This window comes from Kitasatospora sp. NPDC043949, assembly GCF_056435365.1.
Genome location: NZ_JBWKEQ010000041.1, coordinates 19,434 through 60,156, shown reverse-complemented (window position 1 = coordinate 60,156; position 40,723 = coordinate 19,434). Strand labels below are relative to the sequence as shown.

General features: G+C 71.6%; 39 protein-coding genes and 2 pseudogenes. 28 read left to right on the top strand and 13 right to left on the bottom strand.

The features are described from left to right. The first annotated feature begins 139 nt into the window (after nucleotides 1-139). The 4 genes from AC07AL_RS28335 to AC07AL_RS28320 are packed head-to-tail and all read left to right on the top strand — an operon-like array spanning nucleotide 140 to nucleotide 2,834. Entirely contained in the window at nucleotides 140-1,126 is a 987-nt protein-coding gene (locus AC07AL_RS28335; protein WP_478318676.1) for a FecCD family ABC transporter permease, read from the top strand. Nucleotides 1,127-1,167: 41 nt separating this feature from the next. Beyond that, entirely contained in the window at nucleotides 1,168-1,941 is a 774-nt protein-coding gene (locus AC07AL_RS28330; RefSeq protein WP_363587966.1) for an ABC transporter ATP-binding protein, read from the top strand. Beyond that, the gene (locus AC07AL_RS28325; protein ID WP_363587964.1) at nucleotides 1,938-2,681 is read left to right on the top strand and encodes a (2Fe-2S) ferredoxin domain-containing protein; all 744 of its coding nucleotides are present in this window, start codon (nucleotides 1,938-1,940) and stop codon (nucleotides 2,679-2,681) included. The genes AC07AL_RS28330 and AC07AL_RS28325 overlap by 4 nt, the downstream gene beginning before the upstream one ends. Nucleotides 2,682-2,702: 21 nt before the next feature. After that, nucleotides 2,703-2,834, top strand: a complete 132-nt coding sequence (locus AC07AL_RS28320; protein WP_400808645.1) for a hypothetical protein — start codon at nucleotides 2,703-2,705, stop codon at nucleotides 2,832-2,834. A gap of 139 nt (nucleotides 2,835-2,973) precedes the next feature. On the opposite strand, the gene AC07AL_RS28315 is transcribed toward AC07AL_RS28320, so the two are convergent. Continuing rightward, a complete protein-coding gene (locus AC07AL_RS28315; RefSeq protein WP_400987660.1) occupies nucleotides 2,974-3,699 on the bottom strand; it encodes an alpha/beta hydrolase in 726 nt (241 codons plus the stop codon). Here AC07AL_RS28315 and AC07AL_RS28310 point away from each other — a divergent pair. Beyond that, a complete protein-coding gene (locus AC07AL_RS28310; protein WP_478318674.1) occupies nucleotides 3,698-4,879 on the top strand; it encodes an AMP-binding protein in 1,182 nt (393 codons plus the stop codon). The two genes, AC07AL_RS28315 and AC07AL_RS28310, sit on opposite strands and share 2 nt — an antisense overlap. 211 nt (nucleotides 4,880-5,090) lie before the next feature. Next, nucleotides 5,091-6,080 carry a CehA/McbA family metallohydrolase gene (locus AC07AL_RS28305; protein ID WP_478318672.1) on the top strand — a complete coding sequence of 330 codons (990 nt, stop codon included), beginning with the start codon at nucleotides 5,091-5,093 and terminating at the stop codon, nucleotides 6,078-6,080. Between the two features lie 9 nt (nucleotides 6,081-6,089). Here AC07AL_RS28305 and AC07AL_RS28300 read toward each other — a convergent pair. Further along, a pseudogene (locus tag AC07AL_RS28300) lies at nucleotides 6,090-6,317 on the bottom strand (transposase); the annotation flags it as partial. Between the two features lie 30 nt (nucleotides 6,318-6,347). On the opposite strand from AC07AL_RS28300, the gene AC07AL_RS28295 reads away from it, so the two are divergent. Further along, nucleotides 6,348-6,605 (top strand): DUF6221 family protein, encoded by a 258-nt coding sequence (locus AC07AL_RS28295; RefSeq protein ID WP_478318671.1) that lies wholly within the window; start codon nucleotides 6,348-6,350, stop codon nucleotides 6,603-6,605. Nucleotides 6,606-6,760: 155 nt separating this feature from the next. Here AC07AL_RS28295 and AC07AL_RS28290 read toward each other — a convergent pair whose 3' ends face one another. The 3 genes from AC07AL_RS28290 to AC07AL_RS28280 form a co-directional block, all read right to left on the bottom strand. Further along, nucleotides 6,761-7,273 carry a DUF1877 domain-containing protein gene (locus AC07AL_RS28290; protein ID WP_478318669.1) on the bottom strand — a complete coding sequence of 171 codons (513 nt, stop codon included), beginning with the start codon at nucleotides 7,271-7,273 and terminating at the stop codon, nucleotides 6,761-6,763. A 42-nt stretch (nucleotides 7,274-7,315) separates the two neighbouring features. Then, complete coding sequence (locus AC07AL_RS28285) at nucleotides 7,316-7,486, bottom strand: hypothetical protein (RefSeq protein WP_478318667.1); 171 nt, start codon at nucleotides 7,484-7,486, stop codon at nucleotides 7,316-7,318. 203 nt (nucleotides 7,487-7,689) lie between these two features. Further along, nucleotides 7,690-8,319, bottom strand: a complete 630-nt coding sequence (locus tag AC07AL_RS28280) for a hypothetical protein (protein WP_478318665.1) — start codon at nucleotides 8,317-8,319, stop codon at nucleotides 7,690-7,692. A 529-nt stretch (nucleotides 8,320-8,848) separates the two neighbouring features. On the opposite strand from AC07AL_RS28280, the gene AC07AL_RS28275 reads away from it, so the two are divergent. Further along, nucleotides 8,849-10,024: a protein-L-isoaspartate O-methyltransferase family protein gene (locus AC07AL_RS28275; protein WP_478318664.1), complete on the top strand. Its 1,176-nt coding sequence runs from the start codon at nucleotides 8,849-8,851 to the stop codon at nucleotides 10,022-10,024. Nucleotides 10,025-10,053: 29 nt separating this feature from the next. Here AC07AL_RS28275 and AC07AL_RS28270 read toward each other — a convergent pair whose 3' ends face one another. Further along, nucleotides 10,054-10,269 (bottom strand): hypothetical protein, encoded by a 216-nt coding sequence (locus AC07AL_RS28270; RefSeq protein WP_363587952.1) that lies wholly within the window; start codon nucleotides 10,267-10,269, stop codon nucleotides 10,054-10,056. A gap of 257 nt (nucleotides 10,270-10,526) precedes the next feature. On the opposite strand from AC07AL_RS28270, the gene AC07AL_RS28265 reads away from it, so the two are divergent. Continuing rightward, a complete protein-coding gene (locus tag AC07AL_RS28265; protein ID WP_478318663.1) occupies nucleotides 10,527-11,228 on the top strand; it encodes a hypothetical protein in 702 nt (233 codons plus the stop codon). Nucleotides 11,229-11,498: 270 nt separating this feature from the next. Here AC07AL_RS28265 and AC07AL_RS28260 read toward each other — a convergent pair whose 3' ends face one another. After that, nucleotides 11,499-12,551, bottom strand: coding sequence for an ATP-binding cassette domain-containing protein (locus tag AC07AL_RS28260; protein ID WP_478318662.1), 1,053 nt, complete (start codon nucleotides 12,549-12,551; stop codon nucleotides 11,499-11,501). Between the two features lie 358 nt (nucleotides 12,552-12,909). Here AC07AL_RS28260 and AC07AL_RS28255 point away from each other — a divergent pair, with 358 nt between their 5' ends. Genes AC07AL_RS28255 through AC07AL_RS28245 form a run of 3 tightly spaced genes read left to right on the top strand, consistent with a single transcriptional unit; the run spans nucleotide 12,910 to nucleotide 19,067 of the window. Beyond that, complete coding sequence (locus AC07AL_RS28255; RefSeq protein ID WP_363587946.1) at nucleotides 12,910-13,353, top strand: pyridoxamine 5'-phosphate oxidase family protein; 444 nt, start codon at nucleotides 12,910-12,912, stop codon at nucleotides 13,351-13,353. Nucleotides 13,354-13,397: 44 nt separating this feature from the next. Beyond that, nucleotides 13,398-17,717 carry an amino acid adenylation domain-containing protein gene (locus tag AC07AL_RS28250; protein ID WP_478318660.1) on the top strand — a complete coding sequence of 1,440 codons (4,320 nt, stop codon included), beginning with the start codon at nucleotides 13,398-13,400 and terminating at the stop codon, nucleotides 17,715-17,717. Nucleotides 17,718-17,774: 57 nt separating this feature from the next. Then, nucleotides 17,775-19,067, top strand: coding sequence for a cytochrome P450 (locus AC07AL_RS28245; protein ID WP_478318658.1), 1,293 nt, complete (start codon nucleotides 17,775-17,777; stop codon nucleotides 19,065-19,067). Between the two features lie 273 nt (nucleotides 19,068-19,340). Here AC07AL_RS28245 and AC07AL_RS28240 read toward each other — a convergent pair whose 3' ends face one another. Next, on the bottom strand, nucleotides 19,341-19,952 hold the full coding sequence (locus AC07AL_RS28240) for a TetR/AcrR family transcriptional regulator (RefSeq protein ID WP_478318656.1): 612 nt from the start codon (nucleotides 19,950-19,952) through the stop codon (nucleotides 19,341-19,343). Between the two features lie 138 nt (nucleotides 19,953-20,090). Here AC07AL_RS28240 and AC07AL_RS28235 point away from each other — a divergent pair, with 138 nt between their 5' ends. The 5 genes and pseudogenes from AC07AL_RS28235 (at nucleotide 20,091) to AC07AL_RS28215 (ending at nucleotide 24,490) form a co-directional block, all read left to right on the top strand. Beyond that, entirely contained in the window at nucleotides 20,091-21,272 is a 1,182-nt protein-coding gene (locus AC07AL_RS28235; protein ID WP_400987652.1) for an FAD-dependent monooxygenase, read from the top strand. A 46-nt stretch (nucleotides 21,273-21,318) separates the two neighbouring features. Then, nucleotides 21,319-21,591, top strand: a pseudogene (locus tag AC07AL_RS28230) (ISL3 family transposase); the annotation flags it as partial. Between the two features lie 207 nt (nucleotides 21,592-21,798). Next, the gene (locus AC07AL_RS28225) at nucleotides 21,799-22,452 is read left to right on the top strand and encodes a hypothetical protein (RefSeq protein ID WP_478318654.1); all 654 of its coding nucleotides are present in this window, start codon (nucleotides 21,799-21,801) and stop codon (nucleotides 22,450-22,452) included. Further along, a complete protein-coding gene (locus AC07AL_RS28220) occupies nucleotides 22,338-23,006 on the top strand; it encodes an ATP-binding protein (protein ID WP_478318685.1) in 669 nt (222 codons plus the stop codon). The genes AC07AL_RS28225 and AC07AL_RS28220 overlap by 115 nt, the downstream gene beginning before the upstream one ends. 266 nt (nucleotides 23,007-23,272) lie before the next feature. Next, nucleotides 23,273-24,490, top strand: a complete 1,218-nt coding sequence (locus AC07AL_RS28215) for an alpha/beta hydrolase family protein (protein WP_478318652.1) — start codon at nucleotides 23,273-23,275, stop codon at nucleotides 24,488-24,490. A 28-nt stretch (nucleotides 24,491-24,518) separates the two neighbouring features. On the opposite strand, the gene AC07AL_RS28210 is transcribed toward AC07AL_RS28215, so the two are convergent. Next, entirely contained in the window at nucleotides 24,519-24,671 is a 153-nt protein-coding gene (locus AC07AL_RS28210) for a hypothetical protein (protein ID WP_363587930.1), read from the bottom strand. 178 nt (nucleotides 24,672-24,849) lie between these two features. Here AC07AL_RS28210 and AC07AL_RS28205 point away from each other — a divergent pair, with 178 nt between their 5' ends. Beyond that, nucleotides 24,850-26,097, top strand: coding sequence for a sensor histidine kinase (locus AC07AL_RS28205; protein ID WP_478318650.1), 1,248 nt, complete (start codon nucleotides 24,850-24,852; stop codon nucleotides 26,095-26,097). Beyond that, nucleotides 26,085-26,735: a response regulator gene (locus AC07AL_RS28200; RefSeq protein WP_400808616.1), complete on the top strand. Its 651-nt coding sequence runs from the start codon at nucleotides 26,085-26,087 to the stop codon at nucleotides 26,733-26,735. The genes AC07AL_RS28205 and AC07AL_RS28200 overlap by 13 nt, the downstream gene beginning before the upstream one ends. 410 nt (nucleotides 26,736-27,145) lie before the next feature. On the opposite strand, the gene AC07AL_RS28195 is transcribed toward AC07AL_RS28200, so the two are convergent. Beyond that, a complete protein-coding gene (locus tag AC07AL_RS28195) occupies nucleotides 27,146-29,428 on the bottom strand; it encodes a S9 family peptidase (protein WP_400987646.1) in 2,283 nt (760 codons plus the stop codon). Nucleotides 29,429-29,517: 89 nt separating this feature from the next. On the opposite strand from AC07AL_RS28195, the gene AC07AL_RS28190 reads away from it, so the two are divergent. Beyond that, nucleotides 29,518-30,186 carry a TetR/AcrR family transcriptional regulator gene (locus AC07AL_RS28190; RefSeq protein ID WP_363587922.1) on the top strand — a complete coding sequence of 223 codons (669 nt, stop codon included), beginning with the start codon at nucleotides 29,518-29,520 and terminating at the stop codon, nucleotides 30,184-30,186. Nucleotides 30,187-30,648: 462 nt separating this feature from the next. On the opposite strand, the gene AC07AL_RS28185 is transcribed toward AC07AL_RS28190, so the two are convergent. Then, complete coding sequence (locus AC07AL_RS28185; RefSeq protein WP_478318647.1) at nucleotides 30,649-30,882, bottom strand: hypothetical protein; 234 nt, start codon at nucleotides 30,880-30,882, stop codon at nucleotides 30,649-30,651. 455 nt (nucleotides 30,883-31,337) lie between these two features. Between AC07AL_RS28185 and AC07AL_RS28180 the strand changes: the two genes are divergently transcribed. Next, on the top strand, nucleotides 31,338-31,883 hold the full coding sequence (locus tag AC07AL_RS28180) for an NUDIX hydrolase (RefSeq protein WP_400808604.1): 546 nt from the start codon (nucleotides 31,338-31,340) through the stop codon (nucleotides 31,881-31,883). A gap of 70 nt (nucleotides 31,884-31,953) precedes the next feature. Beyond that, nucleotides 31,954-32,208 (top strand): hypothetical protein, encoded by a 255-nt coding sequence (locus AC07AL_RS28175; protein ID WP_400808602.1) that lies wholly within the window; start codon nucleotides 31,954-31,956, stop codon nucleotides 32,206-32,208. A 247-nt stretch (nucleotides 32,209-32,455) separates the two neighbouring features. On the opposite strand, the gene AC07AL_RS28170 is transcribed toward AC07AL_RS28175, so the two are convergent. Next, a complete protein-coding gene (locus tag AC07AL_RS28170) occupies nucleotides 32,456-32,872 on the bottom strand; it encodes an ML domain-containing protein (protein WP_478318645.1) in 417 nt (138 codons plus the stop codon). 596 nt (nucleotides 32,873-33,468) lie between these two features. On the opposite strand from AC07AL_RS28170, the gene AC07AL_RS28165 reads away from it, so the two are divergent. From AC07AL_RS28165 to AC07AL_RS28155, 3 genes are all read left to right on the top strand, one after another. After that, a complete protein-coding gene (locus tag AC07AL_RS28165) occupies nucleotides 33,469-34,101 on the top strand; it encodes an RNA polymerase sigma factor (RefSeq protein WP_478318643.1) in 633 nt (210 codons plus the stop codon). Beyond that, nucleotides 34,098-34,925, top strand: a complete 828-nt coding sequence (locus AC07AL_RS28160) for a hypothetical protein (protein ID WP_363587908.1) — start codon at nucleotides 34,098-34,100, stop codon at nucleotides 34,923-34,925. Before AC07AL_RS28165 ends, AC07AL_RS28160 begins: the two co-directional genes overlap by 4 nt. Nucleotides 34,926-35,312: 387 nt before the next feature. Further along, nucleotides 35,313-36,791, top strand: coding sequence for a purine-cytosine permease family protein (locus AC07AL_RS28155; protein WP_363587906.1), 1,479 nt, complete (start codon nucleotides 35,313-35,315; stop codon nucleotides 36,789-36,791). 145 nt (nucleotides 36,792-36,936) lie between these two features. Here AC07AL_RS28155 and AC07AL_RS28150 read toward each other — a convergent pair whose 3' ends face one another. After that, the gene (locus tag AC07AL_RS28150; RefSeq protein WP_400987640.1) at nucleotides 36,937-37,527 is read right to left on the bottom strand and encodes a TetR/AcrR family transcriptional regulator; all 591 of its coding nucleotides are present in this window, start codon (nucleotides 37,525-37,527) and stop codon (nucleotides 36,937-36,939) included. A 181-nt stretch (nucleotides 37,528-37,708) separates the two neighbouring features. Here AC07AL_RS28150 and AC07AL_RS28145 point away from each other — a divergent pair, with 181 nt between their 5' ends. The 3 genes from AC07AL_RS28145 (at nucleotide 37,709) to AC07AL_RS28135 (ending at nucleotide 40,575) form a co-directional block, all read left to right on the top strand. Then, nucleotides 37,709-38,440, top strand: coding sequence for an SDR family oxidoreductase (locus tag AC07AL_RS28145; protein WP_363587902.1), 732 nt, complete (start codon nucleotides 37,709-37,711; stop codon nucleotides 38,438-38,440). A 92-nt stretch (nucleotides 38,441-38,532) separates the two neighbouring features. Beyond that, a complete protein-coding gene (locus tag AC07AL_RS28140; RefSeq protein ID WP_363587900.1) occupies nucleotides 38,533-39,459 on the top strand; it encodes a LysR family transcriptional regulator in 927 nt (308 codons plus the stop codon). A 204-nt stretch (nucleotides 39,460-39,663) separates the two neighbouring features. Next, nucleotides 39,664-40,575, top strand: coding sequence for an MBL fold metallo-hydrolase (locus AC07AL_RS28135; RefSeq protein WP_400987638.1), 912 nt, complete (start codon nucleotides 39,664-39,666; stop codon nucleotides 40,573-40,575). Nucleotides 40,576-40,723 lie beyond the last annotated feature (148 nt).

The window sequence follows — 40,723 nt, the reverse complement described above, 5'->3', positions numbered from 1 at the left end:
TCTGTTTGGGGTTGAAGTGGGCGCAACCACCCCCACCCCTCCCCCCCCCCCCCCCCCCCCCCCCCCCCCCCCCCCCCCCCCCCCCCCCCCCCCCCCCCCCCCGGCCCTGGCCATCGGTGCGGCCCTGCTCCTGGCCACCGTGCTCCTCGGCCTCGCCGTGGGCTCGCAACACGAGCCGGTCCGGACGGTGATCGACGTCGTGGTGCGCCGTCTCGGGCTGGGCAACCCGCACGTCACGCTGCTGGACGACCAGATCGTCTGGCAGTTGCGGCTGCCCCGCGTTCTGGGAGCGGCTGCCACCGGCGCAGGCCTCGCGGTCTGCGGCGCGGTGTTGCAGACGCTGACCGGGAACGACCTGGCCGATCCCTTCCTGCTCGGGATCTCGGACGGAGCCGCCGCCGGCGCGGTCACCGTGATCGTCCTCGGCGTCGGCGTGTCCGGCGCCGTGGGCACCGGCGCGGTGTCCACGGCGGCCTTCGCCGGTGCCCTGCTAGCCGCCGTCGTCGTCCTGGCACTGGCCGGCGCGCGCACCCGGTCGCTACCGACCACCCGGACCGTGCTCGCCGGCATCGCGGTGGGACAGATGTGCGGGGCCTACACCTCGTTCGTCGTGCTGGTCCTCGGGGACCGCAACGCGGCGCGCGGTGTCATGGAGTGGACGCTGGGCTCGGTCGCCGGCGTGCGGTGGCCCACCGCCGTCTTCCTGACCGCGGTCGCGCTGGCCGGTGTCACGGTCCTGGCCTCCTCGGCCCGCGACCTGGACGCCTTCGCGTTCGGCGAGACCGCCGCCCGCTCCCTCGGCGTCCACGTCGAGCGCACCCGTTGGGTCCTCGTCGCCACCGCCGCGCTGGTAACCGCGTGCCTGGTCGCCCACACCGGCGTCATCGGGTTCCTCGGCCTGGTCGTACCGCATGTCGTCCGTCTCGTCTGCGGCCCGCGCCACGCCCTCCTGCTGCCCGTGTCGGCACTGGTGGGCGCTTCCCTCCTGGTGGGCAGCGACATCGTGGCGCGCTCGGTCCTCCCCGACCGGGAGATCCCCGTCGGCGTCATCACGGCCGGGCTCGGAGCGCCCTTCTTCGCCTGGCTGCTGTGGCGCCAGGGGCGGGCCGACGGGAGGGGGCAGTGACGGTGACGCCCCCCGCCGAGCTGCGCACGGAGGGACTTCGTGTGAGCATCGGCGGAGCCACGCTGCTGGACGCGGTCTCGCTCGCGTTCGCCCCCGGCCGGATCACGGGCCTGCTCGGACCCAACGGCGCCGGGAAGACCACCTTGCTGCGCGCGGTCGCCGGACTGACCCGGCCGAGCGAGGGTCGGGTCCTCCTGGACGGAGAGGATCTCCACGCACTCACGGCCCGCCGACGAGCACGACAGGTGGCCTTCATGGAGCAGCAGGCGGACACCCGGCTGTCGCTGCCGGTCCGTCAGGTCATCGATCTCGGCCGCACGCCGCACCGCAGCCGCTGGCCCGTGCCGGCGAACTCCGCCACCGACGCCCACGAGCGGTCCGTGTTCGCCGCGGCCGTGGCCGCAGCCGACGTCGGCCACCTGCTCGACCGGTCCTGGCCGACGCTGTCGGGTGGCGAGCGGCAGCGGGTCCAGCTCGCGCGGGCACTGGTGCAGGAGCCCGGCGTGCTCCTGCTCGACGAGCCCACCAACCACCTCGACCTACGCCACCAACTCGGCTTCCTCGGCACCGTACGCGGGCTGGGCATCACCACGGTAGCCGCGCTGCACGACCTCGAACTCGCCGCCGCCTACTGCGACGAGGTCGCCGTCCTGCTCGACGGCCGACTGGTCGCCCACGGGCCCAGCTCCGACGTGCTCACCTCGCCGACGATCGCGCACGTCTACGGCGTCGACGTCACCGTGGAACGACACCCCCGGCACGACAGACCGCACATCCGGTGGAACGGACTGCTCCCCGAAGGGACAACACCATGACCCGCCCCGTCCCGGGCGCACTCGCCCGCCGCAGTGCCACGCTCCTGGTCGGCATGTCGATGGGGGAAGCCGTCCGCCGTGACGAACTCCTCCGGACAGCGGCGTCGCACCAGGCCTCGATCGCGTTCCTGCAGCAGGCAGACCCTTCCCTGTCGGCCGAGCTGACCAGGCTGGCCGACGCGGGCGCCGAGACCGTGGTCGTGATCGGCGTCCGCCTCGCGGCGTCCGGCCCGGCCCAGTCCTGGCTACGGCGGATCGCGGCGTACTGGTGGCGCGAGCGCGCGGGCCACCGTCCCGAACTCCTCGTCGCGACCCGCCTCGCCGACTCGCCGGACGCGGTCCCCGCGGTGGCCGCGGTGACGAGGGCCATCACCGGCCAGGAGCCCGGCCTCACGTCCGCGGCCTGGGAGGAAGTCCCCGGCCACCGGCACCAGGTCCTGGTGTGCCGCGGCCCGCGTTGCGCGGCCAAGGGCGCGGAGGAGGGACTACGCGCCCTGGTACAGAAACTGACCGAGCACGGCCTCGGCGACGACGACGTGCTCGTCACCCAGACGGGGTGCCAGTTCCCCTGCAACCAGGCCCCCGTCGCCAGCGTGCAGCCGGACGACATCTGGTACGGGAAGATCGACCCGGCTGTCGCCGGCCGCATCGTCACCGAGCACCTCGCCGGCGGACGACCGGTCGAGTCCCACCGACTCCCACGCCACAGGAAGGAGCAGGCGGACCACCACGACGGCTGATCGCGACCACGAGGCCCAAGCTTGAGCCCGTGCCCCGCCCCGCTGCCGACAGCACCAAGCGGCGGCATCGAAGCCACCCTCCACCCCTACCGCAACCAGATCAGGGCCATCGACGAGCAGATGACCGAAGCCCTCAAGGACGACCAGCAGTAGACCCACAGCGAGCTTGACCTGCGACGAAGCCCCACCCGCGCGGCCGGCTCACCACGGAGTTGCCCGATCTCCCCCGGATCCACGCCGACCCGATGCCCGACCCGCAGACCGAGATCACCTCAGGTCAACGATGTACTACTCAGGCGAGCTTGAGGAGCAGTTCACTCAGTTCCCTCGGCATGGTGATCATGCAGTCGTGGCCGGTCGGCAGCTCCCAGACCTGCGCGGCGGAGCCATTGGGCTGGATCGGGGGGACGGGGCGGCGGGTGATGCCCGGCGGCGTGGGGCCGACGTTGTGGATGTGCGTGCGCGGGATCGCGTCCGCAGCCGGGTTGTCCAGTCGCACGGGTTGCCGAAGGCAGCGCACCGTCTGGTCCGTGAGCGTCTCGCGCAGCCAGGCCACGTCCGCCGGGTCCGTGACGCCGAACAGGCCGAGGGGCGCGGGCAGCTCGGGCATCGGGGGGACGCGCCAGCCGCTCTCGGACTTCTCGGCGAGCTCGATCATCCGCCGCCCCACGGGTTGGACGTCGACCGCGGACTCGCCGTCCTGCGGGACCAGCGCGTCGAGGTAGACGAGGTGTGCGATGCGCTCCGGGATCCGGTTGGCCACGGAGGAGATCACCAGCCCCGCGTAGCTGTGGCCGACGAGGACGACGTCGTCGAGGTCCTGCTCGGCGACCAGCCCGACCACGTCGTCGACGTGCGTGTCGAGTCCCACCTCCGGTCCGAGCAGGTGCGCCTTGTCCCCGCAGCCGGTCAGGGACGGCGCGAACACCCGGTGCCCGTACGCCTCCAGCAGCGGCACCACCCGCTCCCAGCAGCGCCCGCTGTGCCAACTACCGTGTATCAGAAGGAATGTGGACATGAGTGAGAGCCCTTTCCCCTTTCGCGCCCCGGTACAGTCCGAGCACGAAAGACATGCTGCTGCACCCGACGAGGTACAGGCAACAGGACACTTCTCGGCGCCGTTGCTCACCCGGCCGGTGGTCACGTACTGCCCCATCGAGGACTACCGGGACGTGCTGCGCTCGGTACGGCCGACGGCACTGCTCTGGCCACCGCGGTTCTACGAGAAGGCCGCCGGTGAACTCATCGCACGGGCACAGGCCTGGCCGCGATCGCGCCGCTACGTCTACGACGCCGCCATGTGGGTCGGCCGCAGGGTGGCCGACAACCGCTGGTCCCACCGCCGGTCCTCGGTACCGCTGTGCATCGCGTACGCCGCCGCGTTGCGCGGAGTCTTCCTGCCGCTGCGGGCGACCACCGGGATGGACCGCATCCGCCTCGCCTACACCGCGTCCGCGGCCATGCCCGAGAGCGTCCTCAGGATCTGGCAGATCTGGGGGCTCGATCTCCGCGAGAACTACGGTCTCACCGAGACCGGAGCGTGCCCCGTCGCGCACTTCGACCAGCCGGTCCCCCGCCCGGGGACGATCAGCAGGAAGTTCGCAGACCCGCGCTTCGAGGTGAGAGTCGCGGACGACGGCGAAATGCTGATCCGCGCACCGCTTCTCTTCACCGGATACTGGCGCGATCCGGAGGAGACCGAGGCCGTTCTCCGGGACGGCTGGCTGCACACCGGTGACCTGGTCGAGTACACGCCCCACGGCGACAACCGGCTCATCGGCCGCAAGAAGGACGTGATCATCACCCGGGGCAGCAAAACGATCAGTCCTCAACCCATCGAAACCCGGTTGAAGGAGAGCACGCTGATCAACGAGGCGATCGTCGTCGGGGAGGCGCGCAAGTACCTCACCGTCCTGCTGGAGCCGAGCACCACCGCGGACGCCCTGTCGACGGAGGCCTCGACCGAACGCCTGCGGACGGAGGTCGACCGGGTCGACGCGGATCTCGCGCGAGCGGAACAGCTGAAGGACTTCCGCGTTCTGCCGCGCCCCTTGCAGGTCGAACGCGGCGAGCGGACCGCGAACGGCAAGGTCAAGCGCAACGCTGTCGTGAGGTCGTTCGCCACACTGATCGACGAGATGTACGACGCGAACGACGACGTGGCGATCGCCGACCACGTGCGGTCGAGGTCGGACTAGGCCTGTTGACCATGGGCGTTGCGGACGCGAGCCCCCGGAGGACGGCGGCCGGGGTTTTCAGCGCCCTTCGGCGGGGCGGGGCCGCCGACGCCCCTACCCGTGCGAGGTCCGCCGCATGCCGTCGGCGAGCGTCTCACGCCCTGATTGGATCTCGGCGATGGAACCACCTGCCCTGCCTGCGCGTTGGCTCGACAGGACTTGAGGGGGAACCTTGTCGAGTTTGAGCTTCCCGCCAGCGCGGGCGGTCGGACGCGGGGCGGCCTGGTACCGCGGGGACTGCCATGTACACTCCGTCCACTCGGACGGGGAACTCACCCCTGATGAGTTGGTCGTTCGGGCGCGCGCCGCCGGGCTCGACTTCATCGCGACAACGGAGCACAACTCAGCCGCGCCCCCTGGTGTATGGGGGCAATTGGCCGCCGACGACTTCTTGATCCTCCTCGGTGAGGAAGTGACCACGAAGACCGGGCACTGGCTCGCGCTCGGCATCGATCCCGGCGAGGTCGTCGACTGGAATCACCAGGTCAGGGACGGACTGGTTGACAAGTGCCTGGACCAGGTCCATCGAGTAGGAGGCCTGTGCGTGGCCGCACACCCGCATGCGCCCTACCCGTCCGGCGACTTCATGTTCCCCTTCCGGGGCTTCGACGTGGTGGAGGTGTGGAACGGACTGTGGACCTCGGACCGGCCCTGGAACGCCGACAACGAGGCGGCCCTGGCAGAGTGGGGGCGGAGCCTCGCGGCAGACATCCACTCGGGTTCGTGGCGGCCGGCGATGGGCAACAGCGACACCCACCTGGAAGGTCAGATCGGCATCCCCCACACCGTGGTCTTCGCCGAGGAGCTGGGCACCGAGGCGATCCTGGCCGGAATCCGCGCCGGCCGCAGCTGGATCGCCGAGTCGGCGGACGTGGACGTGTCGTTCACCGCCACTGCCGATGGTCGCGTTGCCGGGGTGGGAGAACGACTCGCGACTCACGGCGGGCAAGTGGAAGTGCCGGCATCAGTACAAGGCGTGCCGACTGGGTCCGTCAGCTTCCACACCGATCGAGGAAAGGTCCACCGGACACTTCTCCCCGCCGACGGGGTGGGCGTGGTGCAGTGGGACACGACGGCGGAGGACTCGGCGTCAGTCCGCGTCGAGGTCCGCCACCCCAACGGGAACGTCGCCGCACTCACCAATCCGATCATCCTGACCTGACGACTTGCTTCATCGTGATGCGCGCACGCGACGGAGGCAGATGAGGCCACAGACCAGTTCGAGCAGGCCCTGATGGAGGTCAGCGCGTCGTTCGTAGCGCATCCGGAGCCGTTTGAACTGGTGCAGCCAGGTGAAGGCCCGTTCCACCACCCAACGCACCTTGCCGAATCCTGAACCGTGGGCCACACCGCGTCGGGCGATCAGCGACTTGGTGCCACGCTTCCAAGAACCCCGTCGGCGTGGTCGGAGGTGGGCGAAAATAACCTTGTGGACAACCTCCTGAAGTTCCTTCACGCCCGTAACGAGGCGGACAACCACGCCTACGCCGAGGTGGCCTACCGCTTCGGAGGTGATGCGCTCCTCGACAGCCATCTGCCGATGCTCGACCTGGTCGATATGTTGGCTCGGGGCTATGAGGCCATGGATCCGTCCGACGCACGGTTCATCGGTCTCAGGTATGCCGTCCGGGTGCTCACACAGTCGTACGCCGAGCACCCCGACTATCAGGTGGAGTGGCGACCCTAGAACGTCCAAGCGAAAGACCTTGGGGCGCCACAAGATCTTCGCCAGAACCGGCAATTCCTCAGGGTTGTGGTCTCGCAACTCCCCAGGCCCTACCCGCCGGTGCGAGCCGGCCGTCCCGCTCCTTGTTGTCGGTTGACTCGAAGAAGCCTTCTGAGTCAGTCCCACCACAGCACGACAAGGAGGCTCCTCCGGGCCGCTTCCTCGTAGAACCCGCGTAGCGCGCCGAAGTGGGCGAGCAGGTACTCCGTCGGATCGCCGATGGACCCGTGGCCGAGTGTGGAGCCCGCACCACTGTCCACGACCGAACGGAGGATCGCTTGCATGTCGATCTCCCCGAGCCGCGTCGACACCCGGGCAACGTCGGCTGGGTGGAGGGCTGTCGGAGTGGAGTTGCTGAAGAAGGCAGTCGCATGCTGGTTCGCGTTGAGGAAGCAAAGATCGACGCCGCTGTCGCCATGGGTCGCGCTCCTGAGCGCCTCCAGGTGGACAGCGTCGAGCCGCGCCAGTTCGCAGGCGCGCTCCGGCATGGAAGGTGCCCAGTCCAGATCCGGACAGTCCACGGACGGTGCATCCCCATGATGATCCCCGTCCGGCGACTCGGCGGCGGACCGACGGCAGGCGTCGAGGTACTCCGCCGGGACTCGGGCAAGTTGCTGGGTGATGGCCATGGCGGCAGTATCCCGACGCTGTCCACCGGATTTGCCGCTGCTTCATCGGGGCACGTCGGTCCTGCTGGTCGGGTTCTTGGGCCGTTTGGTGGGCCGGTAGCCGGGGCCGTTCGTGATCACCTGGTTTCTGGTGACGATCAGGCACCGGCCCCGCCGCTCACTGACCAGCTCGTAGGGGTCGTCGACCTGGGCCGCGGTGAGCTGGCGAATCACGAAGTCGTCGAGAATGAGGGCGTCGGGGCGGTTCGCCGCCGTGAGCCCGTACCAGACGGGCGTCAGAGGTCTCCAGCATTCCCGACAGCCGCAGTCGATCGGTGCGACGGATGATCCGGTTGCCGATCATCCTGAGATTGTGTCGCAGTGGCCGCCAACGCGACCCTGAAACGGGTTCACGCTGACCGGGGCCGGGACAGGCCTCAGGGGCCGTCCCGCCCGTCGCCCGGCGCTGCTGGTGGCGTCGGAGGAGGGCTGGGCGAAGCGGTAGGAGGGACGGTCGCCGGACCGCGGGCGATGCGGGCGCGGCCGTCGTACGGCAGGACGACGAGGTACTGCTGGTCGGTGTCCTCGACGCGGGCCAGCGTGAGGGAGGTGCCGGCCGCCGCGAGTGCCTCGGCGGCCGGGCCGGCCTCCTCCGTCATCCGGTCGAGCCGCGCGTAGGACCGAGTGAGGTCGAGTGCCGGGCCGGTGCCCCAGTATGCGATCCGCGCGCCCCGGCGCAGCGCGGCCAGCAGGTCCGTCCGCAGCGGCCCGTCGTCGGCTTCCTGGAGGAGCAGGTCGTGCAGGCGTTCCTGCCCGCACGGCCGCGTCGGCGCCGCCTCGGCCAGCGCCCGGCACTTCCGGCACGAGGCCAGGTCCTGCGGCTGGAAGTGGTGCAGGAAGAACGACAGGTACCGGCCACGAATCCCGCACAGGGTACGCCCCCTGTCCCCGGCGTGCCAGACACCGGGCACACCGTGGACCCCGGCGGCGGGGAACTCGGCCGGCTCACGCGCCGCCGCGAACGACCAGGCCCCACCCGGCGCTTCGGTAGCAGGAGAGTCGATCATGCCAGGCAGCATCCCACGCGGCCGGCGATCTGAGCGAGAGCCGGTCCCGAACCCGGACTGGAGGATGCCGCCGCACACCGGGCACCAGTCCCGCTGCCCAGCGAGGCCACCGTTCCTCGCGGGCCTGTTCCGCCAGCAGCATGAGAGCGATGACAGGTGCGGCCCACTGCCGCTGACGACTTGCCGCAACCCGGCGGGCTCCGTCGCCGTACTTCCGGTGCGGCGAGGCGCCCGGCGGGAGCTGTCTGCGGCACGGCGGGCTCCGGTTCTGCCCGTACCTGGCCGCGCTCCCCGGATGCGCGCGCCCGAGACCCGCACGCCCTCGAAGTGCGACCGCACGCCGTCTACCGGCCGGCGCCGGGCTGCGCCAGGATGGTCGGCCAGTCAGCGTGTACGCGGAAGGAAGGGGGAGCAGCATGGGCGATCACCAGAAGCCGCCGGCGCCGCTTGAGAAGGGGAGCCCGCCGCCGGGCAACCAGGACGGGCAGGTGCCTCCCGCGCCGCCGTCGGGCGGGAAGCACAAGAAGTCGTGAGCCCCGACGCCGATCTGGTGGAGCGTCGGGTGCGCATGGACGCGGCGATGGAGCAAGGCGGGGCGTGGCCCCAGGACTCGCCGTGGTTGCGGGAGGCCATGGCCGCGCTGCCGCGCGACCTGTTCGCACCGGATCGGCTGTGGCGCTGGGACGATCGCGCCTACGTGGCGATGGACCGCGCCACTGATCCGGGCGGGTGGGCCGACGAGCTGTACGGCGACGTCAACGCCGCGGCGATCACCCAGGTCACCGACGGTCTGCCGTCCTCCAGCCTGTCCGCGCCCGGCGTGGTGGCGGACATGCTGGACAGCCTCATGCTGGAGCCCGGGCACACGGTGTGGGACGTCGGCGGCGGGCAGGGCTGGACCTGTGCTCTGGCGGCCTGGCAGGCCGGACCCGGCCGGGTGGTGTCGACCGAGGTCGACGAGCAGCTGGCGGCGTTCGCCCGCGAGCGCCTGGCGGCCGCGGGGGTCGGCGCCGAGGTGCTGGCCGGCGACGCCACCCACGCGGGGCCGCCCGACGGCGCCAGGGTCGACCGGCTCCACGCCACCTACGCCGTCGAGGCCGTCCCGTGGGACTGGGTGGAGGCGACGAAGCCGGGCGGCCGGATCGTCTACCCCTGGGGCAGGCTCGGCCACGTCGCCCTCACCGTTGCCGACGACGGACGCAGCGCGACGGGCTGGGTGCAGGGCCTGGCGCAGTTCATGGCCGACCGGCGCGGGCCGGCTCCGACGCGCGGTGACTTCGCCACGTACACGGCGGTGCGCGGTGGTGGCGAGCCCGAGGTGCGGCGGGTGGTGGAACGCGATCCGGCGCCGCTGGCCGACGACTGGCACCTGCGCTTCGCGGTGCGCGTCGCCGTCCCGGACGCCGTCGTTCTGACGGGACGGGACGAGGACGGTGTCAACGTCTGGTTCCACGACGGCGACCGCTCGTGGGCGGCGCTGTCCACGGACGGTGGTGGGGGCGCGGTGCTGTTCCAGGGCGGGCCGCGGCGGATCGGCGACGAGGTGATGACCGCCTGGTCCCAGTGGGAGGCGCTCGGGTCGCCGCACCTGTACGACTACGGGATCACCGTCACCCCCGAGGAACAGTGGGCGTGGCAGGGCGGCCCGGGCGGCCCCCGCTGGCCTGTCGCGCAGGTCGTCCCGGTCGTCCCGGTCAGACGCTGACCGGGGAGGCCGGCCGAGCGGTCAGTCGTTCAGTGGTACAGGCTGGTGTCCATGGACACCGCCTCGACAAGTGAACCGGCCGAAGACCTCAGCGTGTTGACGTACACCTCGGCGGTACCAGCACCCGGACCGGCGCAATCACCGCGGTCGCCGTCACCCCGGACGGGAAGACTCTCCCGCCCGGCGCCGAGGACAAGATCGTCAACGTCAACGACCTCGGCGCACTCGACGAACTGCGTAACCACGCCCGTACGCTGGCGTGCACACGGGCGGGCGGGGGGTCTCTCCGCCCCGGGCTGGAGGACCTACGTCCCGGGTTTGAGCTACCGACAGACCCCGCCCCCGGCCGGGCGGCCGGCCCATGCGGCCGGGAGCCGTTCGTCGGCACCCTGGCATATTCCGTGGACTTCGGCTGATACTGCCAATGGTCGGGCACCCGTGGCACACCTCTGTCAGCCTGCGGATCGCCCGGTTCGCGTACGGGTCCGCAGAAAGGCGCATCGTGACTGGCACCCCGACAGTTCCGCTGTCCACCGGGCTTCCTGGTGACCCTGATCGGCTGCACCTCACCATAACCTGCGAGATCGGCCCGGTCCTGGCAGCCGGTGAACGCTCGCAGACCCACCGATTGCTCGCCCGCTACCCGCAGGAACGGGATGCCGCCGAGATCCGGCGTCCCCCGAACGACGGTCTCAGCCAAGTCGCCCTATTGGGTCTCTGCCAGATCCCCATGGACAGCGGGTCGGTGAGCACGGCGCTCCTGGCCGACCTGGAGAACACGATCCCGCGCGGGTCGGAGGTGATCAGCGCGGTTCACCGGGATGCGCTCACAAACCAGAACGACCGGTCCGAGTTCACCACGGTGCTGCGCAAGATGCTCGGACAAGGGCCGTACGGCGACCTCGGAAACCTCCTCATCGTCAACGAGTTCACGTTCGACGACGGCTGGGACGATCCCGGTCTCGGCGTGCTGCTGCTGGGCGAGCTCGTGGCACGCGCCGGCAGCGGGCCCTGCGTGGTGGCCACCGCGCCGAAATTCCTGAACGGCGCCCAGGGATACCAGCGGACCCTCGCCGTGCTGAGCGCCGCAGGCTTCCGCCCGCTGCGCGGGCACACGACGATCGTCGAGCCGTCCGGCCTTCCGGCGTTCTCCGGACCGGCCGGGACGGAGTTGATCCGCCTCCGCCGCGCCTCGGGCGGCTGATCGTCGGCGCCGGCTGATCGCTTCCCGGCCAGCAGGCCGCGGATCCAGGCCGTGAAGTGGGACCACCACAGGCTCCTCCCCCGGTCCTCTCGCCTCCTCCCCCGGCGCGGACCGGCGCAACCAGCTCTGCGGCCACGGCTTCACGTTCGTAGTCGTCCGCGAGTTCGGCGGCCGCAGCCTGCCTCTCGGTTTCCACGGCGACCTTCCCATCCAGCTGTCCCATGGTTTCCACTCCCTTGACCATCACTGCTTCGACCATCACTGGAGTTACTACTTCCGGTGGGAGCGCCGAAGCCCCCGCCGGGAGTTCCCACGGGCGTTCCGTGCCCACCGGCGCCGCCCGGCCCCGGAAGCCGTCCGAGGCGACTTTCCCAGCTCGTTCTCCTCGGCCGCGTGGCCGGTGAGGAAGAGAAAGACGTCGTCGAGGGTGGGCCTGCGCAGGCCGATGTCGTCGATGAGGACGCCCAGCCCGTCCAGCTCGCGGATGACGTCGGCGAGCACCCGGGCGCCCCCGTCCACCGGCACGAGGATTCGCCGGGTGTGCTGCTCCACGCTGAGCGGGCCCCCACCGTACGGGGTGAGCGCCGCGACGGCCGCACCGATCTGCTCGCGGTCGTGGACCACCACCTCCACCCGCTCGCCGCCGGTCCTGGTCTTGAGGTCGTCGGCGGATCCGCGTGCGATCACCCGGCCGTGGTCGACCACGACGATGTCGTGCGCCAGCCGGTCGGCCTCCTCCAGGTACTGGGTGGTGAGCAGCAGGGTGGTGCCCTCCGCCGCCAGCATCTCAATGACCTCCCACAGCGCCAGCCGGTTGCGCGGGTCCAGACCGGTGGTGGGCTCGTCGAGGAACATCACCGGGGGCCGCACCACCAGCGCGGCCGCCAGGTCGAGCCGGCGGCGCATGCCACCGGAGTAGGTCCTGGCCGGCCGGTCGGCCGCCTCGTCGAGGTCGAACCACTCCAGCAGCTCCCGGGCGCGCGCCTTGGCGTCCCTGCTCCGCATCTGGTAGAGCTCGCCGACCATCTGGAGGTTCTCCCGGCCGGTGAGGTACTCGTCGACCGCCGCGTACTGGCCGCAGAGGCCCAGCAGGCTGCGGACCCGGCCGGGGTGCTTGAGCACGTCCACCCCCGCCACGTGGGCGCTGCCCGCGTCGGGCCGCACCAGGGTGGTGAGCACCCGTACCGTGGTGCTCTTGCCGGCGCCGTTGGGGCCGAGCAGGCCCAGCACCGTCCCCTCCGGCACGTCCAGGTCGACCCCGTCCAGGGCCCGTACGTCGCCGAAGTCCTTCACCAGGCCCTCGGCCCGGATGGCCGCCCTCATGTGCCCCTCCTTCTCCTGGAACCAGCCGGGAACCACCTGACGGCCGGCACTGGCAGGATCCCCCCGCAGCGCCCGCCGTGCTCTTCGGCGGGGGAGCGGAGGCACCGCGTGCGCGGCCGCCGGGATGCGAGCCACCCGGGTGTGGTGGAAACGTGGAAGGGAGAGCCCGGCCCGGCCCTGGCCGCCCCACCGGGTTCCCGAAGGCCGTGTGCACCGGACGAGAAGGACCGAGGACCCGCACGGACCTGCGGCGGTCACACGCCGGCCGCCCCGAGGCCCCGCCGGCTCACGCTCCCTTGCGCGAATCGATACCGGATGCGGCTCCTGCCGAATCGAGGCGGTACCAGTGGATCTCAGGATGTCGGTCGAAGCCCGGGAGGCGTTCCTCGCAAGCCCGCACGTGGGAATCCTGGGGGTGGACGACGCGCGCGACGGCGGCGGACCGCTGCTCGTCCCGCTCTGGTACTCCTACCGGCCCGGCGGGCTGGTGACGATCCAGACCGGGCGGACGACGCTGAAGGCTCGGCTCATCCGCAGCGCGGGCCGGTTCAGCCTCTGCGCGCAGGTCGAGTCGGCGCCCTACCGCTACGTCAGCGTGGAGGGGCCGGTGGTGGCCGTCGAGGACCCGCTGCCGCCAGCCGCACGCGAGGAGCTGGCCTGCCGGTATCTGGACGCGGACACGGCGGCGGCGTACCTGGACGCCAACCGGCGGCAGCTGGCCGACGACGTCCTCATCCGCATGAGGCCCGAGAGATGGCGGACCGCCGACTTCGCCGCCTTCGCCAAGGAGTTCGAACCGTAGCCACCCGCGCGCGGTCCGTGTGCGGCAGAGAGCGTGACGTCCCGATGAACACCCGAACAACGACGCATCAGGAGACGGCCGAGCACGCCGCGGCGGTGCCGTATCCACGCGATCGCTGCCTCCACGAGCTGTTCGACGCCCGGGCGGTGCACCGCCCGCGGGCCATCGCCTCCGTACAGCACGGCCGCGGCATCAGTTACGGCGAACTCAAGCTCCGCTCCGACGCGGTGGCGGCCCGGCTGCACGACTCCGGCGTGCGGTACGGCGACACGGTCGGGGTGTGCGGGGCCCGCTCTCCGGAGGCGCTGGTCGCGTTCCTGGGCATCCTCAAGACCGGTGCGGCCTACGTCCCGCTCGACGACGCCTCACCACCCGCGCGTCTGCAGGCGATGGCCGAGGACGCGGGGGTGCACACCGTCGTCACGCTGCCCGGCAGCTCCCGCCGTATCCGGCGCGTGCGTTCCCGCATCGACCTGGGTGGCCTGGCCCCGACCACCCCGGCCGCCCCGGCCGCGGTGCCGCAGGCCCGGGTGCTCCCCGCGGACTGCGCCTACGTGATGTTCACCTCCGGCTCGACCGGCCGCCCCAAACCCGTGGCGATCCCGCACCGCGGAATCGTCCGGCTGGCCGCCTCCGACCTGGTCCGGCAGCGGCCGCGGCCCGGTGAGCGGGTTCTGCACGCCTACGACCTCTCCTCGGACGCCTCCACGATCGAGATCTGGCCCGCGCTGCTCGCCGGCGCCTGCATCGTGATCGCCGACCAGGAGGAACTGCTGTCGCCGACCGCCCTGGAATCGCTGCTGCTCTCCGAGCGGGTCAGCATCGCCTACCTGACCACCGGGGTGTTCCACCACATCGCGCGCACCAGGCCCTCGGCGCTGCGGTCCCTGCGGTTCGCCTCGGCCGGAGGCGAGGCGATGGACGCGGAACTGGCCCGCGCGATACTGGCCGCCTGCCCGGACACCACCGTGGTCAACTTCTACGGCCCGACCGAGAACAGCGTGGTGTCCACCGCACACGCGCTGCACGACCTGCCTCCCGAGGCGACGGCCGTGCCGATCGGCCTCCCCCTGGAGAACTCCACCTGCCACGTGCTGTGCCCGGACGGCACGCTCGCCGACGCCGGCGAGGAAGGCGAGCTCCTCGTCGGCGGGGACGGGCTCGCCCTGGGGTACCTCGGCGACCCCGGGCTGACCGCCGAGCGCTTCGTCGACGACCTCGTCGAGCCCGGTACGCGCCTCTACCGCACCGGTGACCGCGTGGTCCGGCGCCCGGACGGCGTACTGGAGTACCGGGCCCGGGTGGACCGGCAGATCAAACTGCGCGGGCACCGCATCGAGCCGGACGAGGTGGAGGCGCGGCTGCGCGCGGACGACGCGGTGGGCGAGGCCGTCGTCGAACGGGAGGGCGACGCCCTGATCGGGTACGTGACCCCGGCCCGCCCCGGCCAGGCACTGACCCTGGACCGCATCCGCAGCGGTCTCGCCGCCTGGCTGCCCGCACCCGCGGTGCCCGCGCGGCTTGTGGAACTCGCGCGCTTCCCGGTGACGGCCGGGGGCAAGGTCGACCGCGCCCGGCTGCGCAGCCTGGCGGCGACCGGGCAGGCGGCCGTCCCGGCGACGGTGAACGGCACCGCGTCCGGCCCGCAGGACACGGTGGCCCGGATCTGGCAGGTGGTGCTGGGTGTGCACCCGGCGCCGGGCGACAGCTTCTTCGACATCGGCGGCGACTCCCTGCTGGCAGCCGAGGCCGTCACCCGTACGCTGGCCGCCTTCGGCCTCGACGCCCGGCACGGCCGCACCCTCGTCCACAGCCTGCTGCGCTCCCCGACACTGGAGGACTTCACCGCCGCCGTCGCCGCCGTCCAGGGCCCGCCCGGCAGGGTGAACGCCGACGCGGGCCCGGTGGACTTCCGCGCCGAGGCACGGCTGGGCTTCACCCTCCCGCAACCGCGCGGGCCGGAGCCGGACTGGCACCACCCCGCGGAGGTGCTGCTCACCGGCGCCTCCGGCTTCGTCGGCGCCTTCCTTCTGGACGCGCTACTGCGCCGCACCGACGCCCGGGTGTGCTGCCCGGTGCGAAGCCGGGCCCCCGCCCACGCCCGGCAGAAGGTGATGCGCAACCTCGCCCGCTTCGGCCTCGCCACCCCCGAAGCCGCCGACCGCGTCGTGTGCCTCCCCGCCGACCTCGCCGAGCCCGGCCTCGGACTGGAGCCGGGCCGCGCCGACGAACTCGCCGACACCGTCGACCTGGTGATCCACTCGGCCGCGCAGGTCAACTTCATCTATCCGTACGACGCGCTGCGCCGCACCAACGTGGAAGGCACCAGGGAGCTCATCCGACTGGCGGCCGGGCGCCGGGTGCCGGTGCACTTCCTCTCCACCATCGCGGTGCTCGCCGGCTTCGGAACCGCCGGCGTACGGCACGTCGACGAGGACCTGCCGCTCGACCACGCCGACGGGCTCACCATGGGCTACGCCGAGAGCAAGTGGGTCGCCGAGGAGGTGCTGCGCGACGCCGCGGACCAGGACCAGGGCCTGCCGGTGGCGGTCTACCGTCCGTACGAGATCACCGGCGACCGGCACACCGGCGCGTGCAACACCGACACCGCGATCTGCTCGCTGTTCAAGACCATCAGCGAGACCGGGCTCGCCCCCGACATCCGGCTGCCGCTGGACTTCGTCCCGGTGGACTTCCTCTCCGACGCCCTGGTGCACATCGCCACCACCCACCGCGCCACGCGCCGGACCTACCACATGACCAACCCCCGCGCCGCGAGCCTGTGCGACATGCTCGACCGGATGGACAGGGCCGGCCACCGGATCTCCCGGCTCCCCTACGAGGAGTGGGTGGGCGAGCTCGTCCGCCACGTCGCGCAGCACCCCACGAGCCCCACGGCCCCGTTCGTCTCGCTGTGCGTGGACCGCTGCAAGCAGGCCGACATGTCCGTCAAGGAGATGTACTTCGAGGGCACCTTCCCGACCGTCGGGCGGGCCAACGTCGAGCACGACCTGGCCACCTCGGGCCTGCACTGCCCTCCCGTCGACGCGGAGCTGCTGGACCGCTACCTGGAGTACTTCTACACCACCGGTTACCTGCCCCCGCCACCCGGAAGGGGCGCACTCATGAGCGCACGGCCGCCCGGTGCGCGGGGGCCCGGCGCCGAGCCGGACGTCCTGGACTTCCCGCTCCCGCCGCCGGGCACCATGGGGCCGCCCGAGGAGTCCGCGCGGCTGCGCGAGAACTGCCCCCTGGCCAGGGTCAGGCTGCCGATGGACGCGACCGCCTGGTACGCCACCCGGCACGAGGACGTCCGGATGCTCTTCGCGGACCCCCGGCTGATCAGGCCGACCATCAACGACTGGCCGCCGCGTCCCGGGCAACCCGCGGACGACGGGCCGCGCCTGGTCACGATCGCCGAGCTCGACGGCCCCCGGCACGCGGCCCTGCGCCGGGCGCTGGCCGAGCCGTTCAGCTCCCGGGCCGTGCGCGACCACCTGCCGCGCATCCGCGGGCTGGCCGGGCGACTGCTGCGGGCGTTCGAGGACGACGGCCCGCCCGGCGACCTGGTCGCCGGCTTCACCGACCCCTTCCCCCTGCTCGTGCTCTGCGACCTGGTCGGCATCCCCTTCGAGGACCGGGACCGGTTCCTCCCGGTGCTGGACGCGGCCCTCGGCGGCATGGTGACCTCGCAGGAGGGGCGCCGGGTCACCGGCCTGCTGCGCGAGTACGTCGCCGCACTGATCGCCCGGAAGCGGGACCGGCCCGGCGACGACGTCCTGACCCGGCTGGTCCGCCGGTGCGACGACGGCGAGCTGACCCACGACGACGTGATGGCCTTCGGGCTGTCCATGCTCACCGTCGGCTTCGGCATCAGCAGCTTCTTCCTGGCCGACACCGTGCACACCCTGCTCGACCGGCCGGGCCTGTGGGCCCGCCTGCGCGACGACCGGGAGCTGATGCCCGGCGCGGTGGAGGAGTTCCTGCGCTACATGCCGGTGATGAACGGCACCGTGATCCTCCTGGCGACCGAGGACATCGAACTGCACGGGCGGACGATCCGCGAGGGCGACGCCGTCATCCCCGTACCGGCCTCCGCCAACCGCGACGAGCGGGTGTTCGCCGACGCCGACCGGCTCGACCTGGACCGGGCCGGCACGACCACAGGCCGCGGGGGCCACCTCGCCTTCGGACGAGGAGCCCACAACTGCCTCGGCGCCCACCTGGCCCGCGCCGAACTGTCCGCGGGAGTCGAGGCGTTGCTCGACCACTTCCCGCGGCTGCGCCTCGCCGAAGGACAGGAACCCGCCTGGGACGACGAATCCGTGACCAAGTCACCGCTGATCCTCCCGGTCAGCTGGTGAGACCCGACCGGCCACCTCGCACGCGATCACCTCGCACGCGACCAGGGAGCACCGCCAGTGAGCAGCTCACCGCCGCAACCCGCCGCCGACCCGCCCGCCATCGACCTGCCCCTCCCGCCGCCGGGCACCATGGGCCCGCCCACGCAGTACGGGTGGCTGCGCCGGGAGTGCCCGCTCACGGAGGTCCGGCTGCCGATCGGCGCCACCGCCTGGTACGCCACCCGCTACGAGGACGTCCGGAACCTGATCGCGGACCCCCGGCTGATCCGGCCGACCATCAACGACTGGCCGCCCCGACCTGACCGGGCCGCCGACGACGACGAGCCGGGCCTGATCACGATGATGGAACTGAACGGCCCCCGCCACGGGGCCCTGCGCCGCGCTCTGGCCGAGCCGTTCAGCGTCCGCTCCGTCCGGCGCCGGCTGCCGCGGCTGCGCCGGTCGGCCGATGGGCTGCTGGACGACTTCACGGCCGCCGGGCAGCCCGGCGACCTGGTCGGCGGCTTCCTGGAGCCCTTCCCGCTGCTGGCCATGTGCGAGCTGGTGGGCATCCCCTACGAGGACCGCGGGTACTTCCTGCCCAGGGCGGACGCCGCCCTCGGGGCGATGGTCACCCTGGACGAGGGCCGCGAGGTCACCTCCGAACTGCGCGAGTACATCGCGTCACTGCTCGACCGCAAGCGGCGCGAGCCCGCCGACGACGTCCTCACCGGGCTGGTCCACGCGTGCGGGCCCGGCACCCTGGACGGAGAGAGCGCGGTGACCTTCGGGCTCTCGATGCTGGTCGCCGGCTACCGCACGAGCACCATGTTCCTGGCCGACGCCGTGGTGGCCCTGCTGGCCGCGCCCGACCGGTACGCCCGGCTCCGCGACGACCGCGGCCTCATACCCGGCGCGGTGGAGGAACTCCTGCGGTACGTACCGGTCATGAACGGCGTCGTGGTCCTCCAGGCCGTCGAGGACATCGAGTTGCACGGCCGCAGGATCCGCGCGGGCGACGCCGTTCTGCCCGTCCTCGCCTCGGCCAACCGCGACGAGCGGGTGTTCACCGACGCCGACCGGCTCGACCTGTGCCGGGCGGAGAACCCGCACCTCGCCTTCGGCCGGGGTGCACACAACTGCATCGGCGCGCACCTGGCCCGGGCCCAGATGGCCGTGGGACTGGAAGCCCTGCTCGACCGCTTCCCGCGACTGCGCCTCGCCGAAGGACAGGAACCCGCCTGGGACGACGAATCCCCGAGCAAGTCACCGCTCACCCTCCCCGTCAGCTGGCACGTCACCACCGCTGCCGCTCAAGGGGTCGGCGATCCACCGGAACGACCGCGAAGCCACCGGCCCCCACCGCCGTGACGACACCGCCGAGCGTTGCCCTCACCGCCGTGGTCTGCGGCATCACCCAGTCAGAGTAGAAGATCGCAAGGAGCCCATCGAGCTTGGGCTCGACGGCGACCTCCCGACCGGGCCGGTCCGGGATCATCTCCAGTGCCATTCGCACCCCCGCACCCCTCTGCCGTTCATTCAGCTCATGGGACTCGATCGAAGATCCTCGCCTCACGCTAGCCCTTGGGCCGCTGCCGCGGTTCAGGAATCTTGTGTCCGCGACGGTCGATCGGTCCCGGCCGGTCAGGCCCGGTCGAGCAGTCCCCGGTCGAGCAGTGCGGCGAGGTAGCGTGCGACCTCGCCGCGCAGTTCCTCCGGTGTCGGCACGTGCCAGTGCCCGCTTCCCGCTGCGCCGTTGAACAGCAGCCCGTCGCACCAGCGGATCAGCCGTCGGGCGTCGGCCACGGGGTCGGCCGAGCCGCTCTGCGCCAGCAGGGCGGCAGCGGTGTCGGTGAAGCGCGCACCCAGCCGGTCGTAGCCGGCGCGCAGTTCGGGCCGGCGGGTGGCTTCCAGGGCGAGTTCGAGGCGGGCCAGCGTGAGGCTGCGCCCGGTGGTGAGCGCCTCGTGCAGCAACTCGGCCACTCCCTGGGCGAGCAGGTTGCGCGGGCAGGCGTCCGGCGGGGGCCCGCCGGCCATGAGCGGGTGGCCTCCGGCCTCGCGTTCGACGATGCGGGTGAGGGCGAGGTCGAGCAGGGCGGCCCTGGTCCGGGCGAGGTTCGAGGTCGAGCCGGCGGGCAGTCCGGCCTCCTCGTCCACTGCGCGGTGGGTCAGCCCGCGCAGGCCGCGCTCGGCGATCAGGGCGATGGCGGCGTCGGCGATCAGCGTCGGGCGCGGCGGTGTCATGGATCCGATCACGGCCTCTCTCCTCAGGGGGTCTCGACCCGGGGCGGGCCCGAACCCCATTCACGTCAACACTAGCCCATCCCAACTACAGGTGTAGTACGGTGCGGGAAGTGGTCACTACAGCCGTAGTGTCGGGAGAGGGGTTCACTCATGGACGCGTATCAGGCGATCGTCATCGGCGGCGGCATCGGCGGACTCTCCGCCGCCCTCGCCCTCCACCGCCAGGGCATCCCCGTGACCGTCCACGAGCGCGCCGCCTCGCTCGAACCCGTCGGCGCCGGACTCGCCCTCGCCCCCAACGCCCTACGCGCCCTCGACCGGCTCGGCGTCGGCGAACGCCTGCGCGCCCTCGCCACCGCACATCCCGCCATCGGCCTGCGCCACCCCTCCGGACGCTGGCTCGCCCGCACCGACACCGCCACCTTCGAGGCCCGCTTCGGCGAGACGATCACCGCCGTCGCCCGCGCCGACGTCATCGCCGCCCTGGTCGACGCCCTTCCGGACGGCACCGTCCGCACCAACTCGCCCGCCGCCCTCGTCACCCCCGGAGGCACCACCGAACCAGCCGTCGTCTCGACCCCCGACGGGAACCGGCCCGCCGCCCTGGTGGTCGCCGCCGACGGCCTCCGCTCCGCCACCCGCGCGCAGCTCTTCCCGCAGCACCCCGGCCCCCGCTACAGCGGCTTCACCACCTGGCGCACCATCGTGTCCCCCACCCGCCGGCCGGATGCCGTGGGCGAGGTCTGGGGACGCGGACAGCTCGCCGGCGTCGTCCCGCTCGCCGACGGCCGGGTCTACGTGTACGGCGCCGCCCTCGCCCCGGCCGGCGCCCGCGCCGCCGACGGCGACGAGAAGGCCGAGCTCCTGCGCAGGTACGGCACCTGGTGCGCGCCCGTGCCCCAACTCCTCGCGCTCGCGGAACCCGGGCGCGTCCTGCGCCACGACGTCTGGGACCTCTCCGACCCCCTGCCCGCCTACCACCAGGGCCGGGTCGCCCTCCTCGGCGACGCCGCCCACGCCATGTGCCCCTTCCAGGGCCAGGGCGCCTGCCAGGCCGTCGAGGACGCCGTCGTCCTCGCCTCCGCCCTGACCCCCGCCGCGGACCCGGCCACCAGCCTCCCCGCCTACACCGCCGCACGCCTCCCGCGCACCACCGCCATCGTCACCGGCTCCCGCCGCATCGGCGGCCTCGTCGCCCTCCGCACCCCCGCCGCCACCCGCCTGCGCGACGCCGCCCTCACCCTCGCCGGCCTCCTCCCGGCCCGCACCCTGCTCAACCGCTCCGCCCGGACGTACAACTGGCAGCCCCCGGCCCTCGACGCGACCGCCTGAGCACGGATCGCCCTCCACTGCCCGGGGTCGGCCGTCCGTACCGGGAGATTGTCCGGTGCCGTGCCCGATGTACGGACGGCCGACGGGGCAGGTGCACGCCTTCCACGGGCGGGTGGTCGCGGACGTGCCGGTGGACGGGCGGCAGGTCGTCGCAGCCGTGCGGGTCCGGCGCACGGTCTGCCCGGGCCGGGGCTGCCCGCGGCAGACGTTCCGCGAGCAGCTTCCCGGCCTGATCGAGCGCTATCAGCAGCGCACGCGCCGTCTCGCCGACCAACTTCGACTCGCTGGCCGGCCGTCGCGCCGGCCGGGCCGTCGGCTACCCGCGGTTCGAGAAGAAGGGCCGGGCCCGGGCAGAGAAGGTGGGTGTTTTTACCGGGGTGAAATAGAGCCACGGCTTCGGGGTGAATGGGAGCCAGGGGTTCTCCGGTGAGATCGGGAGCCAACCGATGTGATGGTGTGGAGCATGCCGCTTTCGGAGTAATCGTGGAGGCTTGCGCCGTCTGGCCGTCACGCTGTGCTGGAGCCGGTGAAGGGCTCTATCGACGCGATGCTGCGCGAGGACCTGGACGCTCCGGCGAAGCAGAAGCACACGATCCCGCGGATCATGGAGCGTCTGGCTGCGGAGCACGACTTCGAGTTGGCCCGTTCGACCACGGTCTGGGACTACGTGTCCAAGCGACGCCCGCAGATCCGCGCGGAGGCTCTGGAGGGCCGGCGGCATCTCGATGGCATGGTGCCGCAGGCGAAGAGGCCGTGCGAGGAGGCGGAGGTCGCCTTCGCGGACTTCTGGCTGGACCTGGCCGGGCAGCGGCGCAAGTGCGTGCTGTTCACGCTGCGGCTTTCCTACTCGGGCAAGGCGGTGCACCGGGTCTACGCGACAGCGTCCCAGGAGGCGTTCCTGGAAGGCCACGTCGAGGCGTTCACCGTGCTGGGCGGGGTGCCGTCGGTGCACATCCGCTACGACAACTTGAAGCCGGCGGTCAAGCAGGTGCTGTTCGGCCGCTCCAGGCTGGAGTCAGCGCGGTGGGCGTCGTTCAAGTCCTGGTACCAGTTCTCCGCGTTCTACTGTGCGCCCGGCGAGGACGGTGCCCACGAGAAGGGCGGGGGGAGCACGAGGGCGGGCGGTTCCGCCGCAAACACCTGGTCCCGCCGCCTGCGGTCGACTCGCAGGCGGAGCTGAACGAGCGTCTAGCCGCGATCGACTTCTCCAAGAACCCGAACATCACCCCCGAGGTCGTCGCGGACCTGAAGTCCCCGACCTGGGTCCGCGAAGGCCGGCCTCTGGTGTTGATCGGCGACTCCGGCACCGGCAAGTCCCACCTGCTGATCGGCATCGGCACCGCCATCGCCGAGACCGGCCTGTCGGTGCGCTACACCACCACCAGCGCGCTGGTGAACGAGCTCGCCGAAGCCGACGCCAGCCGCCGCCTGTCCTCTGTCATCGCCCGCTACAGCAAGATCGACCTTTTGTGCCTGGACGAGTTCGGCTACCTCAACCTTGACCGCAAGGGAGCCAAACTGCTGTTCCAGATCTTCACCGAGCGTGAGGAGCGCAAGGCCACCGCGGTCGCCACGAACTCACCCTTCACCGGATGGGACAAGACCTTCGGCGACGCCCGCCTCTGCGCGGCCATCGCCGACCGGATCACCTTCCGCTGCACCCTGATCCAGACCGGCACCGAGTCCTACCGCTACCAGGCCACCCAGGAATCCCTCTTCCCAGCCAAGAACTGACGCACTGTTGGACGAATCTCTGCGTGAGCACGTAGGCGGGGTCGGCGTCACCGGGGGTGGACATGAGAGTGGGCAGGGGCTGGGTGGGCAGCGGTCGACAACATCGCCTGACAGTCCCTCATCGCCGCCTTCACCCAGGAGAACGGCATCGTCGACGCGCCTCTCTTGTCCGACTACAGAATCAGCAACCGTGGCACTGGTGCCACCATGGATTCGGGTGCCAGGCTCATGGCAGACCCCCGTCGAGGTGTCCTAGCGTCGATCCCATGAAACGCAATCGCCGTATCAGCGCTGTCGCGGTGCTGACGCTCGCCGCCCTCATCACCGGAACCGGCGCCGGGTTCGCCGCCACGACCACACCGTCGGCCACACCGGTGGCCACGCACGCGTTCGACACCGCACCGGCCACGGCCACGGCCACGGCCACCGCGTCCACGCCGTCCTTCCACGGCACGCTCCCCGCGCCGACCGGCCCCTACGCCGCCGGCGAGGACATCATCCACCTCACCGACACGAGCCGCCTCGACCCGTGGGTGCCGTCGTCCGGCCCCCGCCAACTGACCGTCACGATGGTCTACCCGGCCGTCCCCGGGACCGGGACTCCGGCCCCTTACATGACCCTCGCCGAGGCAGCCGGAATCACCGAGCGCCGGAAGATACCGGCGAGCTACGGCGTCACCCCGCAGACCCTTTCCAGCGTCACCACTCACGCCTTCGACGGCGCGCGGCCGCAACGCGGCAAGCATCCGCTGGTGGTCCTCTCAGCCGCGGCCGAGAACCCGCGCATGATGCTCACCTCGCTCGCGACCGACCTGGCCAGTCAGGGCTACGTCGTCGCGCTCATCGGCCACACCTACGAGGACAGCGGCGAGACGCTGGCGAACGGCCAGACGCCGCCGTGCGCGATCTGCGATCACCCGGAAACGATCGACTTCGACGCCGAAGCTGTCAGCCGCGGGCGGGACGTGTCCTTCGTGATCGACCAGTTGACGCACGGCAACACCGCGTGGCGCCTGGCACACCTCATCGACAAGCACGAGATCGGCATGGCCGGACACTCCCTCGGCGGAGCGGCGGCGGCCGCCACGATGATCGCCGACCCGCGAGTACGGGCCGGAGTGGACATGGACGGCGCCTTCCACCCGGTCCCGATGCCCGGCCAGATCAACCGGCCCTTCCTCATGCTGGGTAGCGACGGCCACACGCCCGGCAGCGGCGACGGCATCGCGGGGCGGGCCTGGGCCGCCCTCGGCGGCTACAAGAAGTGGCTGACGGTCGTCGGCGCCGACCACTTCAGCTTCTCCGACCTGGACGTGCTTCAGGAGCAGGCCGGGCTCCCGACGGGGCCCCTCTCCCCGGAACGCGGGGTGGCGATCACCCGCGAGTACGTGACGGCGTTCTTCGACCAGACGCTGAAGGGGATCCACAGTCCGCTGCTGGACGGCCCCTCGCCGAACAATCCGGAAGTAGCCTTCCAGTCCTAGTCCAGCGCCGCGTTGATCCTTCGGGGGTTCATGCGGCTTTGAGCGGGCTGCCGTCGTAGGTCCGGCGGTAGGGCTTGGCGTCGTGTTCGTCGTAGGCCAAGACGAAGGTGTCGATGGCCTCGGCCAGTTCGTCGCGGGAGGCGAACTGGCGCTGATCACCAGCGCGTTCGCACCGGGGCATAGTGCCTGTTCCACCGGGCCCGCTCTACCTGCCGGCGGCCAGCAGAAGCCGACCTACCGACCCGAGATCCTGTCCGCCCACAGGCCAAGATCAAGATCTACAGCTGGTACTAGGTTCACCATGAGATCGGGTACAGGTTTCATGGCACGGTCCTCCTGCGGTGCCCTAGCGTCGTGCCATGACGATTCCAGCTCGACTGAGACGCACGGTCCTCCGGGCGCGGCGGGACACCTGCTTTCTTGCCGCTGGTGTGCTGCCGCACCTGGCGCTGGTGCCCGTGTGGGCCTGGGCGGCGGCGACTACCGCCAGGACGGGGAACTGGCTCCTTACGGTTTCCATGTCGGCCGCCCTGGTCCTGCTCGGAACCCCGGTGCTGACGGCCGTTCAGCGGGCTCGCTACCGGGTGCTCATCGGTGTGGACGTCCCCCGGCTCACCCCCACCGCGCCGGAACAATGGACGTGGGCCTCGACCGCCCGGTGGCTCGCGGCGACGCGGCCTTGGCGCAAGATCGGCTACCACCTCCTGCTGGGCCCGCTGCTCGCGCTGCTGGAGCTGCTGGTGCTCGCGGTGGCAGCGGCGTGCCTGGCGGGCGTCATCGCCTACGCCTGGTCATGGGCGCTGCCAACCGGAATCCGCCAGGACTGGTTCGGCTACCTGACCCAGCTGCCGGCCTACACAGCGGCTGGACTCCTCCTCCTGTGCGCCCTGCCCTGGACCGCGCGGGCAGTAGCCCGGGCCGAGGCGCGGCTGGCGTTGGGCCTGCTCGGGCCCAGCCGGGCGCAGCGGCTCCAGGAGCGGGTCGATCAGCTGGCCGTGAGCCGGACCGACTTGATCGAGGCCGTCGACGCGGAGCGCCGCCGGATCGAGCGCGACCTGCACGACGGCACCCAGCAGCGGTTGGTGTCTCTCGCGGTCAACCTGGGTCTGGCCCTTGCCACCCGCCCGGACCTGCCGAGTGATGACCGCGAGGTGATCGCGAGAGCGCACCTGGAGGCGAAGGAGGCGATCGCCGAACTCAATGATCTGGTGCGGGGGCTGCACCCGGCCGTGCTCGAAGACCGAGGTCTGGACGCGGCGTTGTCCGGGCTGGCTGCCCGCACGCCCCTGCCGGTGCGGCTGCGGGTCAATCTGGAGGAGCGGGTGGCGCCCAGCGTGGAGTCGGTCGCGTACTTCGTGATCTCTGAGGCGCTGACCAATGCGACGAAGCACGCCAACGCGATGCACGCGGAGGTGATAGTCCGTCAGGTCGGCGAGGTGCTGCGAGTGCGCGTTACCGACGACGGGCTGGGCGGTGCCGACGCCGCCGCCGGCACGGGGCTGACCGGGCTGGCCAAGCGGGTCGGCTCCCTCGACGGGGCCTTCCACGTCAGCAGCCCCGTTGGCGGGCCCACCACCGTCACCGCGGAGCTGCCGTGCGCGCGGTGATCGCCGAGGATTCGGTGTTGTTGCGGGTCGGCCTGATCAAGGTGCTGGAGATGGGCGGGTTCCAGGTCGCCGCCGAAGCCGGCGATGCGGAGGGGCTGTTGGCGGCGGTGGCGGAGCACCGGCCCGAACTCGCCTTGATCGATGTCCGGATGCCGCCCGGCTTCACCGACGAGGGGGTGCGGGCGGCGATGGAGATCCGTCGGCGCTGGCCGGGGACGGCGGTGGTGCTGCTTTCGCAGTACGTGGAGGAGCGGTACGCGGCTGACCTGCTGTCTGCGAACACCAGCGGTGTGGGCTACCTGCTCAAGCAGCGGGTTGCCGATGTCGCCGACTTCGTGGCGGCGGTCCGGCGAGTGGCGGACGGGGGCACGGCCCTGGACCCGCAGGTCGTCGCCCAGTTGCTGCTGCGGCGCGACAGCGACCCGCTCGCGCGGCTGACCCCCCGCGAACGGGAGGTGCTCGGCCTGATGGCCGAGGGGCGCTCCAATGCCGGCATCGCGCAGGCGCTGGTGGTCAGCGAGAGCGCCGTGGCGAAGCACATCAACAACATCTTCGCCAAGCTCGACCTGCCCGTGGTCGACGCGGACCACCGCCGCGTCCTGGCCGTGCTGCGGTTCCTCGGAACGTCCCGGGCCTGACCGTCCCATCCGTGATCACGATCTACGGCTGGAGTACTAACCCCAGAAGAACGAATCTCACTGTCCAATTTGCTGCCACAGCCGGAAGGGCTGGACCCCACGGGTCCAGCCCTTCCGCATATCCAGGGTGAGGCCCCGGCCGCGACTTGTCAGGGAGGCGACCTGGGCCCGCAATCACACCCTACCGACGCCACCACCCCCCATGGACACTCCAGCCGGGCCCAACAGGTCACCCGATCAGTGGCTCCCAATCTCGCCGGAACGGCTCCCGAATTCGCCGAAGAACACCCACCGGGGTCGAGTACATCACCGCCACGAATGGCCTACACCTGGCTCCCGTTCACACCGGAGCAGTGGCTCCCATATGACCCGACAAAATCAAGGTGGGCATGGGGAAGGTCCTTTCCACGTCAGCTGAAGAGGACTTCGAGCCGTTCCAGGGAGAGCGGGACGTCCGCCAGTCGGTAGCCGGCCGGCGGTTCGCGGTGCATGAGGTGGCGCACCAGGTAGTCCCAGCGGCGGCGGGCGACGTAGCCGTTGCGGCCGAGGAAGCTGTGCTCGACGCCGGGGACTATCAGCAGGTCGAAGTCCTTGTTCGCGTCGATCAGCGCGTCGACCAGCCGCATCGTCAGATGCGGTGTCACGTTGTCGTCCATGTCGCCGTGGACGAGCAGTAGTTTGCCGACCAGGTTCCCGGCCAGCTCGGTGTTGGACAGCCGGGCCCCGGCGTCCGGGTCGAACGGTCCGTCGTAGGTCTCGGCCCACAGCGCGTGGTAGTGGCGGTTGTCGTGGTTGCCGGCCTCGGCCACGCCGACCTTGTAGAAGTCGGGGAACGCCAGGAGGGCGCGGGCGGTGGTGAACCCCCCGCCGGAGAGGCCGAAGACACCGACCCGGTCCAGGTCCAGCCACGGACGCGTTTCCGCGAGTTGGCGCAGCGCCGCGACATGGTCTTCGAGTGCGCCCGCGCTGCCCATGTTGCGGTGGGCGTGATCGTGGAAGGCCTTGTCCCGGCCGGGCGTTCCGCGGCCGTCGACGGCCAGCACCGCGAAGCCCAGCGCCGCCACCGCCTCGGCGTCGTAGCCGTAGGCGCCCGGGTCGAAGGAGGCCGCCACCCGGTGGGTCTGCGGGCCCGGGTAGGGGTGGTCGATCACCGGGTAGCGCTGCGCGGCGTCGAAGCCGTGGGGCTTGTAGAGGACGCCGTAGATCTCGGTGACGCCGTCGGCGGCCAGGGTCCTGACCCGCTCCGGCGGCGTCCAGCCGGCGGCCAGCAGCGGTGTGATGTCGGCCTGTTCCAGCTCGACCAGCACGGCTCCGCCCCGGTCACGCACGGTGATCCTCGGTGGGGTGTCGACGGTCGACGCGGAGTCGACGAACCAGCGGCCGTGTTCCGGCGCGGTGATCACGTGGTCCAGATCGTCGTCGGTGAGCTTGGCGGTCCCGCCGCCGTCCAGGCCGACCCGGAGCAGCGACCGTCGGTACGGGTCGGCCTGGACCAGTCCTGAGACGACGACGTACGCGGCCCGTTCCGCCTCGTCGACGTGCACGATCTCCTGCACCGCGAACGGCCCTCGGGTGAGCTGTTCGACCAGCGCCCCGTCCTCGTAGCGGTACAGGTGCCCCCAGCCGTCTCGCTGGGAGTACCACAGCGTCTCGCGGCCGCCGGCGAGCACGTGCACGATCGGCTTCTGGGCGACCTCCTGCGCGGCCTCCACCCGCGTGTCGCCGTGCTCCTCGACCAGGGTGCGCACCTCGCCGGTCGCCGGGTCGAGTGCGTGCAGCCGCAGCGTCCGGAGGTCACGGGGCTGATCCAGGTAGTAGACGGCCGCGCTGTCCTTGGCCCACCACGCCTTCTTCAGCGTGACAGGTGACAGGTAGGGCAGCAGGAACGGGTCGGTCCTGGCGGGTGTCGCGGTCCGGGACGCGATGTCGAAGACGATCCACTCGCCGCGGGCCATCGGCTCGCCGGGGACCGGGTAGTGGTAGCTGCGCAGGCGCGGCCGGCCGCCGTCCGGCGGGACGGCTTCGACCAGGTGCATCAGGGCGACATCGCTCTGGTCGGTGCGGTGGGTGAGGACGCGCGCCGAGTCCGGCGACCACAGCAGCGCCGGCGGCATGTCCGCAAGACCGAGCTTGCCGAGCAGGTGCGTGGGGACCGCCGCGTCGGGTTGGGCCGCGTAGCTGCGATCCGCGGTGCCGTCGGCGGTGAGCGCGAACTCCTCGCCCGTCTCGACCGAACGCACCCACAGGTCGTGGTCGCGGAGGAACGCCGCCCACTTCTTGTCCGGCGAGACGACTTCCAGCGGTGAGGGTTGGACGTGCTTCTCGTCCCGCGCGCACCGGTAGTCGGCCAGCCGGCAGGTCCAGCGCGCGTCGAACGCGTCGAACGCGACCGTCCCGTCCGCCAACTCGATCGCCCGGAACGGCAGCGCGTACGGCTGGACCGGCTGGCCGGCGGCGGACGCCAGCGCGGCGGCGAGCCGTTCGGGGTCGAACGCCGGCCCCCGGGTCCCGGCGGCGGGGTCGACCAGCACGAACTCGCCGCCCCGCTCGGTCTCGACCCGGTACCAGAACCTCTCGCCGCCGCCGATCCAGACGGGCTTCGCCTTGGCCCGCAGGGCGAGCCGGGACCGGTTGTGCAGCAGCATCCGCTCAGCTCGGTCGTAGGCAGTGGCGGGGAGTGCATGTGTGGACATCCGACCTCCTGGAATCAGTCTCGATCCAGGAACAGTACAGCGTACGGTACAGTAATGGAACTGCGGTCCCGAACGAATCAGGAACCCCGATGCCATCGCCCAGGCGCAAGACAACGCCCGCTCGCGCACCCCGCGGCACCCTCAGCCCCGAGGCCATCGTCCACGCGGCGATCGAACTGATCGACCGCGACGGACTGGACGCGGTGACCATCCGTCGGCTCGCCGACCAACTGGGCGTCCGCCCGATGTCGCTCTACACGCACTTCCGCGACAAGGACGCGATCCTCCTCGCCGTCACCGCGGAGCTGCTGAGCCGATTCCGGTGGCCCGACCCCGGCCTCGACGACGTCGAATGGCTCCGGCAGGTGATGCACGCCTACTTCGAACTGTTCATCACGCACCCTGTCCTCCTGCAGATCAACACCCCCTCCGACGGAGTCGGCGAGATCGAGGCCCGCATGTCCGAGCAGATCTACGCCCGCCTGGAGCGACTGCGGGTCGACCACCGGACGGCGATCGGCCTGCTGGCCACGCTGATCCGCTTCGTCCTCGGCTGCGCCACGCTCTACCCCGTCCGCCGGGCCTGGGACGAGGACCCGCAGCACTGGGAACGGGTCCGCCAACAGTGGGCCCGCCTCCCGGCCGAGGTGTACCCGGCGATGCACGCCACCACCGTCGACTTCCCGACCTTCACCCAACGGGACGTCTTCGAGTTCGGCCTCGACGCCATCCTCGCCTCGCTCCCACGATCGCCCTGACGGCCCTGCGCTCGCACAGCTACGGCGAAGTGACAAGTAGCTCTCTGTAGCGTGCGACACGAGGTCGCACCATGTAAGGAAGGCCGGCCACGTGAGGGAGGTGTCGATCGGCTGAACTTCGGGCCAGTGTCCAAGGCCCGTCCCCGTGCTCCCATGCGTCGCTGGTAACGGCGGGGTGTGAAGCGGAGCGTTCAAGCTCAAGGGTGCCCTGGCCATCGGGACGCTACAGGCGAGGGGAAGGCCGGACGGGCGAACGAAAGTGAACCCCTGATGATGCCCCGTCAAGCTGAAGTCGCGCGATGGCAGGAAAGCGGCGGCTGAAGGACCCGGTGCTGCAAGGCACCAGGCGACCTCCAGTTAGCTCAGGCTGGAGGGTGGACACCGTCGGTCCCGGGGTAGAGGGGGCGCCCACCCCGGCCGCGTCTTTCTGGTGCGGAACCGGTTGCCGGGCTCCTGGGGCGGTCACCGTACGGCGGCGTAGCGCATGTCGGTGAGGGCGGAGGCGGCGTGCAGCTCGCGCAGTGCGAAGTCGCGCACCGCCCGGCCGCCTGCTGTCCGGTCCCAGTGCTCCAGCACGCTGGTGCGCTCGGTGATCGCGGTGACATCGCCCCTGCGCAGGCGGGAGAGTGGCCGGGCGGGTGGCAGCATGGCGGCCAGTGCGACCGCGAGAACGTCTCGGCGGTTCGAGGAACTCACCTCATCGTGGTGATCGTGGTGGTGGACTTGCTTGGCGACCCAGGCCCAGCTCGGCCGCTGTCCCCGCTCCCAGGACCAGGCAGAGGGCTTGCCGGTAGTGCTCGTGCGGCCAGGTGATGAGGCCACGTTCTATGCGCGAGACGTAGCCGGCGTCAAACGACGATTCCCGCTCGGTCGCCTCTTCGACCAGCCCTCGCACCCGCTCGGCGACCTGGCGCTGTGTCAGATTCCGGGAGAGCCGCGCGCGCCTGAACAGCGCGTTCACCATGACGCTCCACCCCCAACTCTCGGTTCAGGGAGACGATTCAGCGTATCGGCCAAGCCATGGACTGCCCACTGAAATGCCCTCGCACTGTCACCCGATCCGGTGGTCTCCTGGACATGCCCCACCCGCCGTCAGGAACCGGCGGCGGAAAGGGCAACCCGCACCCGGCCAGAGTCGTACAGTCCTGGCCATGACGACCGACATCACCACCGCGTCGTGGCGCGAGATCGAACGCACCACCGTCTTCAGCAAGTTCGGCCGATCCGTCGACCGTGTCGACTTCGAACTGCCCGACGGCAGGAAAGAGGAGTTCTACCTCAAGAGCGAGCGCCCGGCCGGCGCGGTGCTCGCCCTCACCCCCGACCAGCGCGTCATCCTCGCCCGCCAGTACCGGCCCGGCCCCGGCCGCGTGCTGTTCGAACTGCCCGGCGGCTTCATCGAACCCGGGGAGCAAGCGGCCGACGCCGTCGCCCGGGAACTGCTGGAGGAGACCGGCTACCAGGGCGAGGTCCAGGTGGTCGGGCCGTACTGGCACGACGCCTACTCCGACACCCGCCGCTTCGTCTTCGTCGCCACCGGCTGCACCAAGGTCGCCGAACCGACCCCAGAACGCACCGAGTTCATCGACGTCGCCACCCTCGCCTTGGCCCAGTTCCGCACCCGCGTGCTCCGCACGGGCGAGATGACCGACACCGCCGCGGCCTACCTCGCCCTGGACCACCTCCGGCTCCTGTAACCCGGGGGACACGGCGGGGCGGGCAGGTCGGCGACCTCGCGCTCACCCGCCCACCCCCGGGAGGACACCCGTGACCGAACGGAGCACCACCGACACCACCGCCCCGTACTACAGCAGCACGCTCGTCTCGCTGCCCGCCCACGCCGTCGCCCTGGTCCTGAAGGTGGCCCGGGACCTGCTGCCCCACCTCGAGCACTCCATCACCTCGATCGCCAAGATGCTCGGCGTCAGCCCCGGCACCCTCTACAACCACATCCTCGACCTGCGCGAACTGCGCGCCGGCCGCACCGGCATCCCTGCCCAGCTCGAAGCGAGCACCCGGTGATCCCCGGCGAGCACCGACGAGCACCGGCTCAAGGGCGGCGCGCCGCTGCTCGGCGCCGAGGCCCACGGCGAGCCCGGCCCGTTCGGCACCTGGACCGACGAGCGCGACCAGGAGCACGACGACGGGTCGGCCGACCGGTCCGAAGACGAGCTGCGGTGCTGGCGGCGGTGCGACCTTGGCGCGTGGCCGCCCGCCACACGGGGCGTGTGGCGGGCGGTGTTCGGGACCGGTTCGGCGGGCGTACGGGCTACCGGCGGCGGAAGTCGATGCGCAGGTTGAGGTCCATGAAGTCCTTCTCCTCCCCGCCCCCGGTGTACGACTGGAGGTAGATCCGGACGTCCCCCATCGGGACCTCCCGGGGAAGCGTGAAGGTCCAGGTCTGCTTCCACTTCCCGGCGGGCGGCCGGGTGGCCCCCTCCAACTCCGCCCCCAGCATCTTCAGCACCTCGGGCAGCGTGGCCGTGTTCCGCAGCAGCGTCACGAGCCCCAGCTTCACCTGGACCTGGCACTGCACCTGGGTCAGATCGACCTGCTCCTTGAGTCGGCCGGCCATCTCCCACCGCAGTTCCTTCCCCGGTTCGGGAGAGGAGGGCGTCAGGGTGATGTCCTGGATTTCGAGGACGTAGGAGTCGTCACTGCGGTCTTCGATCAGATCGGTAAGCATGGACCAAGCGTACTCATGCAACTACTCTCCGCGTCCAACATTCGATGATCAGACACAGTCGGAGGCCCCGGCCAGGACCGAAGCGCCGGGCGTCAAAAGTTCTGACAGCAACCCGGACTTTCCGTTCCCACCGGGGCCCCTTCACCACCAGGCCGCCTCGCTCGAACCGATGCTCACACTGCTGCGGATCGGATCCGGACGCTCGGGAAGATGCTTGCCGAGGCCGAGCATCGCGGACACCGGCGCATGATCCGGCTGCCGACCCGCCCGGCGCGCGGGGTGATCACCTTCGCCGGGGCGACCTATCGGATTGACATGCGGTTCTGCTCGGGGCGGTGCCGGTCCCGGGCGTATCGTCTGCGCGCCGCTCGCCGGGCGAGGCTCGCAGCGTGACGTGAAGCCGTTGCGCTACCGACGGTATGACGCCTCTACGTCACGCTATTGGCCCCGAAAGGCGATTACGGAGAGTTGCGATCGTCACTCCGGGCTACTTGTCACTTCGCCGTAGCTGTGCGAGCTCGGAGCCGTGACGCAGGTCATAGGAACCCGGGCGGGCGGGGCACCAGATAGGGGGCGTGGACTCTTCAGATCGAGAAGTGCGCGCGAGGGTGCGGGCCGGTGACCGGGACGCGTTCGGCCGGCTCTTCGACACGTATGCGCGCGCGGTGTACAACCACGTGTTCCGGCTCACCGGGGACTGGTCGACGGCGGAGGACGTGATGTCGTTGACGTTCCTGGAGGCCTGGCGCCGGCACGACCGGGTCGAGGCGGAGGGCGGGTCGCTGCGGCCCTGGCTGCTGGGCATCGCCACCAAGCTGGTCAGCAACCAGCGTCGGGCCGCCCGGCGGCACTGGCAAGTACTGGCGCAGCTCCCGCCGGCCCGCGAGGACGTTCCCGACTTCGCGCAGGAGGTGGCCGGGCGGATCGACGACGCGGCGCGGATCGCGGTCCTGCAGCAGTCGCTGGCGCGGTTGCGCCGCCCGGACCGTGAGGTGCTGGCCCTGTGCGTGTGGGCGGGCCTGGACTACCAGGAGGCCGCCGAGGCCCTGGGCGTACCGGTGGGCACCGTACGCTCACGCCTGTCCCGGGCCCGGACCCGGCTGCACCGTCTCGCAGAGACGGCCCAGCGCCGGGCGCAGCGGAAAAAAGTGGAACCCGGCCGTGGCCGGAACCAGATCCAGGGTGGGTCCGCGAGTGCGGCCCCGTCCCCGAAGGAGGTACACCAGTGAACGCCGGACAGCGGCCGGAGCCGGTCGAGCGCGCGGAACTGCTCGGGCAGGTGCCCGTGCCGGCCGAGCGCGACCTCCCCGCAGGACGCCACGCCCTACACCGGGAGCGCCTGATGCGCCAGATCGACCTCGACACCTCCACCCCCACCACGGCCCCCACCCCGGCCCCGGCCCCCGCCAGGCCGCGCTTTCGGCGGCGGCTGACCGTCACCCTCGCCGGTGCGCTCGTCGTGGGTACGGCCGTGGCCGTGGCCGTGGCGCAGTCCTCGCGGGGCGGCGTCAGCGGGCCGCTGAGCTCTGCGGAACTGGCCAGCTGGACCGGCGTCCCGACACCGCTGGCCGCTTCGACCGGCCCGGGCGCCACCGCCGAGAAGTGGTGCCTGGACCGGATGGCCGGCGGCCCGGGCGCCGGGGCACCCGTCAAGATCACCAACGCGGACCTGCGGGGCAAGGTCGCCTCCATGGTCGTCAACCGCGGCGGCAAGACCATGCTCTGCTACGTCGCCTCGGAGACCAGCGGCCTGTGGGAGGCGATCGACCCGGTGAAGAACGTGGCGGCCGATGCGGTCACGTACGACACGGGCGGCTCCCACGGTGACGGGGACGCCATGTTCAACTACGCGCAGGGCTCCGTGGGGGCCGGTGTGAAGGCGATCACCATGCAGGTCGCCGGACGCACCTTCCAGGTCACCGTGGCGGACGGCCGCTGGACCGCCTGGTGGCCCGGGACCATGTCACACCGCGCCGTCCCCGACACGGTCACCGTCACCCTCGCCGACGGCACCACCCGCGTCGTCAGCGGCAGTTCGCTGTTCGCCAGGTGAGACCCCCGGGTGCGCGCTGAGCGCCTGGATCAGGCGGCGCCTGGTCGGGCCTGCGCGCTCCCGGGCCGGCGGCGCATCCCGGCCGCGATCTCCTCCTCGGCGGCGCCGCGAGCGCGTCGGGCCTGGCCGTGGGCCGGGCCCGCCGTTCGCGGCGTTCGAGGCGTTCGCGGCATTTCCGGTGTTCAAGGCGGTCAAGGCGTTCACGGCGTCTGCGGCGTTTGCGGAGGGGGCGCGGGCGGGGGTGGCGCCCTCCCCTCCGATACCGGGCCGACCTGGAACCGAAGCGGACAAAGTAGGATGGCTCAACTCCCGCGCTACGCGCGAAGAGTTCCATAAATGCCCCATTTGTTCGATTTATCTCCGCTTCACACGCACGGAGCCACCCTCATGGACAACCCGTCGAACGCCGAGACCGGCGGCGCGATAGAAACCCGCGGCATCGAACCCGTCCCCGACCACGAGCGCGGGGGCAGAGTCCGCGAGCTCTTCCCGACCTGGGTCGCCGCGAACATCAGCGTTCTGCTGCTCACCATGGGCGCCGCCCTGGTGGTGTTCAACCAGTTGAACTTCTGGCAGGTCCTGATCGTCGCGGCGAGCGCCGCGCTCATCTCGTTCGGCCTGGTCGGCGTGCTGTCGGTCTCCGGCAAGTGGGGCGGGGCGCCGGGCGCGACCCTCTCGCGGGCCACCTTCGGGGTGCGCGGCAACCTCTTCCCCGGCGCCGTGCTCTGGATCGCCCGGTTCGGCTGGGAGACGATCAACGCCGTCACCGGCGCCTACGCCGTGCTGACCGTCCTCGACCTGCTCTTCGGCGTCAAGACCAACACCGCGCTGATCGTCATCACGCTCTTCGCCTTCGTCGCCTGCACCTTCCTGGTCTCCGGCATGGGACGTAAGGCGCTGAACGTCTGCAACACCTGGTCGACGTACCTCTTCGGTGTCTTCAGCGTGCTGGTACTGGGCTACCTGGTCGCCACCATGCACTGGAGCGAGGTCTTCGCCAAGCCCGCGGGCACCACCGCGATGATGATCGCCGGCATCGGGACCATCGCCGCCGGCGGCATCAGCTGGGTCCCCACCGGCCCGGACTTCGCCCGCTACCTCCCGCACGCCGCCTCCGGCAGGAAGATCGTCGGCGTGACGGTCTCCGGCGCCGGCCTGGTGATGGTGCCCATGGTGCTCATGGGCGCCGTGATGGCGGTGGCCTCGCCCGGCCTGGCCCAGGCCGCCGACCCGGTCTCCTTCCTCGGCGACCTGCTGCCGACCTGGCTGGCCGTGCCCTACCTGCTGACCGCGATCGTGGGCATGCTGCTGATCAACAGCCTCTCCATGTACTCGGCCGGCTTCACCGCACAGACCATGGGCGTCAAGCTGCCGCGCGCCACGGCCGTCAGCATCAACGCCGTGATCTCACTGGTCGGCGGCCTGCTGCTGATGCTGGTCGCCAAGAGCTTCCTGGGCTCCTTCATCACCTTCCTCATCCTGCTCGCCGTCTCCTTCTCGGCCTGGATCGGCGTCTACGCGGTGGACATGTTCCGGCGCCGCTCACGCGCGGTGCGCTACGACGCCGCCGGGCTCATGGACACCAGCAGGAACAGCCGCTACTGGTACACGGGCGGCTTCTGCTGGCAGGCCATGGTGTCCTGGGTGCTCGCCCTGCTGCTGGGGCTCGCCTTCACCAAGTGCGACTGGTTCGCCGGCCCGCTCTCCGACACCCCGGTCGGCAGGTACGGGCTCGCCTGGGCAGCGACCATCGTGATCTCCGCCGCGATCATGGCAGCACTCCCCGCCCCCCGGGAGAACACCCCCGCCGCCACCGGACAGCCCGCCGACCGCCAGGCGGAGCAGCCCGAACGGGCCGCTGCCTGACCCCGAGGCGCGGCCCACCACCCACCCCGACCCACCCCGACACACCCCGACCGCCCGGTCGCCGCCTCACCCGAGCCGGCGACCGGGCGGTCCCGTTCCGCCGCCACACCCGGGCACCGGCCGAGGTGACGTCCGGGTCCTGTCGTCAGTTACCGGGCGGCTGAGTCGGCGCGGATTTCAGCCCGTCCAGGGTGAGGTCGAGGAGGCGTTCGGCCTGCTCGCGCTGCTCGGGCTTGGCCGAGGTGAGGGCGATTCCGGCGAGGGCGGCGAACATGTCGGTCGCACGGATGTCGGAGCGGATCGTGCCGGCGGCGGCACCGGCCTCCATCAGGGAGTTGAGGGCGCCCTGAATCATCTCGTGGCTGTCGGCGTAGGGGTTGCTGCCCGAGGCGACGACGGCTCGCAGGGCGTCGGCCATGCCGTATTTGGCGGTGGCGTAGTCGATGAAGCGGCGAGTCCACACCCGCAGGGCCTCGGCGGGCGGCATCGTCGCCAGGAGGTCGGAGGCGGCCTCGCACAGCCGGGCCACTTCGTTGCGGTACGCCGCCTCGATCAGCGCCTCTCGGGTCGGGAAGTTGCGGTAGAGCGTGCCCGTTCCCACGCCCGCTTCCCTGGCGATGCGCTCGAAGTGGGCGTCGAGCCCCTCCTCGCTGAACACGCGCACCGCGGCGGCCAGGATCTTGTCCCGGTTCCGCTGCGCGTCGGCCCTCAGCGGGCGCCATGCCTCTCGGGTCATCGGCGGCTCGTTCCCTTCTCCGTTGCTAAGTGGAGGCTCCGCCACTTAACCTGGGCGAAGTGGCGGAGCCTCCACTTTCACTCTAGGGCATGGTCCGACCTGCCCGGACGCCCCCTCTGCTCCGCACTCCACACTCCACACACCGCAATCCGCAATCCGCACTCTGGAAGGACAGGCGAGCATGCCGGGAATCGAAGGCAAGGTCGTGGCGATCACGGGCGCCAGCAGCGGCATCGGCGAGGCGACCGCGCTTCTGCTGGCCGAGCGAGGCGCGAAGGTCGTCCTCGGGGCACGCCGTCCGGAGCGTCTCGCGGCCCTGGCCGCCCGCATCGAACAGGCCGGTGGCGAGGCTGCCTGGATCCGCACGGACGTGACGCGGCGCGAGGACCTCCCCGGCCTCGTCAAGCTGGCATGCGAGCGCTACGGCAAGCTCGACGTCCTCGTCAGCAACGCCGGGATCGGCCTGATCTCCCCCCTCGACGACCTGCGCGTCGAGGACTGGGAGCAGATGATCGACGTCAACCTCAAAGGGGTCCTGTACGGAATCGCCGCGGCCCTTCCCCTCTTCCGGGAGCAGGGATTCGGGCACTTCGTCAACACCGTGTCCACCGCCGGACTGCGCATCGTCCCGCTCCAGTCGGTGTACGCCGCCACCAAGAACGCCGTGCGCACCGTCTCCGAGGGCCTGCGCCAGGAGGCGGGCGCCAACCTGCGCGTGACCGTCGTCTCACCCGGCGCTGTCCGCACCGACTTCGCGGAGCACATGGACCCGGCTGCGAAGGCCCAGATCGACAAGCTGATGGAGATCGCCCTCCCGCCGGCCGCAGTGGCCCGCGCCATCGCCTTCGCCATCGAGCAGCCGGACGGTGTCGACGTCGGCGACATCGTCGTTCGCCCCACCGCCCAGGGATAGGCCCCCCGGGACCGGGTGGGGTGAGCGGTCGGACCGGGGCGCTGGTGCTTGCCGTAGCCTGGCGGTGCCCTGCTCCCGGTTCGGTCGAGGTCATGGAATTTCGTCAGTTGCGGTACTTCGTGGCGGTGGCGGAGGAGTTGCACTTCGGTCGCGCAGCCGAGCGGTTGATGATCGTGCAGTCGGCCGTCAGCCAGCAGATCGGCCGGCTGGAGCGCGAGCTGGGCGTCGAGTTGTTCGACCGCTCGGGGCGCCGCGTGCGGCTGAGTGCCGCGGGGGCGGCGTTCCTGCCCGGCGCCCGTGAGGTGTTGGCGGCCGGACAGCGGGCCCTGGACCTGGTCGGCGGCTTCGTCGCCGAGCGGGAGAGCGTGCTGCGCGTCGGGACGAGCCGGGGAATGGGCGTGCGGTTGGAACGGGTGCTGGAGGCGCTGGAGCGAATCGCGCCCGGCACCCGGGTGGAGTTGGCCTCGGCGGCGCCGGAGGAACGCCTGCGGCGGGTCGCCGACCGGGAGTGGGACGCGGCCTTCGTACGCGGGGAGGTGGCGGCGCCGCAGGGCGTGCGGCTGATCCCGGTGTGGCGGGAGGAACTCGTGGTCGCCCTGCCGGCCCGCCACCCGCTGGCCGGGGCGGACGCGGTCGACCTCGCCCGGCTCTCGGAGCTACCGCTTCACCTGACGGAACGCCGGAGCAACCCGCCGCTGGTCGATCTGGTCACGGCTGCCTGCCGGGACGCCGGGTTCGAGCCCGCGCCCGGACCACCGCACAGCTCGCTCCAGGACACCCTTGCGGCGCTGGGCGCGGGTGTCGCCGGCTGGACGGTGGTGTACGCGGCGCACGCCCACCAACTGCGCGCCGGCCAGGTGGCCTTCCTGCCGGTGCGCTCCCCGGCCGGGGCGCGGAGCGCAGAGGCGGCGCTCTCCCTGCCCACCGTGTTGGCGGTGCACCGAGCCGCCGCCCCCGAGCGCGTGCGCTTCCTGCTGGAGGCCTGTCGGGAGGCGGCGCGCGACGATCGCGATTCGTGATCGTCGCGAACTCGAAGTGCTGCTGGATCGCGAGCTCCAACCGGAGTGAACTGGACACCTGCGGTCACCGCCGCCGACGCGGCCGGTACCGCCGACCACGGTTGCCCACTCGATCCGCGGGCCGTGCCCTGCCCGGCACACCCGCCACCGGGCCGGCGCCGCACCCGGTCCTCCCGGACCGCCAACAGTTCTTAAGGAGCGACCATGACGGACACCACGACGGAACAGGGCACGGACCGGACGCCGTTGGCCGAGCGACTGCGGCGACCGGCGCTGACACGATCACTGCGACTCGGCGACACGAAAGTGACCTACGTGCCGGACGGGGCGGTGGAACTCAGCGCGCGCGGCTGGTTCCCCCGCAGCACGGACGAGGACTGGGCCGCCCACCCCGAGTACCTCGACGACTCCGGCAACCTGGCGGCGGGCATCGGCGCGCTGCTGGTGGAGCACGGCGACCGTGCGCTGCTGATCGACACGGGCTTCGGCCCGCAGTCGATTCCGGCTCAGCCGGGCAATCCGCGCGGGGCCATCCACGGCGGTGCGCTGCTCGACAACCTGGCCGCACTGGGCCGTCCGCCGGCCACGATCGAGGCCGTCGCCATCACCCACCTGCACCTCGACCACATCGGCTGGGCCTGGAACCCCGCCCCGGACCGCGACCTGCCCGCGTTCGCCGGCCGCGACCTCCTGGTCGCCGCACCCGAATGGGCACACCGCCACCTCCTGGCGGCGCGCGGCATCACCGACGAGATTCTCCAGGCCATGGCACCACAGGTGCGCACCGTCCTCGACGGCGACGAGATCTTCCCCGGCGTGCACGTGCTGCTCACCCCCGGTCACACCGCCGGGCACGCGTCCTACGTCATCACCGGGGGCGGCGAGCGGCTGATCGCCTTCGGCGACGCCATGCACTCGCCGGTCCAGGTGGACCACCCCGAATGGTCGGCCGCCGCCGACCTCGACCCCGACCGGGCCGCGCGGGAACGCCGTCGCCTGGTCGCCGAGTTGGCCCGACCGGGCACGATCGGCTTCGGCGTCCATTTCGCGGACGTGGTGTTCGGCCGGGTCCACCTCGACGGGGACGGCCCCGCCTGGCGAGCCGTCGCCGACTGACCGCCCCCGACGGCCCCCGGCTTCGCAGGGTCGGTGTGGAGCCGGCGCTCCGGTCCCGCGAGTCGGGGGGGGGGGGGGGGGGGGGGGGGGGGGGGGGGGGCGGAGGGGGGGGGGGGGGGGGGGGGGGGGGGGGGGGGGGGGGCGCGGG

Coding starts and splice junctions, on each gene's coding strand:
- AC07AL_RS28325 (WP_363587964.1), top strand. CDS start 1,938: ATGACCCGCCCCGTCCCGGGCGCACTCGCCCGCCGCAGTGCCACGCTC.
- AC07AL_RS28310 (WP_478318674.1), top strand. CDS start 3,698: ATGAGTGAGAGCCCTTTCCCCTTTCGCGCCCCGGTACAGTCCGAGCAC.
- AC07AL_RS28315 (WP_400987660.1), bottom strand. CDS start 3,699: ATGTCCACATTCCTTCTGATACACGGTAGTTGGCACAGCGGGCGCTGC.
- AC07AL_RS28290 (WP_478318669.1), bottom strand. CDS start 7,273: ATGGCCATCACCCAGCAACTTGCCCGAGTCCCGGCGGAGTACCTCGAC.
- AC07AL_RS28280 (WP_478318665.1), bottom strand. CDS start 8,319: ATGATCGACTCTCCTGCTACCGAAGCGCCGGGTGGGGCCTGGTCGTTC.
- AC07AL_RS28260 (WP_478318662.1), bottom strand. CDS start 12,551: ATGAGGGCGGCCATCCGGGCCGAGGGCCTGGTGAAGGACTTCGGCGAC.
- AC07AL_RS28255 (WP_363587946.1), top strand. CDS start 12,910: ATGTCGGTCGAAGCCCGGGAGGCGTTCCTCGCAAGCCCGCACGTGGGA.
- AC07AL_RS28250 (WP_478318660.1), top strand. CDS start 13,398: ATGAACACCCGAACAACGACGCATCAGGAGACGGCCGAGCACGCCGCG.
- AC07AL_RS28235 (WP_400987652.1), top strand. CDS start 20,091: ATGGACGCGTATCAGGCGATCGTCATCGGCGGCGGCATCGGCGGACTC.
- AC07AL_RS28215 (WP_478318652.1), top strand. CDS start 23,273: ATGAAACGCAATCGCCGTATCAGCGCTGTCGCGGTGCTGACGCTCGCC.
- AC07AL_RS28210 (WP_363587930.1), bottom strand. CDS start 24,671: ATGCCCCGGTGCGAACGCGCTGGTGATCAGCGCCAGTTCGCCTCCCGC.
- AC07AL_RS28205 (WP_478318650.1), top strand. CDS start 24,850: ATGACGATTCCAGCTCGACTGAGACGCACGGTCCTCCGGGCGCGGCGG.
- AC07AL_RS28195 (WP_400987646.1), bottom strand. CDS start 29,428: ATGTCCACACATGCACTCCCCGCCACTGCCTACGACCGAGCTGAGCGG.
- AC07AL_RS28190 (WP_363587922.1), top strand. CDS start 29,518: ATGCCATCGCCCAGGCGCAAGACAACGCCCGCTCGCGCACCCCGCGGC.
- AC07AL_RS28180 (WP_400808604.1), top strand. CDS start 31,338: ATGACGACCGACATCACCACCGCGTCGTGGCGCGAGATCGAACGCACC.
- AC07AL_RS28170 (WP_478318645.1), bottom strand. CDS start 32,872: ATGCTTACCGATCTGATCGAAGACCGCAGTGACGACTCCTACGTCCTC.
- AC07AL_RS28155 (WP_363587906.1), top strand. CDS start 35,313: ATGGACAACCCGTCGAACGCCGAGACCGGCGGCGCGATAGAAACCCGC.
- AC07AL_RS28150 (WP_400987640.1), bottom strand. CDS start 37,527: ATGACCCGAGAGGCATGGCGCCCGCTGAGGGCCGACGCGCAGCGGAAC.
- AC07AL_RS28145 (WP_363587902.1), top strand. CDS start 37,709: ATGCCGGGAATCGAAGGCAAGGTCGTGGCGATCACGGGCGCCAGCAGC.
- AC07AL_RS28140 (WP_363587900.1), top strand. CDS start 38,533: ATGGAATTTCGTCAGTTGCGGTACTTCGTGGCGGTGGCGGAGGAGTTG.
- AC07AL_RS28135 (WP_400987638.1), top strand. CDS start 39,664: ATGACGGACACCACGACGGAACAGGGCACGGACCGGACGCCGTTGGCC.